Origin of the sequence: Nocardiopsis tropica (genome assembly GCF_042660575.1) — a bacterium.
GTDB classification, from domain to species: domain Bacteria; phylum Actinomycetota; class Actinomycetes; order Streptosporangiales; family Streptosporangiaceae; genus Nocardiopsis; species Nocardiopsis tropica.
This window is the reverse complement of the sequence record NZ_JBHSUF010000007.1, coordinates 114154-171824: the sequence shown is the minus strand read 5'-3', so window position 1 is coordinate 171824 and position 57671 is coordinate 114154. Positions and strand designations below refer to the sequence as shown.

General features: G+C 71.2%; 54 protein-coding genes and 4 tRNA genes (2 of these 58 only partly in view). 45 read left to right on the top strand and 13 right to left on the bottom strand.

Annotated elements, in window-relative coordinates; translation table 11 throughout:
- A protein-coding gene (locus tag ACFQBR_RS13340) for a response regulator (RefSeq protein ID WP_267946748.1) crosses the window boundary here: on the top strand, positions 1-252 show its final stretch. Its footprint begins 435 nt before the window's first position; the window shows 252 of its 687 coding nt (coding positions 436-687); the start codon falls outside the window, past its left edge; its stop codon occupies positions 250-252.
- Here ACFQBR_RS13340 and ACFQBR_RS13335 read toward each other — a convergent pair.
- The 9 genes from ACFQBR_RS13335 to ACFQBR_RS13295 form a co-directional block, all read right to left on the bottom strand.
- Positions 234-854 carry a Uma2 family endonuclease gene (locus ACFQBR_RS13335; protein ID WP_344180413.1) on the bottom strand — a complete coding sequence of 207 codons (621 nt, stop codon included), beginning with the start codon at positions 852-854 and terminating at the stop codon, positions 234-236. The genes ACFQBR_RS13340 and ACFQBR_RS13335 overlap by 19 nt on opposite strands.
- Positions 855-1053: 199 nt before the next feature.
- Positions 1054-2208, bottom strand: a complete 1155-nt coding sequence (locus ACFQBR_RS13330; RefSeq protein WP_344180411.1) for an FAD-dependent oxidoreductase — start codon at positions 2206-2208, stop codon at positions 1054-1056.
- A 4-nt stretch (positions 2209-2212) separates the two neighbouring features.
- The gene (locus ACFQBR_RS13325) at positions 2213-3121 is read right to left on the bottom strand and encodes an RNA polymerase sigma-70 factor (RefSeq protein WP_267946745.1); all 909 of its coding nucleotides are present in this window, start codon (positions 3119-3121) and stop codon (positions 2213-2215) included.
- Positions 3122-3356: 235 nt separating this feature from the next.
- A complete protein-coding gene (locus ACFQBR_RS13320) occupies positions 3357-3569 on the bottom strand; it encodes a hypothetical protein (RefSeq protein WP_267946744.1) in 213 nt (70 codons plus the stop codon).
- Between the two features lie 89 nt (positions 3570-3658).
- A complete protein-coding gene (locus ACFQBR_RS13315) occupies positions 3659-3871 on the bottom strand; it encodes a hypothetical protein (RefSeq protein WP_267946743.1) in 213 nt (70 codons plus the stop codon).
- 329 nt (positions 3872-4200) lie between these two features.
- A complete protein-coding gene (locus tag ACFQBR_RS13310) occupies positions 4201-4725 on the bottom strand; it encodes a hypothetical protein (RefSeq protein WP_344180409.1) in 525 nt (174 codons plus the stop codon).
- 198 nt (positions 4726-4923) lie between these two features.
- Entirely contained in the window at positions 4924-5592 is a 669-nt protein-coding gene (locus tag ACFQBR_RS13305) for an SDR family oxidoreductase (RefSeq protein WP_267946741.1), read from the bottom strand.
- 86 nt (positions 5593-5678) lie between these two features.
- Positions 5679-6665: a 2-oxoacid:ferredoxin oxidoreductase subunit beta gene (locus tag ACFQBR_RS13300; RefSeq protein WP_267950530.1), complete on the bottom strand. Its 987-nt coding sequence runs from the start codon at positions 6663-6665 to the stop codon at positions 5679-5681.
- Between the two features lie 70 nt (positions 6666-6735).
- A complete protein-coding gene (locus tag ACFQBR_RS13295) occupies positions 6736-8586 on the bottom strand; it encodes a 2-oxoacid:acceptor oxidoreductase subunit alpha (protein ID WP_267946740.1) in 1851 nt (616 codons plus the stop codon).
- Between the two features lie 495 nt (positions 8587-9081).
- Between ACFQBR_RS13295 and ACFQBR_RS13290 the strand changes: the two genes are divergently transcribed.
- Positions 9082-9945: a M48 family metalloprotease gene (locus ACFQBR_RS13290; RefSeq protein WP_344180407.1), complete on the top strand. Its 864-nt coding sequence runs from the start codon at positions 9082-9084 to the stop codon at positions 9943-9945.
- Between the two features lie 87 nt (positions 9946-10032).
- Here ACFQBR_RS13290 and ACFQBR_RS13285 read toward each other — a convergent pair whose 3' ends face one another.
- The gene (locus ACFQBR_RS13285; protein WP_267946738.1) at positions 10033-10530 is read right to left on the bottom strand and encodes a YajQ family cyclic di-GMP-binding protein; all 498 of its coding nucleotides are present in this window, start codon (positions 10528-10530) and stop codon (positions 10033-10035) included.
- A 238-nt stretch (positions 10531-10768) separates the two neighbouring features.
- Here ACFQBR_RS13285 and ACFQBR_RS13280 point away from each other — a divergent pair.
- The 17 genes from ACFQBR_RS13280 to ACFQBR_RS13200 all read left to right on the top strand — a co-directional run bounded on the left by ACFQBR_RS13280 (position 10769) and on the right by ACFQBR_RS13200 (position 27271).
- Positions 10769-10850, top strand: a tRNA-Tyr gene (locus ACFQBR_RS13280).
- Positions 10851-11432: 582 nt separating this feature from the next.
- The gene (locus ACFQBR_RS13275) at positions 11433-11678 is read left to right on the top strand and encodes a hypothetical protein (RefSeq protein ID WP_267946717.1); all 246 of its coding nucleotides are present in this window, start codon (positions 11433-11435) and stop codon (positions 11676-11678) included.
- A 56-nt stretch (positions 11679-11734) separates the two neighbouring features.
- A complete protein-coding gene (locus tag ACFQBR_RS13270) occupies positions 11735-11986 on the top strand; it encodes a hypothetical protein (RefSeq protein ID WP_267946716.1) in 252 nt (83 codons plus the stop codon).
- A gap of 15 nt (positions 11987-12001) precedes the next feature.
- Positions 12002-12256: a hypothetical protein gene (locus ACFQBR_RS13265; protein WP_344180404.1), complete on the top strand. Its 255-nt coding sequence runs from the start codon at positions 12002-12004 to the stop codon at positions 12254-12256.
- Between the two features lie 12 nt (positions 12257-12268).
- Positions 12269-12553 carry a hypothetical protein gene (locus ACFQBR_RS13260; RefSeq protein ID WP_344180402.1) on the top strand — a complete coding sequence of 95 codons (285 nt, stop codon included), beginning with the start codon at positions 12269-12271 and terminating at the stop codon, positions 12551-12553.
- A 176-nt stretch (positions 12554-12729) separates the two neighbouring features.
- Entirely contained in the window at positions 12730-13281 is a 552-nt protein-coding gene (locus ACFQBR_RS13255) for a hypothetical protein (protein ID WP_344180400.1), read from the top strand.
- Between the two features lie 179 nt (positions 13282-13460).
- The gene (locus ACFQBR_RS13250; protein ID WP_344180398.1) at positions 13461-14969 is read left to right on the top strand and encodes a DUF2397 family protein; all 1509 of its coding nucleotides are present in this window, start codon (positions 13461-13463) and stop codon (positions 14967-14969) included.
- Positions 14969-16351, top strand: coding sequence for a TIGR02678 family protein (locus ACFQBR_RS13245; protein WP_344180396.1), 1383 nt, complete (start codon positions 14969-14971; stop codon positions 16349-16351). Before ACFQBR_RS13250 ends, ACFQBR_RS13245 begins: the two co-directional genes overlap by 1 nt.
- Complete coding sequence (locus tag ACFQBR_RS13240) at positions 16305-20960, top strand: SbcC/MukB-like Walker B domain-containing protein (protein ID WP_352983832.1); 4656 nt, start codon at positions 16305-16307, stop codon at positions 20958-20960. The genes ACFQBR_RS13245 and ACFQBR_RS13240 overlap by 47 nt, the downstream gene beginning before the upstream one ends.
- Before the next feature lie 292 nt (positions 20961-21252).
- Positions 21253-23355, top strand: a complete 2103-nt coding sequence (locus tag ACFQBR_RS13235) for an AAA family ATPase (protein WP_378553440.1) — start codon at positions 21253-21255, stop codon at positions 23353-23355.
- 228 nt (positions 23356-23583) lie between these two features.
- Positions 23584-23659, top strand: a tRNA-Thr gene (locus ACFQBR_RS13230).
- A gap of 100 nt (positions 23660-23759) precedes the next feature.
- Positions 23760-23835, top strand: a tRNA-Met gene (locus tag ACFQBR_RS13225).
- Positions 23836-23937: 102 nt separating this feature from the next.
- The gene (gene rpmG, locus ACFQBR_RS13220; protein WP_013156089.1) at positions 23938-24102 is read left to right on the top strand and encodes a 50S ribosomal protein L33; all 165 of its coding nucleotides are present in this window, start codon (positions 23938-23940) and stop codon (positions 24100-24102) included.
- Positions 24103-24236: 134 nt separating this feature from the next.
- Complete coding sequence (locus ACFQBR_RS13215; protein WP_267946709.1) at positions 24237-24680, top strand: MaoC family dehydratase N-terminal domain-containing protein; 444 nt, start codon at positions 24237-24239, stop codon at positions 24678-24680.
- A gap of 31 nt (positions 24681-24711) precedes the next feature.
- Entirely contained in the window at positions 24712-25137 is a 426-nt protein-coding gene (locus tag ACFQBR_RS13210; protein WP_267946708.1) for a MaoC family dehydratase, read from the top strand.
- Between the two features lie 27 nt (positions 25138-25164).
- The gene (locus ACFQBR_RS13205) at positions 25165-26274 is read left to right on the top strand and encodes a UDP-N-acetylmuramate dehydrogenase (RefSeq protein ID WP_344180392.1); all 1110 of its coding nucleotides are present in this window, start codon (positions 25165-25167) and stop codon (positions 26272-26274) included.
- Positions 26275-26677: 403 nt separating this feature from the next.
- Positions 26678-27271 carry a TMEM165/GDT1 family protein gene (locus ACFQBR_RS13200; protein WP_267946706.1) on the top strand — a complete coding sequence of 198 codons (594 nt, stop codon included), beginning with the start codon at positions 26678-26680 and terminating at the stop codon, positions 27269-27271.
- Here the strand turns inward: ACFQBR_RS13200 and ACFQBR_RS13195 are convergent.
- Positions 27234-28319, bottom strand: coding sequence for an adenosine deaminase (locus ACFQBR_RS13195; RefSeq protein WP_267946705.1), 1086 nt, complete (start codon positions 28317-28319; stop codon positions 27234-27236). The two genes, ACFQBR_RS13200 and ACFQBR_RS13195, sit on opposite strands and share 38 nt — an antisense overlap.
- A gap of 112 nt (positions 28320-28431) precedes the next feature.
- Entirely contained in the window at positions 28432-29640 is a 1209-nt protein-coding gene (locus ACFQBR_RS13190; protein WP_267946704.1) for a pyridoxal phosphate-dependent aminotransferase, read from the bottom strand.
- 206 nt (positions 29641-29846) lie between these two features.
- Here ACFQBR_RS13190 and ACFQBR_RS13185 point away from each other — a divergent pair.
- The 5 genes from ACFQBR_RS13185 to rplA all read left to right on the top strand — a co-directional run bounded on the left by ACFQBR_RS13185 (position 29847) and on the right by rplA (position 32773).
- A tRNA-Trp gene (locus ACFQBR_RS13185) sits at positions 29847-29919 on the top strand.
- A gap of 100 nt (positions 29920-30019) precedes the next feature.
- Positions 30020-30274, top strand: a complete 255-nt coding sequence (secE, locus tag ACFQBR_RS13180) for a preprotein translocase subunit SecE (RefSeq protein WP_267946703.1) — start codon at positions 30020-30022, stop codon at positions 30272-30274.
- A gap of 170 nt (positions 30275-30444) precedes the next feature.
- Positions 30445-31257, top strand: a complete 813-nt coding sequence (nusG, locus tag ACFQBR_RS13175) for a transcription termination/antitermination protein NusG (RefSeq protein WP_344180389.1) — start codon at positions 30445-30447, stop codon at positions 31255-31257.
- 287 nt (positions 31258-31544) lie between these two features.
- Complete coding sequence (gene rplK, locus ACFQBR_RS13170; protein ID WP_267946701.1) at positions 31545-31973, top strand: 50S ribosomal protein L11; 429 nt, start codon at positions 31545-31547, stop codon at positions 31971-31973.
- 122 nt (positions 31974-32095) lie between these two features.
- The gene (gene rplA / locus ACFQBR_RS13165) at positions 32096-32773 is read left to right on the top strand and encodes a 50S ribosomal protein L1 (RefSeq protein ID WP_267946700.1); all 678 of its coding nucleotides are present in this window, start codon (positions 32096-32098) and stop codon (positions 32771-32773) included.
- Positions 32774-32854: 81 nt separating this feature from the next.
- On the opposite strand, the gene ACFQBR_RS13160 is transcribed toward rplA, so the two are convergent.
- Positions 32855-33697 carry an SCO4651 family lipoprotein gene (locus ACFQBR_RS13160; protein ID WP_344180386.1) on the bottom strand — a complete coding sequence of 281 codons (843 nt, stop codon included), beginning with the start codon at positions 33695-33697 and terminating at the stop codon, positions 32855-32857.
- A 678-nt stretch (positions 33698-34375) separates the two neighbouring features.
- On the opposite strand from ACFQBR_RS13160, the gene rplJ reads away from it, so the two are divergent.
- The 21 genes from rplJ to rplN form a co-directional block, all read left to right on the top strand.
- Positions 34376-34903, top strand: coding sequence for a 50S ribosomal protein L10 (gene rplJ, locus ACFQBR_RS13155; protein ID WP_267946699.1), 528 nt, complete (start codon positions 34376-34378; stop codon positions 34901-34903).
- A gap of 97 nt (positions 34904-35000) precedes the next feature.
- The gene (gene rplL / locus ACFQBR_RS13150; RefSeq protein WP_267946698.1) at positions 35001-35384 is read left to right on the top strand and encodes a 50S ribosomal protein L7/L12; all 384 of its coding nucleotides are present in this window, start codon (positions 35001-35003) and stop codon (positions 35382-35384) included.
- A 960-nt stretch (positions 35385-36344) separates the two neighbouring features.
- Positions 36345-39812: a DNA-directed RNA polymerase subunit beta gene (rpoB, locus tag ACFQBR_RS13145; RefSeq protein ID WP_267946697.1), complete on the top strand. Its 3468-nt coding sequence runs from the start codon at positions 36345-36347 to the stop codon at positions 39810-39812.
- A gap of 34 nt (positions 39813-39846) precedes the next feature.
- The gene (locus ACFQBR_RS13140) at positions 39847-43725 is read left to right on the top strand and encodes a DNA-directed RNA polymerase subunit beta' (protein WP_267946696.1); all 3879 of its coding nucleotides are present in this window, start codon (positions 39847-39849) and stop codon (positions 43723-43725) included.
- 124 nt (positions 43726-43849) lie between these two features.
- On the top strand, positions 43850-46939 hold the full coding sequence (locus ACFQBR_RS13135; protein WP_344185894.1) for a hypothetical protein: 3090 nt from the start codon (positions 43850-43852) through the stop codon (positions 46937-46939).
- Between the two features lie 466 nt (positions 46940-47405).
- Positions 47406-47777: a 30S ribosomal protein S12 gene (gene rpsL, locus ACFQBR_RS13130; RefSeq protein WP_014912437.1), complete on the top strand. Its 372-nt coding sequence runs from the start codon at positions 47406-47408 to the stop codon at positions 47775-47777.
- A 2-nt stretch (positions 47778-47779) separates the two neighbouring features.
- Positions 47780-48250, top strand: coding sequence for a 30S ribosomal protein S7 (rpsG, locus tag ACFQBR_RS13125; protein WP_267946694.1), 471 nt, complete (start codon positions 47780-47782; stop codon positions 48248-48250).
- Positions 48251-48295: 45 nt separating this feature from the next.
- On the top strand, positions 48296-50410 hold the full coding sequence (gene fusA, locus ACFQBR_RS13120; RefSeq protein WP_267946693.1) for an elongation factor G: 2115 nt from the start codon (positions 48296-48298) through the stop codon (positions 50408-50410).
- A gap of 80 nt (positions 50411-50490) precedes the next feature.
- Positions 50491-51684 (top strand): elongation factor Tu, encoded by a 1194-nt coding sequence (tuf, locus tag ACFQBR_RS13115; protein WP_267946692.1) that lies wholly within the window; start codon positions 50491-50493, stop codon positions 51682-51684.
- 253 nt (positions 51685-51937) lie between these two features.
- On the top strand, positions 51938-52246 hold the full coding sequence (rpsJ, locus tag ACFQBR_RS13110; protein WP_013156110.1) for a 30S ribosomal protein S10: 309 nt from the start codon (positions 51938-51940) through the stop codon (positions 52244-52246).
- 12 nt (positions 52247-52258) lie between these two features.
- Complete coding sequence (rplC, locus tag ACFQBR_RS13105; protein WP_267946691.1) at positions 52259-52909, top strand: 50S ribosomal protein L3; 651 nt, start codon at positions 52259-52261, stop codon at positions 52907-52909.
- A gap of 3 nt (positions 52910-52912) precedes the next feature.
- The gene (gene rplD / locus ACFQBR_RS13100; protein ID WP_267946690.1) at positions 52913-53584 is read left to right on the top strand and encodes a 50S ribosomal protein L4; all 672 of its coding nucleotides are present in this window, start codon (positions 52913-52915) and stop codon (positions 53582-53584) included.
- A complete protein-coding gene (gene rplW / locus ACFQBR_RS13095; protein WP_267946689.1) occupies positions 53581-53871 on the top strand; it encodes a 50S ribosomal protein L23 in 291 nt (96 codons plus the stop codon). Before rplD ends, rplW begins: the two co-directional genes overlap by 4 nt.
- A gap of 57 nt (positions 53872-53928) precedes the next feature.
- Complete coding sequence (rplB, locus tag ACFQBR_RS13090) at positions 53929-54768, top strand: 50S ribosomal protein L2 (RefSeq protein WP_267946688.1); 840 nt, start codon at positions 53929-53931, stop codon at positions 54766-54768.
- 12 nt (positions 54769-54780) lie between these two features.
- Entirely contained in the window at positions 54781-55059 is a 279-nt protein-coding gene (gene rpsS, locus ACFQBR_RS13085) for a 30S ribosomal protein S19 (protein WP_053616300.1), read from the top strand.
- A 72-nt stretch (positions 55060-55131) separates the two neighbouring features.
- Positions 55132-55500 (top strand): 50S ribosomal protein L22, encoded by a 369-nt coding sequence (gene rplV / locus ACFQBR_RS13080; protein ID WP_267950527.1) that lies wholly within the window; start codon positions 55132-55134, stop codon positions 55498-55500.
- A complete protein-coding gene (gene rpsC, locus ACFQBR_RS13075; protein ID WP_267946687.1) occupies positions 55500-56306 on the top strand; it encodes a 30S ribosomal protein S3 in 807 nt (268 codons plus the stop codon). Before rplV ends, rpsC begins: the two co-directional genes overlap by 1 nt.
- 3 nt (positions 56307-56309) lie before the next feature.
- Entirely contained in the window at positions 56310-56723 is a 414-nt protein-coding gene (rplP, locus tag ACFQBR_RS13070; RefSeq protein ID WP_267946686.1) for a 50S ribosomal protein L16, read from the top strand.
- The gene (rpmC, locus tag ACFQBR_RS13065) at positions 56723-56977 is read left to right on the top strand and encodes a 50S ribosomal protein L29 (protein ID WP_267946685.1); all 255 of its coding nucleotides are present in this window, start codon (positions 56723-56725) and stop codon (positions 56975-56977) included. The genes rplP and rpmC overlap by 1 nt, the downstream gene beginning before the upstream one ends.
- Positions 56974-57246 (top strand): 30S ribosomal protein S17, encoded by a 273-nt coding sequence (rpsQ, locus tag ACFQBR_RS13060; RefSeq protein ID WP_267946684.1) that lies wholly within the window; start codon positions 56974-56976, stop codon positions 57244-57246. Before rpmC ends, rpsQ begins: the two co-directional genes overlap by 4 nt.
- 107 nt (positions 57247-57353) lie before the next feature.
- Positions 57354-57671: the 5' portion of a 50S ribosomal protein L14 gene (gene rplN, locus ACFQBR_RS13055; protein ID WP_013156121.1), read on the top strand. Its footprint extends 51 nt past the window's final position; only the first 318 of its 369 coding nucleotides appear in the window; its start codon is at positions 57354-57356; the stop codon falls past the right edge of the window.

Sequence of the window (57671 nt, the reverse complement as noted above, 5' to 3'; positions counted from 1 at the left end):
GGGCTGCTGCGGCCCCCGGCGGCCCGGTCGCTGCCCAAGGGGCTGACCTCGGCCACCGTCGACCTGGTCGCGGGGGTCCTCCGCGACGCGCCCGAGGAGGTGTCGGCCTCGGAGGTCGCCGAACGGGCGGGGGTGTCGCGGGTGACCGCGCGCCGCTACCTGGAGCACCTGTGCGCGGACGGCCGCGCCGAGCTGCGCATGCGCTACGGCTCGGCGGGCCGCCCGGAGCACCTCTACCGCTGGGTCGCCTGACCCTCCCCGGGCGCCTCGCCGCCGATGTGCTCCATCCAGGGACCGTTGGCCGTGAGCCAGTGCGGCACGAGCCTGACCGGGAAGGGGAGGTCGGTCTCGAAGACGTCCTCGCCGTGGACCTGGGCGGCCTCCTGGTAGACGCCGTCCTCCAGGCGCAGCTCCACCAGGCCGACCTTGTCCGCGAGCGCGTTGACGATCCAGTAGGACCGGATGCCGAACGCGGCGTACTCGTGCCGTTTGGTGTGGTTGTCGCGGAGCACGCTCTCCGGAGAGACGATCTCCACCGCAAGGAGCGGCGGCACGTTGAAGTACCCCTGTTCCGGAGGTTCATGGTCGAAGACCGCCAGGTCGGGGATGCGGTGGTGCGTTCGCTCGGCGTTGAGGTCGAGGCCGGGGTTCTCACCGATCTCGAACTCGCCGCGGCAGAGATTGTTGAGATGCGTGGACAGGCGGTTCGCTGCCCGGAAGTGCTTGGACATGGGGGCCGGTGACACGTCAAGCCGCCCGTCGACCAGCTCGTACCGGCGCCCGTCGTCCGGTGTGTGCGCCAGGTCGTCCACGGTCAGACCTCGTTCGGGTACGTCCGGATGCCTGGTAGTCATGACAGACATACTGCCTCCTCTTCATCATGACCGCCAGTATCCGGCCCCACGCTCTGTTATCGGCGGGTTTCGCCGAAGAAGTCCGAAGGAGAGCGGAGGTTTCTCACGAAGGAGGGGCTTCCGCACCGGGGAACGCCGACCGCCGGGCCGGGGCGGTCCGTCCCCGCTCCCGGCCCGGCGGTCGCGGGACCGGCCGGGATCAGGGCGTCCCGACCGGCCTCCTGCCCGTCGCCGCCTCGACGGCGGCGACGGCGCTGGTGAACGCCACCTCTCCGAGCAGACCGGGCGCCGCCACCGAGTCACCGGCCAGGTAGACGCCGTTCCCGCGGTCGATCGCGGGGCGGTCGCGCCAGGTGTGCCCCGGCAGGTCCAGCGCACCGGTGCGCCCCCGTGCGACCTGGTCCCTGCGCCACGTCACCCGGTCGCGCCACCGCGGCAGCGCCAGGTCCAGCAGCCGCTCCAGCCGCTCCCCCGTGCGCGCCCTCGACTCGCCGGGACGCACCGGGACCTGGGCCTGCACGAGCTCCTCACCCTCCGGGGCCAGCGTGCGGTCCACCGCCGTGTAGCGCTCCACGAACCCGCACTCGTCGCCGTCGAAGACGATGAACGGGTCCCGGCCCCGGCGCAGCCCCAGGTCCACCATCAGGGTGTGCCCGCTCTCCCATGCCAGGGAGTCGTCCCCGAGCAGGGAGCGGGCCGCGGCCAGCGACGTCGCCACGACGACCGGGCCGTCGGGGAGCGCATCCAGGGAGTCGACCCGGGCGTCCGTCGCGATCCGCACCCCGCGCTCCCGCGCCCGGTCGGCCATCCACCCGACCAGCGACGTCCAGCCGCCCACCATGTAGCGGGCGGCCGGCCACGCGGGCGTGGTCACCCGCAGGAACCTGTCCCAGACGAACTCCGCGGACAGCCGGGACGGGTCCGAGTCGAAGAGCGCCACCCCCATCATGCTCGCGATCGCCCCGGTGGTCTCCGTGCCGAACCGCTCCCGGCCCCACGAACCGAAGTCCCGGTCGTACGGGGCCCGCAGCCCGCGGCGGGCGGCGGCCCGCAGGAGCCCGGCGGGCGGCATGCCGAGCCGCCCCCGGTAGCGGAACCTCACGCCCGGCGCGGCCCGCACGGGAAGGCGCAGGTGCGGCGGGAGCAGGCCGCGCTCGGCCAGCCACCGGTACGGGGCCCCGTCCCCGTAGAGCACGTGGGGTCCCTCGTTGGCCACGTACGGGGGCTCGGTGGCGCGGGCCCGCCCGCCCAGGGTCCGGTGCGCCTCCAGCAGGGTGATGTTCGCGCCCCTCTCGGCGCCGGCGATGGCCGCGGTCAATCCGGCGAGGCCACCGCCCACAACGGTGATATCCATACCCCTACGACGGGCCGGGCGTCCGCAGCCGTGACATCTTGTCGGGGTTGGCCACCAGGTACACGTGCTGGACCCGCCCGTCGGCCACGTCCAGCACGACCAGCGCCACCACCCGGCCCCCGAGCGAGACGACCGCCGCCGGACCGCCGTTGACCTCGGTGACCTCGGTCCGGGCGTCGGCCCAGGCGACCGTCGGGCCGAGACCGAGCGAGGCGAGGAACCTGTCCGCGTTGCCGGGCAGGGCGGCCAGGAAGCGGCCCACCTTGGAGGCGCCCTCCAGGACCCGCAGGGGCGCCTTGGCCTTGCCGCCGCCGTCCCCGACGAGGGTGGCGTCGTCGGCGAGCAGACCGGTCAGGCCGTCCAGGTCCCCCTCCATGCAGGCGCGGAGGAACCGCTCCGTGATCCGTCGCCGCGCGGCGCGGTCGGCCTCGAACCGGGGCCGCCTCTCCTGGACGTGGTCGCGGGCCCGCCTGGCCAGCTGCCGCGTGGCGGCCTCCTCCCGGCCGATGACCTCCCCGATCTCCGCGTAGGGGAACTGGAAGGCCTCGCGCAGCACGAACACGGCCCGTTCCAGGGGCGAGAGGGTCTCCAGGACCACGAGGAGCGCGAACTCCACGGAGTCCGCCAGTTCGGCCTGCTCGGCGCCGTCGGGGATGTCGCTGACGGGTTCGGGGAGCCACTCGCCGACGTAGGACTCGCGGCGGGACCGGGCGCTGCGCAGCCGGTCGATGGACAGGCGGGAGGCGATGGTGACGAGGTAGGCGCGCGGGTCGTCGACCTTCGCCGGATCGACGGCGGACCAGCGCAGCCAGGCCTCCTGGACCACGTCCTCCGCGTCGGAGGCGCTGCCGAGGATCCTGTAGGCGACACCGGTCAGGAGGGCGCGGTGCTCGTGGAAGGCATCGGTCGTCATGTCTGGAAGACGTATCACCCCCGCCCCGGCGTGACACGCCTCCCGTACCGGTTCGCGGCCCCGGGACGCGGTGCGCGGGCGTCCGGGCGGGCCGTCCGGGAGAACAGGACGCGGGGCGCGGCCGGTGCCGTGCCCCGCGTCCATCCCGAGAGTGCCGGGTGTCCTGGGATTTCCGGGTGGCTCCGGGGGACGGAGAGCCCCGGAAGTCCCGTACCCGGCGAGCCGGGAGGGCCGACTAGTCGTCGACGGAGATGCCCTTGGTGGAGGTGCCGGAGGACACGTTGCAGCCGCCCAGGTCGAGGCCGTCGAAGGCGAGGACGTCGGCGCAGATCGGCACGGTCACGTTCTGGATGTTGGCGTTGTTGTCCGCCGCGGCGGTCCCGGTCATGGCGCCCAGGGCGAGGCCGGTGGCGAGGAGGAGGCCGGAGACGGTGGCGATGCGCTTCATGGTGCTGATCCTTTTCGGTTGGCAGTGCGTTGGTTGGTGACGACGGGGCCGCGGGGCCCCGCTGATGCAGGGGTGTGTGCGACGGGGTACTAGTCGTCGACGCTGATGCCCTTGGTGGCGGTCCAGTTGACGACGTTGCACTCGGGGCCGCTGACGCCCGAGGCGGCGAGCACGTCGAGGCAGATCGGGATCGTGATGTTCTGGACGTTGGCGTTGTTGTCCGCGGCGGCGGTGCCGGTGAAGGCACCGAAGGCGAGGCCGGTGGCCAGTACGAAGCCGGAAACCTTGGCGATACGGGTCATGGGTGATGCCTTTCGGAAGTTCATAACGCTCTGGCGGTGGCCGCCGGAATTAACTTAGCGTAGCCAGGCCCGTGCTCGCCGTACTTCGCGGGAAGAATCCAGAGTTTCCTCGGACTTTTCTCGGTTTCGATGTGGACATGCCGGACATGTCGCCAGGCAATGAAGTCATCGTGTTACCCAACCGAAAGCACGGCCGAATCCCTCACCTGACGAATGCATCGGAATCACGCTGTATCCAGACATCGGACATGAAAAAGGGCCCGCACGGTGTCTCCACCGCGCGGGCCCCGAACCTCGTGGGCGCCGCCCCCCGACGTGCGCCGCGAGCGCTACCAGCCCTGCTGCTGCCCGTATCCCGGGTACTGCTGGCCGTAGCCGGGCTGCTGCCCGTACCCCGGCTGCGGCTGACCGTAGCCCGGGTACTGCTGCTGGTCGTACCCCGGGTACTGCTGCTGGCCGTAGCCGGGCTGCTGTCCGTAACCCGCGTACGGGTCCGGCTGCTGGGCGCCCGTGGGCGGGTGCTGGTAGGCCTGCTGCTGGCCGGACGGCTCCTGCTGCTGCTGCTGGGCCTCGGCTCTGGCCGCCTCGTCCTGCTTCTTGCTGTCGGGGTCCGGGCGGAAGATGAACAGGCGCGCGGGCTTGTCGCCCTCGTCGCCCGGGGTGATCAGGTCGAGCCGCCAGCCGGCCTCCTCGATCCCCTCCAGGATGCGGGTCAGCCCGGGACGGAGCTTGCTGGAGGGCTCGTCATAGGCGTTCACCTCCAGCTGGATGATGAACATCCGGCGCTTCTGCTGCGCCGCGACCTTGGCGTGTTCGACGACCGTGCTGTCCCTCACGACCTGCGTGACGCTCATGAATAACCGTACCCATCTGCTCAGCGCGGAGCTTGCCGTACCCGTCGGGGTGCCACCCGGTCGTCCGCGTCCACAGTGGCGGGAATCCGCCGGGTTCCGCTCCCATCATGCCTCCTGCGGGCCTGTCTGGCCACAGAAGGCCCCGAGCGGCCGCCGACCGGGAGGGGTGTCCCGGCCGGAGGCCGCTCGGGGCGGTGCTCAGGAAGCGGCGGCGCGGACGGCCTCGACGACGGGTGTCTCACCGTTCACCAGGTTGAGAACCCTCCCGACGGTCCCCGGTTCGTCCAGAACGGCCACGATCACCGAGGCGACGTCCTCCCTCGTCACCGAGTCCCTCCCGACCTCCGCGCCCAGCGCCACCTTCCCGGTGCCCGGCTCGTCGGTCAGCCCTCCCGGGCGCAGGATCGTCCAGTCCAGCTCCAGCCCGCGCTCCCGCAGGTCGGCGTCGGCGGCGCGCTTGGCCTCCACGTAGGCGGCCCACGAACCGTCGGGGTCGTTCCCGCCGGGCAGCGGGTCGTCCACCCCGATGGCCGAGACCTGGACCAGGCGCCGCACCCCCGCGAGCGAGGCCGCGTCGGCGGTCAGCACCGCCCCCTTGTGGTCCACCGTCTCCTTGCGGGCCGGCCCGCTGCCCGGACCGGCCCCGGCGGCGAACACGACGCCGTCGGCGTTCATGAGCTTCTCCGTCAGCTCGGTGACGGTGGCGGTCTCCAGGTCGACCACGACCGGTTCGGCACCGGCGTCGACGACGTCCTGCGAGTGGTCGGGGTTGCGGATGAGGGCGACGGGCTCGTCCCCGCGGTCGGCCAGTTGCCTGGCCAGCAGCAGTGCGATCTTCCCGTGTCCCCCGGCGATGACGATACGCATGGGGGAAGCGTATGCCCTCCCCGGCCGCCGGACCCCCGGGCCCCGCGCGAGTCCGCGCGGGGCCCGGGAGGGGCGGGCCCGGGCCCCTACTCGACGGTCCAGGTGTCCCCGCTCGCCAGCAGCGCGGCCAGCTCGCCGTCCCCGTGCTCAGCCCGCGCCTCCGCGACCTGCTCGTTCAACAGCTCGTCGTAGGCGGGGCGGCGCACGTCCCGGAACACCCCGATCGGCACGTGCTCGAACGCGGGCCGGTCCAACCGGGACAGGGCGAACGCGTACCCCGGGTCCTCCCGGTGCGCGTCGTGCCGGATCAGCCGGTCCTCTCCCACCGCGTCCACGTCCACGACCTCCAGCCCGCCGAACCCGCCGGCGACCACACCCCGGTCCGGGCCGAGCCGCAGCGGCTCGCCGTGCTCCATGCGCAGCAGGCGCGTGTCCCTCGCGGCAGGGTCCTTCAGCGGCTCGAACGCGTCGTCGTTGAAGATCGGGCAGTTCTGGTAGATCTCCACGAACGACGCCCCCGGGTGTTCGGCCGCCGCCCTCAGCACCGACGTGAGGTGCTTGCGGTCGGAGTCGACCGTCCGGGCCACGAACGAGGCCTCCGCGCCCAGGGCCAGGGACACCGGGTTGAACGGGTGGTCCAGCGAGCCCGACGGCGAGGACTTGGTGATCTTCCCCGGCTCGGAGGTGGGGGAGTACTGCCCCTTGGTCAGCCCGTAGATCCGGTTGTTGAACAGCAGGATGTTGATGTTGACGTTGCGGCGCAGCGCGTGGATCAGGTGGTTGCCGCCGATGGACAGCCCGTCGCCGTCACCGGTCACCACCCACACCGACAGGTCCGGGCGGCTGGAGGCCAGCCCGGTCGCGATCGCCGGCGCGCGCCCGTGGATCGAGTGCACGCCGTAGGTGCTCAGGTAGTAGGGGAAGCGGGAGGAGCAGCCGATCCCCGACACCATGACGATGTTCTCGCGGGGCACCCCCAGCTCGGGGAGGAAGGACTGGAACGCGGCCAGGATCGCGTAGTCGCCGCAGCCCGGGCACCAGCGCACCTCCTGGTCCGACTTGAAGTCCTTCATCTTGTAGGCGGTGTCCGTCCTGGGGACCAGCCTCAGCCCCCCGGAGCCGTCCGTCAGGCCGTTCGCGTTCTCAGTCACGGTCGATGACCTCCCGAAGCACGTCCGCGAGCTCCTCGGCCTTGAAGGGCAGGCCGCGGACCTTGTTGTAGCCGATGACGTCGACCAGGAACCTGCCGCGCAGCAGCAGGGCCAGCTGGCCCAGGTTGATCTCCGGCACCACCACCCGCTCGTAGCGGGCCAGCACCTCGCCGAGGTTGGCCGGGAACGGGTTGAGGTGGCGCAGGTGCGCCTGCGCCACCCGGCCGCCCGCGCGCCGCACCCGGCGCACCGCGGCGGTGATCGACCCGTACGTGCCGCCCCAGCCGAGCACCAGCACCCCGGCGCCGCCGTCGGGATCGTCCACCGCCAGCTCGGGGATGTCCCTGGCGATGGCGTCGATCTTGGCCTGGCGGGTCCGCACCATCAGGTCGTGGTTGGCGGGCGTGTACGAGATGTCACCCGTCTCGGCGTGCTTCTCGATGCCGCCGATGCGGTGCTCCAGGCCAGCCGTGCCCGGCACCGCCCACGGGCGGGCCAGGGTCTCCTCGTCGCGCTTGTACGGCAGGAACGAGCCGTCGGGGCCGTTGGGCCCGGTGGCGAACCCCGGCTCGATCACCGGCAGGTCGCCGACCTCCGGCAGGCGCCACGGCTCCGACCCGTTGGCCAGGTAACCGTCGGACAGCACGACCACCGGGGTGCGGTAGGTGACGGCGAGCCTGGTCGCCTCCACCGCGGCGTCGAAGCAGTCGGCGGGGGAGGACGGCGCCACCACCGGCAGCGGGGACTCGCCGTTGCGCCCGTACAGGGCCATCAGCAGGTCGGTCTGCTCCGTCTTGGTCGGCATGCCCGTGCTGGGCCCGGCCCGCTGCACGTCGATGATCAGCAGCGGCAGCTCGGTCATCACCGCGAGCCCCACCGTCTCCTGCTTGAGCACCATGCCCGGGCCGGAGGTGGTGGTCACCCCCAGCGAGCCGCCGAAGGCGGCGCCCAGGGCGGCCCCCACCCCGGCGATCTCGTCCTCGGCCTGGAACGTGCGCACACCGAACCTCTTGTGCCTGGACAGCTCGTGCAGGATGTCCGACGCGGGGGTGATCGGGTACGAGCCCAGGAACAGCGGAAGGCCCGACCGGGTGGACCCGGCGATCAGCCCGTAGGCCATCGCCAGGTTCCCCGTGATGTTCCGGTACGTGCCCGCGGGGAGCCGGGCCGGCTTGACCTCGTAGGAGACGGCGAAGTCCTCGGTGGTCTCACCGAAATTCCACCCCGCCTGGAACGCCGTCAGGTTCGCCGCGAGGATGTCCGGCTTGGCGGCGAACTTGGACTTGAGGAAGGACGTCGTCCCCTCCGTCGGCCGGTTGTACATCCACGACAGCAGGCCCAGGGCGAACATGTTCTTGGCCCGCTGCGCGTCCTTCTTGGACAGGTCGGCGCCGGCCAGCGCCGCCACCGTCATCGAGGTGAGCGCCACCGCGCTCACCTTGAGTCCGTCCAGGGTGCCGTCGGTGAGGGGGTCCCCGGTGAAACCGACCTTGGCCAGGCTCCGTTTCGTGAACTCGTCGGTGTTGACGATCACGGTCGCGCCCCTGGGCAGGTCGCCGAGGTTCGCCTTGAGGGCGGCGGGGTTCATGGCCACCAGGACGTCGGGCGCGTCGCCCGGGGTCATGATGTCGTGGTCCGCGAAGTGCAGCTGGAAGCTGGACACCCCCGGGAGGGTTCCGGCGGGGGCGCGGATCTCGGCCGGGAAGTTCGGAAGGGTCGACAGGTCGTTGCCGAACGACGCGGTCTCCTGGGTGAAGCGGTCTCCGGTCAGCTGCATGCCGTCGCCGGAGTCGCCGGCGAAGCGGATGATGACGCGGTCGAGCTGTTCGATCTGTTTGGCCACTGAGATCGACGACCTCCTTGGTGAGCCGCCGGTCGTGACGGGCGGCGGCGCTCGGGTGTCATCCCCCGGCCGGGGCACTCCGCCACGGGGCGGGCGCCCGGTTCGGGGGCGTGGGACAGCGTGCGCGGCCCTCGCGCTCGCCGGGTGCGCCAACCCGGTCTCGCACGGCGCGGTCACACCGCGACAGCCGGGTCGTGAAGGGGCCTGCCTTCAACGACACGGCTCCCCGGACACCGGGATCCGGACGGGGCGGCGCCCCGTCGGCCTGGAGTTCGGAGTGATAAGGGCCACGATCGCACTATAGGTCGTCGGGAAAGGCCGGACGTGGGCCGGGTGGCGATTGTCACACCGGAACCCCGTCGGGCGGTGTGAGGTCATCCGCAACCGGGATGTGACCGACAGCCCGTCACATGGGGAACGCAAGACGTCGACCCGCACGTTTGTCACCATGTACGCATTCACGGTCGAGGACCGGCTGAGCGAGGAGGTGGCGGCGTGCACGTCAACGTGGCCCGTGCGGTCGGTCTGTTCGTCGGGGCCGCCGTCCTCGTCGTGGTGGTCGGCTGGCTGTGCGGGGCCGAGAAGGGCGCGCAGTTCTCCGTGGCCCTGGTGGTGGGCGCGGGCGTGCTCGTCTACCTGTTCGGCGAGTCGCTGGCCCTGCGGGCCATGAGGGCCCGGCCGGTCAGCGAGATCGAGCGCCCCGAGCTGTACCGGATCGTCCGGGAGCTGGCCACCGCCGCCCGGCAGCCCATGCCCAGGCTGTACCTGTCGCCGATCCGCTCGCCCAACGCCTTCGCCACCGGCAGCAGCCCGCGCCGCGCCGCGCTCTGCTGCACCACGGGCCTGCTGCGCACCCTCGACGAGCGGGAGCTGCGCGGCGTGATCGCCCACGAGCTGGCGCACATCCGCTCGCACGACACCCTGATCAGCTCGGTGGCGGCGACCCTCACCGCGGTCATCACCGCGATGACGGTGGTCACCTTCCTGCTCCCGCTGGGGGAGTCGGAGGAGACGGACATGCCCGACCTGCTGGGCGGGCTGATGGTGGCGGCGCTGGCGCCGCTCGCCGCCCTGGTCGTCCACTTCGGGGTGGGGCGCGGGCGCGAGTTCCGCGCCGACGAGAAGGCCGCCGAACTCACCGGGGACCCGATCGGGCTGGCCGAGGCGCTGACCAAGCTGGAGGAGGGGGCGCGGCGCTACCCCCTGCCCCGCGACCGCGGCCTGCTGGCGTCGGCGCACGTGATGACCACCAACCCGTTCCCGACCGGGGTGGGGCGGCTGTTCGCCGCCCACCCGCCGACGGGCGAGCGCATCCGCCGCCTGTACGCCCTGCGCCGCCGGTGGGACATGGGGGGGTAGGGACCCCTCCCCGGCACGGCGACGGCCGCTCCTCCCCCTTCGCGAGGGGAGAGCGGCCGTCGCCGTGCCGGTGCCGCGGACCGCCGGCTAGCGGTAGTTCACGAACTGGAGGGCCAGGTCGAAGTCCTTCTCCTTGATCAGGTTCTGGGCAGCCTGGAGGTCGTCCTTCTTCTTCGAGCTGACGCGCAGCTCGTCGCCCTGGATCTGGGCCTTGACCCCCTTGGGGCCCTCGTCCCGGATCAGCTTGGAGATCTTCTTGGCGTCCTCGGAGGTGATGCCCTCCTTGAGGCCGACGGGAAGCCGGTACTCCTTGCCGGAGATCTTGGGCTCCTCGGCCGGGTCGAGGATCTTCAGGGAGAGCTTGCGCTTGACCAGCTTCTCCTTGAACACCTCCAGGGCGGCGTTCGCCCGCTCCTCCGACGTGCTCCTGATCTCGATCCCGTCCTCGCCCTGCCAGGCGATGGTGGTTCCGGTGCCCTTGAAGTCGAACCGCTGGGACAGCTCCTTGCCCGTCTGGTTCAGGGCGTTGTCGACCTCCTGACGGTCGAGTTTGGACACGACGTCGAAACTGGATTCGGCGGCCACGTTCGCTCACATCCCGCTTGGTCTCATGGATCGCGGGCGCCTGTGGGGACGCCCGCGTGGGTACACGTCCGCCCGTGCCGGATCCCCGGCCCGGGCAGGCTTCAGAGCTTAGCCGTGACCTGCTCAGGGTGCCGGAAGCCCCTGCTCGGGACGCGCTCCGGGTATTCGATTACAGGTTCGGGCGGATCATCCGCTATTCTCGTTCATGCGTCGCGACGAACACCGTCGCCGCAGCCCAGGCAGGTTGCCCGAGCGGCCAATGGGAGCGGACTGTAAATCCGTCGGCTTAGCCTTCGAAGGTTCGAATCCTTCACCTGCCACCCTGGGATCGGGGCCCCGGCACCATCAGGTGCCGGGGCCCCGTCGTGTGTCCGGGACCCGTCGGCCCGGCGCCCTCCTCGCCCCGGCCCACCCCGATCCGGTCCGGCTCCCGCCGTCGCGGATCCGCCGCCTCCCGGGATTCGGCTGATCGCGAATGTGTCGCGTTCGGGACACGGCGGAGTAACGGCGAGCCCTGCTTCCGGTCCGACCGGAACCACTCCCCGACCACGCGGCCGACCCCGCCCTGAGCTGCGGTTTCTCCGTCTCCACGGGCGGTTCCGCGCACGGGGCGAAGGTGCTCCTGTGGCGTTAGCGGTGGATGTGCCCGGTTCGCCGGTACGGCCACCCCTCGACCGAGTACCGGGCCTTTGTGCGTGTCGCGCGAAAAGAAGGTCAATCAATCCATTTGCGCATGGCGCAAAAAGAACCCTGACGGCAATATGGACAAAGCGATTCCGGGGTTTCGGCGTTGACAAAAAACGGGGGGCGGATGATGATTGCACCAGTCCACCGCGACACAGGTGCAGCAAGCGCCTGAGTCTTTTTCTGTCAATGCCTCGTAATGATTTCCCGGGGGAAACATGATCAAGAAGATGGCCGTTGCCGGCCTGGTCGCCGGTGCCGCGATGGGCGCTCTCCTCATGGGGGCTCCCGCTCACGCCTCGCACGGCGGCGACCAGCAGTTCAACCAGAACCTCCAGCTGGTCCCGATCCAGTCCTGCAACCTGACCGGCAGCGTCGGTCTGGTCGCCGTGACCGTGCCGATCCTGTCGCCGCAGACCACGGGCGACTGCGTGAACGGCCCCATCGGCACCAACATCAGCTAATTCCGGCAATTCGTTCGACCGTGACGATGTCTCACACTTTCTCGAAGGGCAATTCAATGCTGCGTAAGCTCGGCGTTGCCGGTCTCGTCGCTGGCGCCGCTCTCGGCGTCGTTCTCACCGGGTCCCCGGCCCTCGCCTCCGGCTCCCACGGTGGCGACCAGCAGTACAACCAGAACCTGCAGGCCATTCCGGTCCAGCTCTGCAACACCAGCGCCGCCATCGGCCTGGTCGCCGTGAACATCCCGGTCCTGTCGCCGCAGACCACCGGCGACTGCGTCAACGGCCCGATCAGCACCAACATCGACTAGCAGGGGATTCCAGACATGCTGCGCAAGATCACGACTGCCACCGCCATCGCCGGAATCGCCCTGGGCGCCATGCTCGCGGCCTCCCCGGCCTCCGCCTCCGGCTCGCACGGCGGCGACCAGCAGTACAACCAGAACCTGCAGCTGGTTCCCGTCCAGCTCTGCAACACCGAGCTGGCCGTCGGCCTCCTGGCGGGCGTCAACGTGCCGATCCTGTCGCCGCAGACCACGGGCGACTGCGTCAACGGCCCGATCAGCCACAACATCGACTAGCGGGGGGTCAGCATGCTGCGCAAGTTCGCGGCTGCCACCGCCATCGCCGGTGCAGCGCTGGGAGCGATGCTCCTCGCCTCGCCCGCGTCCGCCTCGCACGGCGGTGACCAGCAGTTCAACCAGAACCTGCAACTGGTCCCCGTTCAGCTCTGCAACATGGAGCTGGCTGTGGGCCTGGCCGGTGTCAACGTGCCGATCCTGTCGCCGCAGACCACGGGCGACTGCGTCAACGGTCCGTCGACCACCAACATCAGCCAGGACCGCGCCGAGCACGACGGCGGTCACGGGTACCACTAGGTCCCGGCGTCACGGGGCTCCGGCCCCACAGTGACGGAACAGAGCAGTAGGTCGAGGCCCCCCGGCAGCCGCCGGGGGGCCTCGACGCAACCCATCGGTTCGGCGGTCCCGGGCGCGTCCCCGCGCGGGCCGGCCGGGGGCCGTCCCGGGCCCCGACGGAGGAGGCGAGAGGCGAGATGAAGCGCATGATCCTGACGGGGGCCGCCCTGCTGCTGGCGGCCACCGCCTGCGGACAGCAGGAGACCACCCCGAGGCTGCCCGAGGGCACCGGCGCCCCGCAGGCCACGGAGAGCCCCGAGGACCGGGCGAGCCCCGACCCCGGGGAGGGCGACGGCTCCGAGGAGGGCGGCGGCTCCGGCCAGGGGGCCCGGGGCGACGGCGCCCACGTCCTGAACATGTACGGCGACGAGAACGGGTTCGACGACCAGCGCCCCGTCGAGTACGTCGCCACCGAGTTCACGTCCTTCTCCGGCCTGGAGTGGCCCGAGTGGACGGACGAGACCGCGTCGGGCACGGGCGACCTGTACGGGACCTGGTGCATGGACCGGGGCTGCCAGGACGAGCCCTACGAGGTCGAGGTCGAACTCGGCGACCCGGTCGACGTGAACGGCACACCGTACTTCTCGACCTACACGATCACCGGGTACGACGAGGACATGACGCCGGAGGTGCGCCAGGCGCTGGAGGACGCGGACGGCGGGCGCCTCTCCGTGCCGACCCCGGAGTGAGGCGGGCGGTCCGGCGCGGCCGGGTGGGCTTCGCCTCTCCCACGGCCCCCAAGAATCGTCCTAAAGTTCCGAAAATGCACAAACCTCCTGGTCAGAGTGGGTGGTAGGGGCAGGTCGGCGGGACCGGACAGTCCGGAACCGGGCGTGGCGCGCCCGGGAGGTCTCTAGTCTGCTGAGTTGTGGCACTCAACGAGCGCGCGGACACCCGCGGGGACGACGTACAGGGCGCCGGCGGACGGCCGGGGCCGCGGCACGGCCGCGCGGCTCTGCTGCGCCTGGCCTCCTGGTTCGAGGAGGCCGGCCCCGACCGGGCCGACGCCCTCGCGACCGCCGCCTACGGCCTGCACCCGGCCCTCCACCTGGAGGGGCAGACGGACGAGGGCGTCGCCGCCACCACCAGCTGGTGGCAGGCGGCCCCCGACCGCAGCACCGTCACCGAGCACCCGGGCTCCCGGCTGCCCGAGCCCGTCCGCGACCACCGCGCGCAGCAGGCCCGCCTGCGCGACGCCGCCGAGTCCTCCGCCCACTGGCGCCGCGCGGGCGCCTCGCAGATCCGCGCCCTGCTCACCGAGCCCACCCCGCTGCGGGCGCGCCTGGACCTGTCCGGAGCCGGGATGGAGGTCCTCATGGAGCTCCTCACCGCCGCCCTCGGCTCCGGGGACGCAAGCCGCCGCCCCACCTCCGCCGGCGACCTGGAGTTCTCCCTGCGCCTGCACGTCGGCGCCGCCCCGGGGGCCGAGGTCACCATCCGGGGCGAGGGCGGGGAACTCACCCTGGAGGGACTCCGCCTGCGCGTCACCTCCTACGACCAGCACACCGTCGAGGACGACGGATTCCCGGGCCTCCTCGCGCCCGCGGGGTGGGCCCCGCCCGCCGCCCGGACCGGCTCCGGTCCCCTTTCCGGGGACCCGGTGACCGCGCCCGCCCTCGATCCGGACCCGCTGGACCCGTCGACCCCGTACACGCCCGTCCCCGAGCCGGACGCCCCGGGTACGGCCGCGTCGGACGACTCCGCCCCGCACCCCCTCGGCCCGGACCCGCTGTACCCGGCGGCCGCGGACGCCCCGGCACAGGACCCTCCGGACCGGGACCCGGCGGACGCCCCGGCACAGGACCCGCACCTCCCGCCACAGGACCCCGCGTCCACGGTTCCGGACCCCACGGAGGCGGACCCCCTGGACCCGTCGACCCCGTACACGCCCGCCCCGTACACCCCGGCCCCGGCGGCCCCTGACGCCCCCCACGCCCTGGGCCCGGACCCCCTGGACCCGCCGTCCCGGTACTCGCCCGCCGCGGACCCCCTGGACCCGTCGACCCCGTACACGCCCGCCCCGGAACCCCCGGGCCGCACGGCCCCCCGGTACGACGCCCCCCCGGTCCGCGGCCTCCTCGCCACCCCGTCCGCGGGGCCCGGGGACGGCGGGACACGGACCGCCCCGGCCGGGCCCGACGGCGGGCGCGGGCCCGCGCAGGAGCCGACCGGACCCGGGACCGACGACGGAGCGCCCCTCCCGGCCGACGCCCCCGTGACGGGGGACCGGCGGCCCGGACCGGGTACCGTCGGGAACCCGTCCGCGCCCTCCGCCGAGGCGCCCGGAACCGCCGGCGGCCTGCCGGGGCCGGACCCGGACGTCGAGACCACGGGGCCGATCGACCTGTCCGCCGACCGGACCCGACCGTGGGGGTGATGGAGACGGACGCCTACAGCGAGGACGCCGCGCTCATCGGCGAACGCCAGTCCGCGGCGCGCGCGCTCCTGGCGCACCCGCTGCTGACCCGGGCCGCCCATCCGGCGGAGCTGTCCCTCGTGCGCTCCCACGCCGAGTGGCTCGTCCAGCGCTTCCAGCGCGTGCTCGGGTACCGGCTCGACGTCGGCGACGACCACGCCCGGCTGGTCAAACGCGGCCTCGTCGACGAGGTCGTCCACCGGCCCACCCGGGCCAACGGGGCCCGCTTCACGCCGCGCACCCACACCTACCTCGCGCTGGCCCTGGCCGTCCTGGTCGAGGAGACCGGGCCCACCACCGTCCGCGCGCTCGCCCTCCGGGTCCGGGCCGCCGCGCACGAGGCCGGGATCGACGCCGATCCCGGCCGCGGGCTCGGCGAGCGCCGCGCCTTCTGCGCCGCCCTGGAACACCTGGTCGCGCTCGGCGCGCTGACCGAGACCTCCGGCCGCGTCGCCGACCACGGGGCCGACGCCGCCGCGGACCCGGCCCTCCGCCCCCGCACACCGGTCGTCCGCGCCGTCGCCGCCCACCTGCCGCAGGCCTCCGACGACCCGGACTCCTTCCTCGCGAGCGCCGTCGACACCGACCCCGACGGCGAACACCAGGGCGAGACCGCCCTGCGCCGCCTCCTGGCCGAGACCGCGGTCGTCTACCGCGAGGATCTCCCCGACCGCCAGAGGGACCGCCTCGCCGCGCACCAGTGGCGGGCCGCCGCCGCGCTCGGCAACCTGCTCGGCTGCGACGCCGAGGTGCGCGCCGAGGGCGTCGCGATGGTGATGCCCGACGAGGCCGGCGCCCGCCCGGCCTTCCCCTCCGACGACCCCGTCGGCCAGGTGGCCCTCGCCCTCGTCCGCCACCTCTCCGGCCGTCTGCACCCCGGCATGCCCGCCACCTCCGTCCCCGTGCCCGACCGCGAACTGCGCACCGCTCTGGACGCCCTGGGCGGCCCCGACGCCCCCGCGCGGACCGAGTGGGCCCGCACCGCCGGCCCCGAGGTGCCCGACCCGGACCGGCTGAGCGCCCGCGTCACGACCCTGCTGACCGACCTCGGACTCCTGCGGGGAGGCCCCGGCGAGTGGCGGCTCACCGCCGCGGCGGCGCGGTACGGGGCCGACGTGGACGAGCGCGTCCCCCCGATCCAGGACAATGGCGAAGACAGCCGGACGCACGCCGCCCCGACGCGCGGGTCCGGCCACGAAGACGGTCCGCCCGACGCTCCCGCCGATCCCCGAGGCGACCTGAGCCGGGTGACGTCCGTGCTGCAAGCGGTGGCGAACGAGAAGGTGAGCGCGACCAGTGGTGACACAGGAGACCAGCGAGGCCCCGGGGGCAGTTCCGGCTGACCCCGCCGACACCCCGCGCTACCGCCTCGAACGCGCGGGCATCCGCAACGTCTGGCAGTACGACGACCACGTCCTCGACTTCGCCGAGGGCCGCCTGCTGCTGCGCGGACGCAACGGCGCGGGCAAGTCCAAGGCGCTGGAGATGCTGCTCCCGTTCCTGCTGGACGGCGACGTGCGCCGCCTGGACACCACCGGCACCAACCGCACCAGCCTGCGCTGGCTCATGGCCGACGACCCCCGGGCCGGACGCCGGCCCGAGCCGGAGGAGACGGGCCCCGACCTGCTCGGCGGCCCCGAGGAGGCCGCCGACGAGGCCGGGCCCGAGCAGGCCGACGGCGACACCGGCCCCGTCACCCGCCTCGGCTACCTGTGGGTCGAGTTCACCACCGACCGCGGCGACCGCGGCCTCGACGCCGCCGCCCGCGCCACCACCGGGCCCAACAGCGCCTCCGCCCTGCTCGCCGCGTCCGGGACGGCCGGCGCGTCCGCGCTCCTCGCCGCCGCGACGCCGGGCCCCGGACCCGCCGCGGAGCAGACCGGACCGGGCGCCCCGGGCGGCCGGCCGAGCCACCTGACCCTCGGCGCCGCCGTCATGGCCGTCGGCGACTCCGACCCGCGCTGCGTGTTCTTCGTCACCGACCGCCGGGTCGGACACGACCTCGAACTCGTCACCGACGGCCGCCCCAAGCCCGTCGACCGGCTCCGCTCGGAGATCGGCGCGGACAACTGCTTCACCAGCGCCGTCCCCTACCGGGCCCGCGTGATGCACGACCTGTTCGGCATCGACGACTCCGTCCGCTACCGCAACCTCATCCACCTCCTCTACCGGCTCCGGCGCCCCACCATCGGCGACCGCCTGGAGGCCGGCGAGCTCGTCGGCGTCCTCTCCGAGGCCCTCCCGCCCATGGACGAGTCGGTCCTGGACGAGGTCGCCCGCAACATCGCCGACCTCGAACAGGCCCGGGCGGAGAAGACCGCCCTCGGCGAGGCGGGGGCCGGGGTCACCGCCTTCCTCGACGACTACCGCGGCTACCTGGTCCACGCCCTCCGGTCGCGCGCCGCCGACGTCCGCGAGCAGATCGACGCCGCCGCGGGCCGGACCGCCGAGACCGAGCGCCTGCGCGCCGAACTCGACCGGCTCATCACCGAGGAGAGCCGGATCTCCGAGGAGCGCGACCAGGCCCGGCGCACCCGCGACACCGCCGAGGCCGACGACGGCACCCTCGCCGCGGCCCGGAACAACGCCGCCACCGCCACGGGGAACGAGCGCCGCGCCTACGACGCCGCCGTCGGCGCCTACATCAGGGCCGCCGAGGCCGCCTGGGTCGCCGCGGAGCACGCCGAGCGGGTCGAACGGCACACCGTCGAACGGCTCGGCGAGGACACCGCCGCCATCGACCGCGCGCTCGACATCCTGCGCCAGACCCACGCCGAGGCCACCCGCGCGGCCACCGCCGCCGGGATCGACCCCGCCCTCCTCGGGGAGGTCCCGGACACGCTCGACACCGTCCACGCCCCGCGCGAGAGCGCCACCCGGGTCGACCTCCAGGGGCTCGAACAGGCCGTCGAGCGCGAGCCCGTCGAAGGCATCGACCTCGACGACCTGCGCGACCGCCTCGGGCGCCTCCACGACCAGCTCTCCCACGCGGCGGAGCGGTCCGCCGAGCGCGCCGACATGGCCGCCCGCCTCACCGGCCTCACCACGGCCGAGGCGGCGGCCGACCGCCGCCTCGTCGCCCTGACCAGCGAGGCCGAGAGCGCGGACGCCGTGCTCGAACACGCCCACGACCGCGAGAGCGCCGCCGTCGCCGCGCTGCGCGAGGAGAGCGCCGCCTACGCCGACGGGGTCCGGGCCTGGGCCGCCCGCCTGCGGGAGTCCAGCCACGCCCACGCGCTAGGCGACGCCGTCCACGAGCTGGAGGGCAGCGTCGAGCTGCCCATCACCGACTCCCTGAGGGTCCTCGACCCCGACGTGCCCTCCACCGTCTCCCGCCTCGCGAACAACGCCGTCGCCCCCCTCCTGGAGGACCTGCGCGCCCGGCGCGACGTCGCCGTCAACGAGGAGGGCCAGCTCTCCGACGAACTGGCCGAGCTCGCCGAGCGCCGCACCGGCAACGCCGAGCACGCCCCGGAGCGCCCGCCGTGGGCCACCTACCCGCGCCCCCGGGGCGAGGGCGCCCCCCTCTACCTGGCCGTCGACTTCGCCGACGGGCTCAGCACCCGCGAACAGGCCGGGCTGGAGGCCGCCCTGGAGGCCAGCGGACTGCTCGCCGGGTGGATCCGCGCGGACGGCTCCCTCCACGACCCGGGCACCCGCGACATCCTGGTCACGCCCGCCCGGCAGGCCAAGGGCAGGACCCTCCTCGACGTGCTCGTCCCGGTCGCCGCCCCCGACCGCGGCGTCAACCACGACAGCCTCCGCACCCTGCTCTCCTCCATCGCCCTGCACTCCGAGGACGAACCCGTGCCGGGCACGGCCGAGGACACCGAGGCCAAGCACCGACGCGACAGCTCCGTCGCCACCGTCAGCTCCATGTCGCTCACCGGCGGCTGGCGCCTCGGCGTGGCCTCCGGCTCCCACGACAAGAGCGAGCCCGAGTACATCGGCGAGGCCGCCCGCAAACGGGCCCGCGACCGCCAGTCGGCCAACACCGACCGGCGCATGGCCATCGCCGAGGCCCTCCTCGCCGAGGCGGGGGAGCGCCGCTGGGCCGTCGAGCAGTCCTACGCCGAACTCCTGGAGGTGTCCCGGAGCCTGCCGGACCCCTCCCAGCTCATCCGCGCCCGGGCGGTCCTGGACGTCGCCCGCGAGGACGTCGCCGCCGCCCGCCGCGCCCACGCGACCGCGGGCCGCGCCGCCGAGGAGTGCCGCGCCGAACTCCTCGACATCCGCTCCCGCCTGCGGACCTCGGCCGACGTCAACGCCCTGCCGAGCGTCCGCGCCGAGCTGGACAGCGCCCTGCGCGCCCTCGACCACCTGCGCGTCCTCGTCGGCTCCGGGCTCAAGGACCTCGACGTCCTCGCCTGGGAGCTGGCCGACCACGAGCACCACGTCGCCGGGTGGAGGGCGGCCCGCGCCGAACGGGTCCTGGCCGAGGACGCCAGGGCCGCCGCCATCGACGACATGATCACCGTCCGCCGCCAGTTCGAGCTCGGCGACCGCGCCCGCGGCGTGCCCGGCGAGCAGATCGACGCGGCCCGGGACCAGGTCAGGGCCAGGGCCGACGAGGCGGCCCGGCGGCTGCCCGAACTCGAGCGCGGGGCCCAGCGCGCCCGCGACGAGCGGGTCGGCGCCGAGGCGCGGCTCGTCGCCGCCACCCAGGAGCGCGCCGAGCAGGTGCGCCGCGCCCTCACGGCGGGGGAGCGGCTCGTCCGCGCGGTCTCCCTCCCCGGCGGCACGGGGATCGACGACACCGACGTGCCGGACGCCGTCCTGCTGGGCGCCGCGGGCCTGGACGCCTGCGCCGCGGACGACGGCCCCCTCACCGCCTACCTCGCCCACTCCGCACTCCACGGCGGGGAGCCGGACGCGGACCCCGCCGCCGGGCCGCCCGTGCCCGGCCCGGACGCCCGGCTCGCCCTGCTGGAGGCGTTCGTCGGACAGCTGGAGGAGGGACTCGCCGCCCAGGTGGAGGCCGGGGCGCCCGAGGTGGACGACAGCGCCATCCTGAGCAGCCGCGAGGACCTGCACCGCCTGCTCACCTCCGCCGGGTGGGCGCAGACCCGCACCGAGCTCAGCGAGCCGCGCGGCCTCAAGCGCCTCACGGTCCACGACGAGGACGGCGCCCACGACGTCACCGCCTACGCCGAGCGGATCACCGCCTCCGCCGCCCGCGCCGACGAGGCCGTTGCGGTGGCCGAGGAGGAGGCCTTCGAGCGCCACCTGCTCGGAGAGCTGGCCGGCCACCTCGCCCGCCAGATCGACGAGGCCCGCGCCCTCATCACCACCATGAACGACGTCCTCAAGGACGTCACCACCTCCGCCGGCCTCGGCGTGCGCCTGGACTGGAGGCTGGCCCCCGACGCGGGCGCCGACGTCGAGGCGGTCGTCCCGCTCCTGGCGACCCCCGCCGAGGAGCGCACCCGCGTGCAGACCACCCGCCTGCGCGACGCCCTGCGCCGCTGCATCGAGGCGATCCGCCGCCTGGACCCCACGGCCACCGGCGGGGCCCAGCTGCGGGCCGCCCTCGACTACAGGTCCTGGTTCACGTTCACCGTCTACGTGACCGACGGCGCGGGCGACGAGCGCCGCCTGGGCCACCGCACCGCCCTCAGCCAGGGCGAGCAGCGCGTGGTCGCCTACCTGGTGCTGTTCGCCGCGGCGGCGGCGCACTTCGACGCGCTCGCCGCGCGCGCCTCGTGGGCGCCCAGGCTCATCCTGCTGGACGACGCGTTCGCGAAGGTCGACGAGCCCACCCACGGGCGCCTCCTCGGCCTCCTGGTCGAACTGGACCTGGACTTCGTGCTGACCTCCGAACGCGTGTGGGGCTGCTTCGCCAGCGTGCCGAGCCTCAACATCTACGAGTGCCTGCGCGACCCCAACGTCCCCGGCATCGCGACACTGCACTTCACGTGGGACGGCAGCAGGAGGCGCCTGGTCGGCGTGTGAGCGCGGCGGCCCGTCCCGGGGCCCTCCGGCCCCGGCGCGCGGCCCCTTCCGGGCACGCCGCCCGCAGGCCCGTCCCCGGCCGGGGACGGGGAGCGCACATTGCCCGCGCGGGGACGGCGCGGGGCGGCCGGACGCCGCGCGGAGAGCCCTCCGGGGAGCGCCGCCCGGCCCCCGCGGGAGGGCGGGGCAGGGAGCGGATCCGCGCGCCCGGGAAGGGGGGAACCACGAATGCTTCCTCCCCACCTGTCCTAGTCTGCTTGTGCGGCAACGACAACAGAGCGGGGTGACGAAGGTGACTCGGGTACCCGAGACGTTCGACGGTGGCGGTGCGGACGCGCAGAGCGCCCCGCCGGCCGGGGACGACCCCACCACGACCTCGCTCCTGGACGCCCTGGCGGCCTCCGGGCTGCCACGGGAGGTCCGGTCATGGGTCACCGCCGCACTGTGGGGCGAGGACGCCCTCGCCGCGCTGCTCGAGGGCGAGCACATCCCCGACCCGGCCGCCGGCGGGCCGTCGGCGGCGCCGGCGCCGCCGGGCCGGGTCCGCCGCTCCTACCTCACCGGGATCCGTGTCCAGGGCTTCCGCGGGATCGGACGCCCCTCCGAGCTGACCTTCCCGCCCGGCCCGGGGCTCACCGTCATCGTCGGCCGCAACGGCTCCGGCAAGTCCAGCTTCGCGGAGGCGGCCGAGGCCGCCCTCACCGGGCGCAACCCCCGCTGGGACGCGATGCCGACCGGGTGGCGGGACGGCTGGCGCAACCTGCACTACGACGAACGCACCGAGGCGACCGTCGACATCCATGTCGCCGGGGACGAGGGCCCCACCCGGATCACCCGCCGCTGGACCGGCGAGAGCGTGCGCTCCGCGCGCGGCGAGGTGGTCCGACCCAACGGCGAGGTGGCCCCGCTCCGCACCCTCGACTGGGGCGAGAGCCTCGTCCGCTACCGCCCCTTCCTCTCCTACGACGAGCTCGGGCGCACCGTCACCGGGCGCTCGGCCGAGCTCTACGACACGCTCACCGCGCTCCTGGGCCTCACCGGCCTGGCCGAGGCCGAGCGCAGGCTCGCCAAGGTCTGCGACTCCCTGGCCAAGCGGCGCGACCGGCCCTCGCGGGAGCTCGGCCGCCTGGTCGACGCGCTCCGGGGCTCCGGCGACCCCCGGGCCGCCCAGGCCGTCCACCTCCTCGGCGCGCAGCACCTCGACATCGAGGCGCTCCGCCGGATCGCCGAGGACGACGGGCCCAGCGACCCCGCCCTGCACGTCGTCCTGCGGCGCCTGCGGCGGCTCTCGGTCCCCGAGCGGACCGTCATCGCCGACGTCGTCAACGAGCTGCGCGGGGCGTCCATGGAGCTCGCCATGGCCGCTGGGAGCAAGGGCGACCACGCCCACGGCGTCGTCCAGCTCCTCGAACAGGCGCTGGAGCACCACAAGCGGCACCCCTCCGACACCACCTGCCCCACCTGCTCCGCGCCGGGGGCCCTCGGCGCCGACTGGGCCCGCAGGGCCAACGCCCAGCTGAGGACCCTGCGCACCCAGGCCGCCCCGGCCTCGGCCGCCTACGAGCGCGCCGCGGCCGCCCGGGACCAGGCCCGCTTCCTGCTCTCCCCCGTCCCCGGGTGGCTGCCGCCGGAGAGCGAGCTGGGCCAGGTGTGGGCGCTGTGGGAGTCCGGCTCCGACATCACCGACCTCGCCGAGCTGGCCGAGCACATCGAGGCGGTCGGCCGCCGGCTCCGCTCCGCCGCCATCAGCGCGCGCCGGGACGCGACCGAGCGGCTGGAGGACCCCAGCGGAGGCTGGGGCGACCTCGCCGAGCGTCTCGCCGCCTGGCTGGACGAAGCGCAGGACGCCCTCCGTGCCAGGGACGTCCTGTACAGCGCCGAGGCGGCCCTCAACTGGCTGGCGGACCAGGCCCGGGGACTGCGGGCGGAACGGCTCGGCCCGGTCGCCTCACAGGCCGAGCAGGTGTGGTTCCGGCTGCGCCAGGAACGCCACATCGACCTCCAGGGCATGCGCCTGATCGGGCGCGGCGCCCGGAGGCGGGTCGAGGTGGACGTGACCGTGGACGGGGTCGACGACCAGACCAGCGCGCCCGGCCTGCTCAGCCAGGGGGAGTTCCAGGCCCTGGCGCTGTCCATCTGCCTGCCCCGCACCCTGGTGGAGGGCAACCCGTTCGGCTTCCTGCTGCTCGACGACCCCGTCCAGGCGATGGACACCGAGACCGTCGAGGGGCTGTCCTCGGTCCTGGCGGAGGTGGGCCGCCACCGGCAGCTGATCGTGTTCACGCACGACACCCGGCTCTCCGACGCGCTGCGCCGCCTCGGGCTGCCCGCGACCATCCGCACCCTCAACAGGGACGCCATGTCCAACGTGTGGGTGTCCGACGGGGCGCTCTGACGCCCGGCCCCGGCGTCCCGGCCCAGGGACGCCGGGAGCGGCCCGGATCACATGCGGACTCGCGGAAGGGCCGGAAACCGGCTCCGAACAGGGGTTTCGCTCCGCCGGTCCGGGAGGCCGGGGCCGCCGGCGCCTTTGATTTGGCAGACCACCCCCGAATCCCTGTATAGTCATGACCAGCGCAAGGGGGCAACACCCCCGGGGCGGTCGACACAAGCCCCACAGCGCGCCCCTTTAGCTCAGTCGGCAGAGCGTCTCCATGGTAAGGAGAAGGTCTACGGTTCGATTCCGTAAAGGGGCTCCACCACTTGACGAGGTCCGGTCCACTCAGGTGGGTGGCCGGTGGAGCATCTACCGGCCTGAACCGGGACCGGTCCCCACGGGGGCCGGGTTCCGTTGATCGGGGCGGGGTAGCTCAGTCGGTAGAGCAAGCGGCTCATAATCGCTGTGTCGTCGGTTCAAGTCCGGCCCCCGCTACCAACCCGTTGACCCCTGGGACACTGTTCTCAGGGGTCGTCGCGGGCGCTTTGCAGTGTTCTACTGCGCACTAGGTACTGTTTCCAGCGAGAAAGGCACTCCGAAGTGGCTGCCACAGACGTGAGGCCGAAGATCACCCTGGCCTGCCAGGAGTGCAATCACCGTAACTACATCACGCGCAAGAACCGTCGGAACACCCCCGACCGGCTCGCGATCAAGAAGTTCTGCCCGAACTGCCGCAAGCACAACGAGCACCGCGAGACCCGCTAGGTCCTCGCGAGCGGCGCGGCTGAGGCCGACGTGAGCTTCTCATAGACTTCCAGCCCGGTGAGCGATCCGCTCACCGGGCTGTTCGCGTATCCGGGCCCCTCCGGCCCGCGTTGCAGAACCAGGAGAGGGAGAGCGTGGCGATCAACCCTGACTACCTCGGCCGGGAGTACCCCGCGCCGGAGTCCTACGAGGTGACCCGGGGCAAGATCCGGGAGTTCGCCGAGGCGGTCAACGACCCCAACCCGGTGTACACCGACACGGCCTCCGCCAAGGCCGCCGGGTACCCCGACGTGATCGCGCCGCCCACCTTCCCCGTGATCCTGGGCATGGCCGGGTCCGCGCAGGCCATCGCCGACCCGGAGCTGGGGGTCGACTTCTCCCGTGTCGTGCACGGCGACCAGAGCTTCCACTACAGCCGGCCCCTGCACGCCGGAGACGTCCTCAGCAGCGTCACCCGCATCACGGGCATCAAGTCCCTCGGCGGCAACGAACTGCTCACCCTGGAGACCGTGGCCGACAACGCCGACGGCGAACACGTGGTCACCACCACGATGATGCTCGTCGTGCGCGGCGAGTGACCCCATCCACAGGAACGTGAGGAACGCGATCGTGAGCAGGCTGAGCCACGCCGACGTCGAGGTCGGCACCGAGCTGCCCGAGCGGACCTTCCCGGTCCGCCGCCTGGACCTCGTCCGCTACGCGGGCGCCTCCGGCGACTTCAACCCCATCCACTGGAACGAGCGCTTCGCCAAGTCCGTCGGGCTCCCCGACGTCATCGCCCACGGCATGTTCACGATGGCCGAGGCCGCGCGGGTGCTCACCGACTGGACCGGGGACCCCGGCTGCGTCGTCGACTACTCGGTGCGCTTCTCCGCGCCCGTGGTCGTCCCGGACGACGACGAGGGAGCCGAGATCACCGTCGGCGGCAAGGTCAAGTCCAAGAACGACGACGGCACCGTCACGGTCCTGCTGACCGCCCGCTCCGGCGGCGCGAAGGTCCTGGTGCAGTCCAAAGCCGTCGTCCGCCTGGCCTGACGGCAGTAGCGAAGCAGTGAGGTGACCGTGTCCACAGTCCACGAGAACGAGGCCCCCCAGAACCAGGTCCTCTGGCTCTGCGACCACACCACGCTCGGCCTCGGCGGCCCGGCGACGACCTCCCGGACGGCCCGTACGACCGACGAGCTGGTCGCGGCGGTCGCCGCGGCCGACGCCGCGGGGGAGCCCGTCCTCGTCCTGGGGGGCGGGAGCAACCTGGTCGTCTCCGACGACGGGTTCCCGGGCACCGTGGTCCTCGTGGACACGCCCGGGGCCTCCTTCGAGGAGACCGGCGACACCGACCCCGGGACGGGGGAGCCCGTCGTGCTGCTGCGCGCCGAGGCGGGCGTCGAGTGGGACCCGCTCGTGGAGCGCACCGTCGCCGAGGGGCTCAACGGCCTGGAGTTCCTCTCCGGCATCCCCGGCCGGGTCGGCTCCACCCCCATCCAGAACGTCGGCGCCTACGGCCAGGACGTCAGCCAGACCATCCGCGAGGTGCTGGTCTACGACCGGCGGACCGGCGAGCGGCGCGTCCTGGGCAACGCCGAGTGCGGGTTCACCTACCGCGACAGCGCCTTCAAGGGCGACGACCGGTACGTGGTGTGCGAGGTCGTGTTCGCCCTCCGCCGGGCCAAGCTCAGCCGCCCGATCGCCTACGCGGAGGTCGCCCGCACCCTGGGTGCCGAAGCGGGGGACAGGGTGCCGCTGGAGCGCGCCAGGGAGACCGTCCTGGGCCTGCGCAGGGGCAAGGGCATGGTCCTGGACCCCGACGACCCCGACACCCGCAGCGCCGGCTCCTTCTTCACCAACCCGGTGGTCACGGCCGAGGAGTTCGCCGAGGTGCGCGCACGGGCGGACCGGCGGCTCGGCGCGGACGCCGGGATGCCCGGCCACCCCGACGGGAACGGCAACGTCAAGCTGTCCGCGGCCTGGCTCATCGACCGGGCGGGGTTCCGCGGCCACGCCAGGGGGACCGCCCGCGTCTCCTCCAAGCACGTGCTCGCCCTCACCACCGTCCCGGGGGCGCCCACCACCGAGGACCTCCTGGCCCTGGCCCGGGACGTCCGCGACGGCGTCGAGGAGGCCTTCGGGGTCCGCCTGGTCAACGAGCCCGTGATGGTCGGCGTCTCCCTCTGACGCCTCGCGCCCCCGACCGCCGCACCGGCCCGCGGGCGGCCGGGGGCCGCCGTGCCGCACAACGGAGTGGCCTTTCCCCAAGAAAGAAGTTCGGTGAACCGAACTCGTTTATGAGCCGCTCCGAATAAAGAAATGCGAAGAGGCAATGAATTGCCATTCGCCGTTCTTTCGGCATAAAGTACGGGTGTCGAAGGGGAGTAGTCCCCAATGCGTGCGATCGACACACTGGCCGCCCCACGGCCCGGTCGTACGAGCCCGAACCGACGAGGAGGCCCCCGGTGGAACGGGAGCCGCATTCCGGCGCGGCGGGCGGACGAGACCTTTGACCCGGTTCAGGACGACCGGGTTGAAGGGGCGCTCTCCGCCTCCTTCCGCCCTGCACACCTCGTACGGAGGCAGACGCATGACCGCTTTTCTCGCGGGCCTCGGATTCAGCGCCGTCGCCATCTTCATCGCCGAAATGGGCGACAAGACCCAACTCGTCGCGATGTCGCTGGCCACCCGCTACCGGGCCCTGACGGTCCTCCTGGGCATCACCGCGGCCACCCTCGTCGTGCACGCCGGAAGCGTGCTCCTCGCCGAGGTCCTGGGCGCCGCCATCCCCACCGACTGGCTCACCCTCGTCGCCGGCGCGGCCTTCCTCTTCTTCGGGCTGTGGACCCTGCGCGGCGACGAGATGACCGAGAACGACGAGAGGCGCGCCGCCTCCAGGCGCATCCGCTCCGCGTTCATGACCGTCTTCGTGGTCTTCCTCGTCGCCGAGCTCGGCGACAAGACCATGCTCGCCACCATCACGGTCGGCACCCAGCACCACTGGCTCCCCGTCTGGATCGGCTCGACCCTCGGCATGGTCGCCGCCGACGCCATCGCCATCGCCCTCGGCGCGGCCCTCGGCAAGAAGCTCCCCGAGCGCGCCATCCGGATCGGCGCCGCCGTCCTGTTCTTCGGGGCGGGAGCGGTCATGCTCGGCCAGGGGGCCTGGATGCTCCTGGCGTAGCGTCCGGCACGGGCTCGGGCTCCGAGGCCAGCCAGGCCTCCACCCCGCCCAGCAGCTCCTTCTTCAGCGCGTCCGGCGCGCCCGACCCGCGGATCGACATCCCCGCCAGCGCCGCCAGCTCGGCGTCCGAGAAGCCGAACACCTCGCGCGCGATCCGGTACTGCTCCACCAGGCGGGGGCCGAACAGCAGCGGGTCGTCGGTCCCCAGGGCGATCGGGACCCCCGCCTCGAAGAGTCTGCGCAGGGGCAGGTGCTCCAGGTCCTCGTACACGCCCAGGCCCACGTTGGAGGTCGGGCAGATCTCCAGGGTGACCTCCTGGGTGGCGATCCGCTCGACCAGGTACGGGTCCTCCACGGCGCGGACGCCGTGTCCGATCCGGTCGGCGCTCAACTCGTCCAGGCACTCGCGCACGCTGCGCGGCCCCTGGAGCTCGCCCCCGTGCGGGGCGGACAGCAGGCCGGCCCGGCGGGCGATCCTGAAGGCGCCCTCGAACTCGCGTGCGCGCCCGCGCCTCTCGTCGTTGTTCAACCCGAACGAGACGACCCCCTTGCCCGCGTACTGCCGGGCCAGCCGCGCCAGGGCCTTGGCGTCGAGGGGGTGCCTGGTCCGGTTGGCGGCCACCATCAGGCCGACGGCCACGCCGGTGTCGCGCTCGGCGGCGCGGGCCGCGTCCAGGATCAGCTCCAGGGTGGCGGTGAGGCCGTCGAAGAGGGACGCGTACCCGCTCGGGTCGACCTGGATCTCCAGCCAGGCGGACCCGGCCTCGCGCTCGTCCTCGGCGGCCTCGCGCAGCAGCCGGTACATGTCCTCCGGCCTGCGCAGCACCGAGCGGGCGATGTCGTACAGGCGCTGGAAGCGGAACCAGCCGCGTTCGTCCGTGGCCCGGAGCCGGGGAGGCCACTCCTCGACCAGGGCCTGGGGAAGGTGCACTCCTCGCTCCCCGGCGAGCTCGACCAGGGTCGAGTGCCGCATCGAGCCGGTGAAGTGCAGGTGCAGGTGGGCCTTGGGCAGCCGGTCCAATCGGCGAGCGGTGGTCGGTGTCTCCATGAACCAAGCCTGCCGTATCACGGGCGCCCCCGGTGCCAGGACGCCGTACTTGCCGCGCCGGGGCGGCGGACGGGCGCCCCGGGCCGCGCTCCGCGCGGGCGGGGGCCGTCCGCTACCGCGCCTCGCCCAGCAGCCTCTGGAGCCGCCCCACGCCCTCCGCCAGGTCCTCGTCGCCGAGCGCGTAGGACAGGCGCAGGTAGCCGGGGGTGCCGAAGGCCTCGCCGGGCACCACGGCGACCTCGGCCTCCTCCAGGACGAGCTCGGCCAGCTCCGCGGAGGTCCGGGGCGTCCTGCCGCGCACCTCCCTGCCGAGCACGCCCTTCACGGACGGGTACGCGTAGAACGCGCCCCGCGGCTCCGGGCAGACCACGCCGTCGATCCCGCCGAGCATCCGGACCATCGTCCTGCGGCGGCGGTCGAAGGCCTCCCGCATCTCCTCCACGGCGGCCAGGCCGCCGGAGACGGCGGCCAGGGCGGCCGCCTGCGAGACGTTGGCGACGTTCGAGGTGGCGTGCGACTGGAGGTTGGAGGCGGCCCTGACCAGGTCCTTCGGGCCGATGATCCACCCCACGCGCCAACCCGTCATCGCGTAGGTCTTCGCGACGCCGTTCACGACGACGGTGCGGTCGGCGATCTCCGGAACCTCCACGGGCAGGGAGGAGAACTCGGCGCCGCCGTACACCAGGTGCTCGTAGATCTCGTCGGTGAGGACCCACAGGCCGTGCTCGTCCGCCCAGCGGCCGATCGCCCGGACCTGCTCGCGCGGGTAGACGGCGCCCGTCGGGTTGGACGGGGACACGAACACCAGGACCTTGGTGCGCTCGGTGCGCGCGGCCTCCAACTGCTCCACGCCCGCCATGTACCCGGTGCTCTCGTCGGTGACGACGAAGACCGGCACGCCGCCCGCGAGCTTGACCGACTCGGGGTAGGTGGTCCAGTACGGGGCGACCAGGAGGACCTCGTCGCCCGGGTCCAGCATGGCGGCGAAGGCCTCGTGGACGGCCTGCTTGCCGCCGTTGGTCACCAGCACCTGCGAGGGCTCCACCGCGTAGCCGGAGTCCCGCCGGGTCTTCTCCGCGACGGCCTCGCGCAGCTCGGGGAGGCCGCCCGCCGGCGTGTAGCGGTGGAAGCGCGGGTCGCGCGCCGCCGCGACGGCCGCCTCGACGACGTGGTCGGGCGTCGGGAAGTCGGGCTCTCCCGCGCCGAAGCCGATGACGGGGCGGCCCTCCGCCCTCATGGCCTTGGCCCTGGCGTCCACGGCGAGGGTGGCGGACTCGGAGACGGCGCTGATGCGTGCGGAGACACGGGGTCGGTCGCTCATGGCGCCCATGGTGCCACGCGGGCCCGTCCCGGACCGGGAGCCCGCGAGGCGCCTCCGGAGGGGGCGCCGGTCCTCCGGCGGTTTGGTCAGATCGGGCGAATGGGCATACACTCGGTCGCGCCGAACGGTCGTGGCCCAGGTGTTACCGGGCCATCAGTGTGCGTAGCGCGCGGCGACCGGCTATGGTGGGAGCGCAGTTTCCGTCAAGGGCAGTGGCTCAATTGGTAGAGCACCGGTCTCCAAAACCGGCGGTTGGGGGTTCGAGTCCCTCCTGCCCTGCAAGTCCGCGCGAGCGGAGTGGCGGCCTCCGGGCCGGCACTCCGCACGGGGCATCGGAACTACGGGGATTTCTGGCAGCCCGCGACCCTAAGGACCCCAGGTGACACAGACTGACGCCGACGCGAAGCCCGACAAGGAGCCGAAGCGTCGTACCGGTCCGGTGACGTTCACCAAGCAGGTCGTCGGTGAGCTGCGCAAGGTTCGCTGGCCCACGCGCCGCGAACTGGTGACCTACACCATCGTCGTCCTCGTCTTCGTGGTGGTCGTCCTCGGCTACGTCTCGCTCCTGGACTGGGGCTTCGGCGAGGCCATCACCTGGCTCTACGGCACCTTCGGCCGCCCGGCGGGCGTCTGACCGAGACTTCTGGGCCGCGCCTCCGGACGACCGGGGCGCGGCCCCACTCGTCCGCGCGTCGGTCCCGCGCCGCCCGGACAGACCGTAAGCTGGCATGACTGGGTTCGACGCAGACCGCTGTTCGGCGTGCGTCGCTCCGCAGAGCGCATCCGACGAGAGAAAGAGCAGCCGTGTCCGAGTCCCCACTGACCTCTGACGACTTCCCCGATGAGGAGCCGGATCAGTCGTCTGCGGAAGAGACCGGCCTGGCGGGCGAGCTGTCCGAGGACGCGGCCGACAAGGCCGACGACGACAGCCCTGCTCTGACCGGCGACGCGGACGAGAACGCCGACGACGAGAACGCCGACGACGAGGGCGAGGAGGAGGCCGAGGAGGCCCCGCGCCTCGACCCCGTCGAGGAGTTCAAGAACGAGCTGGTCCTGCTGCCCGGCGACTGGTACGTCGTGCACACCTACGCGGGCTACGAGAAGCGGGTCAAGGCCAACGTCGAGAGCCGTACCCAGTCCCTCAACATGGAGGACTACATCTTCCAGGTCGAGGTGCCCGAGCACGAGGTCACCGAGGTCAAGAGCGGCAAGCGCCAGCAGGTCACCGAGAAGGTCCTGCCCGGCTACGTGCTCGTCCGCATGGACCTGACCGACGAGTCCTGGTCGGCGATCCGCAACACCCCCGGCGTCACCGGCTTCGTGGGCCTGTCCAACAAGCCCGCCCCGCTGAGCCTGACCGAGGTCGCCAAGCTCCTCGCGCCCGAGCCGGAGCAGGAGCCGGAGCAGGCGCAGAAGGCCCGTGCCGGCGGCGAGGTCCGCTCCGACGTGGCCTACGAGATCGGCGAGTCCGTCACGGTCATGGAGGGCCCGTTCGCCACGCTGCCCGCCACGGTCAGCGAGATCAACCCGGACACCCAGAAGCTCAAGGTGCTGGTGTCGATCTTCGGCCGCGAGACGCCGGTCGAGCTGTCCTTCACCCAGGTCGCCAAGATCTGACCCGGGCCGCCGTCCGGCGGGGCGCCGTGCCCGCGGGACGACCGTCAAGGCACTCGTCACGGCGACATAGACTTGGTGGGTCCACCCTCGCGGTGGACCCACTCTCGTGCCCCGCCCAGGCAGGGCACGTCACGGCCCGCCAGGTCCCGGCGGGCCGTCGCCCCCGCGCCCTCCGGCGCGGGGCCGCGCCTCCTTCGGCAGCGGTGCCGCCGCGATCGCCACGACCGCACGGCGCCGCGGGGAGGCCAGGGACCAGCACACAACGCAGATCAGGCAAAGGACCCGATATGCCTCCGAAGAAGAAACTTGCCGCACTCGTCAAGGTGCAGCTCCCCGCCGGTCAGGCGACCCCGGCGCCGCCCGTTGGTACCGCTCTCGGTCCGCACGGCGTCAACATCATGGACTTCTGCAAGCAGTACAACGCTGCCACGGAGTCCCAGCGCGGCAACGTCATCCCCGTAGAGATCTCCATCTACGAGGACCGTTCCTTCACCTTCGTCACCAAGACGCCTCCGGCGCCGAAGCTGATCCTGAAGGCCGCCGGGCTGGACAAGGCCGCCACCGACCCGGGTCGCACCACGGCCGGCTCCATCACCGCCGAGCAGGTCCGCGAGATCGCGCAGACCAAGCTGCCCGACCTCAACACCGACGACATCGAGGCCGCGACCAAGATCGTCGCCGGCACCGCCCGTTCGATGGGCATCGAGGTCAAGTAGCCCCCCGCACGGTGGCGCCGACCCCAGGCGGGGCGGGGCGACCGGGGACGCTCGACGTTCAAGAACCACCGTGGCAGGGCCAGGCGCTGGCCCGACGACCACACGTTCCCTAGGAGAACAGCGTGAAGCGCAGCAAGACCTACCGCAAAGCCAGCGAACTGGTGGACCGCGACAAGCTCCACGGCCCCGCCGAGGCCGTGAAGCTCGCCAAGGAGACCTCCAGCTCCAAGTTCGACTCGACCGTCGAGGTCGCCCTGCGCCTGGGCGTCGACCCGCGCAAGGCCGACCAGATGGTCCGTGGCACCGTGAACCTGCCGCACGGCACCGGCAAGACCGCTCGGGTCCTGGTCTTCGCGACCGGTGAGCGTGCCGAGCAGGCTCTCGCCGCCGGCGCCGACATCATCGGCGACGACGAGATGATCGAGAAGGTCGCCAAGGGCTACACCGACTTCGACGCCGTCGTCGCCACCCCGGACCTCATGGGCAAGGTCGGCCGCCTGGGCCGCGTGCTCGGCCCGCGCGGCCTGATGCCGAACCCGAAGACGGGCACCGTCACCCCGGACGTGGCCAAGGCCGTGACCGACATCAAGGGCGGCAAGATCGAGTTCCGCGTGGACCGCCACGGGAACCTGCACTTCATCATCGGCAAGGCCTCCTTCGGCGAGCAGCAGCTCCTGGAGAACTACCAGGCCGCGATCGACGAGGTGAACCGCCTCAAGCCGTCCGCCGCCAAGGGCCGCTACATCAAGAAGGCCGTGGTCAGCACGACCATGGGCCCGAGCATCCCGCTCGACGCCTGACGTCCTTCCGCGTAGCCGTCCCGCAGACGGCGACGGCCCCCGCGTCCACCGGACGCGGGGGCCGTTCCTCGTACCGGGCCCCTACAGGTCGGTGATCTCGTCCTCGCCGGGGATCTCGAAGGAGGTCTCGCCCAGCTCGGAGAAGACCATGGACACGTCGGCCTCCTCGTCGGAGAAGTCGAGGCGCATCGGGAAGCCGTCCCGGCCGACCCAGATGGACACGTCGACGGAGCCGCTGACGTCACCGATCAGCTCCAGCACGGCGAGCTTCTGCTCGGCGTCCAGGGCGTCGATCTCCTCGGTGGTCATCGTGCCCTCGACGAGGGTGGTCTCGACACCGCCGACCTCCTCGGTGCCGGCCGCCTCGATCTGGTCGATCTCGGCGAAGGCGCCGACCAGGTCGGGCAGCGAGGCGATGTCGAACATCTCCTGCGGGCCCAGCTCCGCGGTGTCCTGGACGCCGCGGGCCCAGGGGGTGTCGACCTCCTGGAGGCCGTTGTGGTTGGACACCAGGGACTCGCCCTCCGCGGGGACGATGAGGACGGTCGTGCCGAGCTCCTCGGCCGTCAGGCCGGGGTCCTCCCCGCCCAGGGCGGCGAGCTCCAGCAGCATCTCGCCGACGAAGGGCATCACCATGGTGACCTGCGCGGCCTCGGGGTCGTCCATGACCTCGTAGGTCATCGTCATGTCCACGGTGCCGAGCTCGGGGTCGGGCATGGACAGGTCGAGGTCCAGCGTGTAGTTGGTGACCTCCTGCGTGCTCGAGGCGAGCTCGGCGAGCATGTCCAGGACACCGCCGCCCTCTCCGGGCTCCTCGGCCGCCTCGACCTCGACCGCCTCCTCCTCCGGGGCGCCGCCGCCGCAGGCGGTGAGGGCGAGGGCGAGGGTTCCCGCCGTGAGCAGGGAGGGCATACGCGTCTTCACGAAGGTGTTCCGCTTTCTTCGGGTGGGGGACGGGCGCGTCCGGGAGCGGGGGCGCCCGGGAGACATCTTCCCGCACACAACCGACATATCGGTCGATTATTCGCGAGTGCCCCTTCGACGGCCGGTCTCCCCGTACGGTTCCCGCGCGTGCGCGGGGCGCGCGGACGGCCTGGAGCCGGTCCGGCACATGTACCGACGGTCCCCGCGCGTGCGCGGGGTGCGCGCGATCACACCGGCGGTTCCGCCGGAGGGGACGAGCACCCCCGGGCGTCGGTTACGATGGAGGCTGCCGAAGACCGCTGGTCGCCACCCGCAGGGGTGGCCCTAAGGACCCATCCGCGATGGGCGCCCGCGCAGGTGTCACTAGAGCTTTCCCGTTCCGGGCGCGCACTCCGCGCCGAGAGAACGCGGTCGTGCCCCGTGCGCCTGGCGCTCGGGGCTTTTTCTCGTGCTGACGCCGATCGCGCGAGTCCTTGGGAACCGACCGGCGCTCGTACCCGCACCGGCCGGTACCGGTGGTCCACCGGGCCCCGGCCGGAAGGCAGGCGGAGCCGGAGCGGGTCCGTTCCGAGTCCGCCCGGGGCGGTTTCCGGCGCACGAGTCAGGAACTCCGCCCCGCGAGGTGCGGGACACCCCGCCGTCAGGCGCGGGATCGAAGTCAATGTTGGAAGGAGTCCCATGGCGAGGCCGGACAAGGCAGCCGCGGTCGCCGAACTCACGGAGGAATTCCGTGAGTCGAGCGGCGCCGTGCTGACCGAATACCGGGGGCTCACTGTCGCGCAGATCACCGACCTGCGCAACAGCCTCGGCCAGAACGCGCGTTTTCGCATCGTCAAGAACACGCTGACCAAGATCGCGGTCAAGGAGGCCGGCGTCGACCAGGAGATCCAGGATCTTCTGGTGGGCCCGTCCGCCATCGCCTTCGTCCACGGTGACGTGGTCGAGGCCGCCAAGGGTCTGCGCGACTTCTCGAAGGCGAACTCGCCCCTGGTGATCAAGGGCGGCATCATCGACGGCAAGTCGATGAGCGCCGAGGACATCACCAAGCTGGCCGACCTGGAGTCCCGCGAGGTTCTCCTCGCGAAGCTTGCCGGCGCGCTCAAGGCCAAGCAGGGCCAGGCCGCCGCCGTCTTCCAGGCGCTTCCCTCCAAGGCCGTGCGCCTCGCGCAGGCCCTGGCGGACAAGCGTTCCCAGGAAGCTGCCTGAACCTTTTGAACCGCGGCGGGCGCCGAGGGCGCCCCGCCGAAGGCTCGCACGTGATGCCGACAGGCGCGCGTGTCTGTAGAGAAAGAGAAACCGCATCATGGCGAAGCTCAGCAACGACGACCTGCTTGCCGCTTTCGAGGAGATGACCCTTCTCGAGCTGGCCGACTTCGTGAAGCTCTTCGAGGAGAAGTTCGACGTCACCGCTGCCGCCCCGGCCGCCGTCGCCGTCGCCGGCCCCGCGGGTGCCGCTCCGGCCGAGGTCGAGGAGAAGGACGAGTTCGACGTCGTCCTCGAGTCCGCCGGCGACAAGAAGATCCAGGTCATCAAGGAGGTCCGCAGCCTCACGAGCCTGGGTCTCAAGGAGGCCAAGGACCTGGTCGACAACGCTCCGAAGCCGCTGCTCGAGGGCGTCAACAAGGAGGCCGCTGAGAAGGCCAAGGCCGCTCTCGAGGGCGCCGGCGCCACCGTCACCCTCAAGTAGTCCTCCGCGGGCCGCACAGGCCCGCTGGTCTGCTCCACGCGGCCGTCCCTCCTCCGGGAGGGGCGGCCGCGTTCGCGTTCCCGGGCCCGGCCGTGGGGCGCGGGGCCCGGCCCCCTCGGCCCGGGTGCCGCGCCCCGCGCCCCGCAGGTGCCCGCGCTCCCCGGCGGCGCCCCGCCCCTCCCAGTCCCCCCCCGCGCCCGCCGCGACAGGGCCCCTGGTCCCGGACCCGTGCGACGAAGGTCCCCTCTCCCCGGGTGCGCCGTGTTCCGACGCCGTTCGCTCCGCCGGGTGTGCGAAGCTGGGGCGGTTCGGGAGCACCAGGTCAGGGGCCGCGTGTGCGAACTGTCCCCCGGACGCGGTAATCTCCCGTCCCGGGAATCCCGACGAGGCCCCGGGAGAGGGTTTACCCGCCCCCCGCGGGGGAACCTTTTCGGGTGTCCGACGGGCTCACAACCCCCTGGGGCCAGGGCAGGCGCGCCAGCTCCACCGATCCCGGTCGAGGGCGATCCCGAGGGTTGTGAGGGACGGCGGACCGGAGCCGGTCCGTCGGCGGACGGCTCCCCCTCGGGGGAGCGGACGGGCAGACGGCCCGAGGCCGGACACCCCTGTGCCGGAGACGGCGGAGGGGCTGGTCCACGGTCGGAGGTTCTCCGTCGCGGGCCGCGCGGGACGACGGCCGGGCTTGACGGATCGCCCTTCACGGGTGATCCTGCCGGTGTCGTGAGTTGCGCTGTGGACCGTGAGTGGACAGCGGTGTGGTGTTCGGCTACACTGCTCTTTTGCGCTGCCCTTTGGTGATCCCTGTGCCGGTGCACGGCTGCCACCCATCCCATTTCTGGACATACGGTGGCCCGTCACCCGCTCGATGTGACCGTCTCAACCGCGTTGCGGCGGTCCCTCTCGTGACGGATCGTCTGGCGTGCGCGCTTCAACCGCCACAAGCCTTCGGAAGGACCCCTGTTGGCAGCCTCGCGCAACGCCTCCGCTAACGCCCTTGGTCCGCACCGCGTTTCTTTCGCCCGTATCCAGGAACCCCTCGAGGTTCCGAACCTTCTGGCCCTGCAGACCGAGTCGTTCGACTGGCTGCTGGGCAACGACAAGTGGAAGACCCGGGTCGAGACGGCCCGAAACGCCGGCCGCAAGGACGTTCCGGAGCAGTCCGGTCTCGAAGAGATCTTCGAGGAGATCAGCCCGATCGAGGACTTCTCGGGCACCATGTCCCTCTCGTTCCGCGACCACCGGTTCGAGCCGCCCAAGTACTCCGAGGAGGAGTGCAAGGACAAGGACATGACCTACTCCGCCCCGATGTTCGTCACGGCGGAGTTCATCAACAACGACACCGGTGAGATCAAGAGCCAGACGGTGTTCATGGGCGACTTCCCGCTCATGACCGTCAAGGGCACCTTCATCATCAACGGCACCGAGCGCGTCGTCGTGTCCCAGCTGGTCCGCTCCCCGGGCGTCTACTTCGACCGGTCCGTCGACAAGACCACCGACAAGGACCTCTTCGGCTGCAAGGTCATCCCGTCCCGCGGCGCCTGGCTGGAGTTCGAGGTCGACAAGCGCGACTTCGTCGGCGTCCGCATCGACCGCAAGCGCAAGCAGGGCGTCACCGTCCTGCTCAAGGCGCTGGGCTGGACCACCGACCAGATCCTGGAGCGGTTCGGCCAGTACGAGTCCATCCGCAACACGCTGGAGAAGGACCCCACGGCGGGCACCGACGACGCGCTGCTGGACATCTACCGCAAGCTGCGCCCCGGAGAGCCGCCCACGAAGGAGTCGGCCCAGGCGCTGTTGGAGAACCTCTACTTCAACCCCAAGCGCTACGACCTCGCCAAGGTCGGCCGCTACAAGATCAACAAGAAGCTCGGCCTCGACGCCGACTACACGCAGGGCACGCTGACCGAGGACGACATCGTCGCCACGATCGACTACATGGTCCGCCTGCACGCGGGCGAGGTGGAGAAGGAGACCGTCAACGGCCTCCGCCCGATCGAGACCGACGACATCGACCACTTCGGCAACCGCCGCCTGCGCACCGTCGGCGAGCTCATCCAGAACCAGGTCCGCCTGGGCCTGGCCCGCATGGAGCGCGTCGTCCGCGAGCGGATGACCACCCAGGACGTCGAGGCGATCACGCCGCAGACCCTGATCAACATCCGCCCCGTCGTCGCCTCCATCAAGGAGTTCTTCGGCACCTCGCAGCTGTCCCAGTTCATGGACCAGACCAACCCGCTCGCGGGCCTGACCCACAAGCGCCGCCTCTCGGCGCTGGGTCCGGGCGGTCTGTCCCGTGAGCGCGCGGGCTTCGAGGTGCGCGACGTGCACCCCTCCCACTACGGCCGCATGTGCCCGATCGAGACCCCCGAGGGTCCCAACATCGGTCTGATCGGCTCCCTGGCGGGCTACGGGCGGGTCAACTCCTTCGGCTTCGTGGAGACCCCGTACCGCAAGGTCATCGACGGGCGCATCTCCGACCAGGTCGACTACCTGACCGCGGACGAGGAGGACCTGTACGTCATCGCGCAGGCCAACACGCCGCTGAACGCCGACGGCACCTTCGCCGAGGCCGGCGTGCTCGTGCGCCGCAAGGGCGGGGAGTTCGAGCAGGTCAGCACCGACGAGGTCGACTACATGGACGTGTCGCCGCGCCAGATGGTGTCGGTCGCCACCGCCATGATCCCGTTCCTGGAGCACGACGACGCCAACCGCGCGCTCATGGGCTCCAACATGCAGCGCCAGGCCGTGCCGCTGCTGCGCGCCGAGTCGCCGTTCGTCGGCACCGGCATGGAGTACCGCGCCGCGACCGACGCCGGTGAGGTCATCCTCAACGAGAAGGCCGGCGTCGTCGAGGACGTCACCGCCGACTACGCCACGATCATGGCGGACGACGGCACGCGCAAGACGTACCGCATGGGCAAGTTCCAGCGCTCCAACCAGGGCACCTGCTTCAACCAGCGGCCGATCGTCAGCGAGGGCCAGCGGGTCGAGGCCAACCAGGTCCTCGCCGACGGGCCCTCCACCGACCAGGGTGAGATGTCGCTCGGCAAGAACCTGCTCGTGGCCTACATGTCCTGGGAGGGCCACAACTACGAGGACGCGATCATCCTCTCCCAGCGCCTGGTGCAGGACGACGTCCTCTCCTCGATCCACATCGAGGAGCACGAGGTCGACGCCCGCGACACCAAGCTGGGCCCGGAGGAGATCACCCGCGAGATCCCCAACGTCAGCGAGGAGGTCCTGGCCGACCTCGACGACCGGGGCATCATCCGGATCGGCGCCGAGGTCGTGGACGGCGACATCCTCGTCGGCAAGGTCACGCCCAAGGGCGAGACCGAGCTGACCCCGGAGGAGCGCCTGCTGCGCGCCATCTTCGGCGAGAAGGCCCGCGAGGTCCGCGACACCTCCCTGAAGGTGCCGCACGGCGAGACCGGCAAGGTCATCGGCGTGCGCGTGTTCAGCCGCGAGGAGGGCGACGAGCTCGCCCCCGGCGTCAACGAGATGGTCCGCGTCTACGTGGCCCAGAAGCGCAAGATCACCGACGGTGACAAGCTCGCCGGCCGCCACGGCAACAAGGGCGTCATCTCCAAGATCCTGCCGCAGGAGGACATGCCCTTCCTGGAGGACGGCACCCCGGTCGACATCATCCTCAACCCGCTGGGCGTGCCCGGCCGGATGAACGTCGGCCAGGTCCTGGAGGTCCACCTCGGGTGGCTGGCCAAGAACGGCTGGCTGGTCGAGGGGGTGGAGGAGGAGTGGCAGAAGTCGCTCCACGCGATCGGCGCGGCCGAGGTCCCGCCGAACTCGCGCGTGGCCACCCCGGTCTTCGACGGCCTGCACGGTGACGAGCTCAGCGGCCTGATCCAGTCGGTGCGCCCGAACAAGGACGGCAACCGCCTCATCAACAAGGACGGCAAGGCGCGCCTGTTCGACGGCCGCACCGGCGAGCCGTTCGCCGAGCCGATCTCGGTCGGCTACAAGTACATCCTCAAGCTCCACCACCTCGTGGACGACAAGATCCACGCGCGCTCCACCGGCCCGTACTCCATGATCACCCAGCAGCCGCTGGGCGGTAAGGCGCAGTTCGGCGGTCAGCGCTTCGGTGAGATGGAGGTCTGGGCGCTGGAGGCCTACGGCGCCGCCTACGCGCTCCAGGAGCTGCTCACCATCAAGTCCGACGACGTGGTGGGCCGGGTCAAGGTCTACGAGGCCATCGTCAAGGGCGAGAACATCCCCGAGCCGGGTATCCCTGAGTCCTTCAAGGTGCTCATCAAGGAGATGCAGTCGCTCTGTCTGAACGTGGAGGTGCTGTCCAGTGACGGTATGTCCATCGAGATGCGGGACAGTGACGAGGACGTCTTCCGCGCGGCGGAAGAACTGGGAATCGACCTGGGGCGGCGAGAGCCCAGCAGTGTCGAAGAGGTCTAACTTCCGCGGATTTCGAGAGCAGGGGACGAATTAAGTGCTCGACGTCAACTTCTTCGACGAGCTGCGGATTGGCCTCGCCACCGCCGACGACATTCGCCAGTGGTCGCACGGCGAGGTCAAGAAGCCCGAAACCATCAACTACCGGACCCTCAAGCCCGAGAAGGACGGACTCTTCTGCGAGAAGATCTTCGGTCCGACCCGGGACTGGGAGTGCTACTGCGGCAAGTACAAGCGCGTCCGCTTCAAGGGCATCATCTGTGAGCGCTGCGGCGTCGAGGTGACCCGTGCCAAGGTGCGCCGCGAGCGGATGGGCCACATCGAGCTGGCCGCTCCCGTCACGCACATCTGGTACTTCAAGGGCGTGCCCTCCCGCCTGGGCTACCTGCTGGACCTGGCTCCGAAGGATCTCGAGAAGATCATCTACTTCGCCGCCTACATGGTCACGTGGGTGGACACCGAGGCCCGTGAGCGCGACCTCCAGTCCCTGGAGGCGCGGATCTCGGTCGAGAAGCAGCACCTCGAGCAGCGCCGCGACTCCACCATCGAGGAGCGGCACCGCAAGCTCGAGGCCGACCTGGCCGAGCTCGAGGAGCAGGGCGCCAAGGGCGACGCGCGCCGCAAGGTCCGCGAGGGCGCCGAGCGCGAGATGCGCCAGCTCCGCGACCGTGCCCAGCGCGAGATCGACCGCCTCGACGAGGTCTGGAACCGCTTCAAGAACCTCAAGGTCCAGGACCTCGAGGGCGACGAGATGCTCTACCGCGAGATGCGGGACCGCTTCGGGAAGTACTTCCGCGGCGGCATGGGCGCCCAGGCCATCCAGGACCGGCTCGCCAACTTCGAGCTGGACGTGGAGGCCGAGAAGCTCCGCGAGACCATCCGCACCGGCAAGGGCCAGAAGAAGGCCCGCGCCCTGAAGCGGCTCAAGGTCGTCTCGGCGTTCCTCAACACCACCAACAGCCCCATGGGCATGGTGCTCGACTGCATCCCGGTCATCCCGCCGGACCTGCGTCCGATGGTGCAGCTGGACGGCGGCCGCTTCGCGACCTCCGACCTCAACGACCTGTACCGCCGCGTGATCAACCGGAACAACCGCCTCAAGCGGCTGCTCGACCTCGGCGCGCCCGAGATCATCGTCAACAACGAGAAGCGGATGCTCCAGGAGGCCGTCGACGCGCTGTTCGACAACGGCCGCCGCGGACGCCCGGTCACCGGTCCCGGCAACCGGCCGCTCAAGTCGCTGTCCGACATGCTCAAGGGCAAGCAGGGCCGCTTCCGCCAGAACCTGCTCGGCAAGCGCGTCGACTACTCCGGCCGTTCGGTCATCGTCGTCGGCCCGCAGCTGAAGCTGCACCAGTGCGGTCTGCCCAAGCAGATGGCCCTGGAGCTCTTCAAGCCGTTCGTGATGAAGCGCCTGGTCGACCTGAACCACGCGCAGAACATCAAGAGCGCCAAGCGCATGGTGGAGCGGTCCCGCCCGGTCGTGTGGGACGTCCTCGAAGAGGTCATCACCGAGCACCCGGTGCTGCTCAACCGCGCCCCGACGCTGCACCGCCTGGGCATCCAGGCCTTCGAGCCGCAGCTGGTCGAGGGCAAGGCCATCCAGATCCACCCGCTCGTCTGCACGGCGTTCAACGCCGACTTCGACGGCGACCAGATGGCCGTGCACCTGCCGCTGTCCGCCGAGGCCCAGGCCGAGGCGCGGCTGCTGATGCTGGCGACCAACAACATCCTCAAGCCGTCCGACGGCAAGCCCGTGACCATGCCCACCCAGGACATGATCATCGGCCTGTACTACCTGACGACGGAGAAGGCCGACGCCAAGGGCGAGGGCCGCGCGTTCCGCTCCCCGGCCGAGGCGATCATGGCCTACGACCTGGGCGACCTGGACCTGCAGGCGAAGATCCGCCTGCGGATCGCCGACGGCGCCCCGGCCCCGAAGGACTGGACGCCGCCGGAGGGCTGGCAGCAGGGCGACGTGTACGTCCTGGAGACGACCCTGGGCCGGTACCTCTTCAACGAGACCACCCCGGTCGACTACCCGTACGTCAACTTCCAGGTGGGCAAGAAGCAGGTCTCGGTCCTGGTCAACGACCTCGCCGAGAACTACCCCAAGGTCCAGGTCGCCACGACCCTGGACGCCCTGAAGGACGCGGGCTACCACTGGGCCACCCGGTCCGGCCTGACCATCGGCATCGAGGACGTCGTCGCGCCTCCGCGCAAGACGGAGATCCTCGAGGGGTACGAGCGCAAGGCAGACAAGATCCAGCGCGAGTACGACCGCGGTCTCATCACCGACGACGAGCGCCGCCAGGAGCTCACCGAGGTGTGGACCCAGGCCACCGCCGAGGTCGCGCAGAACATGGAGGACAACTTCCCCGCCGACAACCCGGTGTGGATGATGGTCCAGTCCGGCGCCCGAGGCAACCCGATGCAGGTGCGCCAGATCGCGGGTATCCGCGGCCTGGTCTCCAACACCAAGGGTGAGACGATCCCGCGTCCGATCAAGTCCTCCTACCGCGAGGGCCTGTCGGTGCTGGAGTACTTCATCTCCACGCACGGCCAGCGCAAGGGCCTGGCGGACACCGCCCTGCGCACCGCCGACTCGGGTTACCTGACCCGTCGTCTGGTGGACGTCGCGCAGGACGTCATCGTCCGCGAGATCGACTGCGGCACGGACCGTTCGATCTGGCACGAGATCGGTGAGAAGAACGCCGCCGGCGCCGTCGTGCGCAAGCACAACGTCGAGAACACCGGTTTCGGCCGCACCCTCTCCGAGGACGTGACGGGGCCGGACGGCAAGCTCGTCCTGCCCGCGCTCAGCGACACCTCCGAGCAGAACATCGACAAGCTGATCGCGGCCGGGTTCACCCGCGTGCGCATCCGCTCGTCGCTGACCTGCGAGGCCAAGATCGGCGTCTGCACCACCTGCTACGGCCGCTCCATGGCGACCGGCAAGCCGGTGGACGTCGGCGAGGCGATCGGCATCATCGCGGCACAGTCCATCGGTGAGCCCGGCACCCAGCTGACCATGCGTACCTTCCACATGGGCGGTTCCGCGGGTCAGGACATCACGCACGGTCTGCCCCGTGTCCAGGAGCTCTTCGAGGCCCGCATCCCCAAGGGTGTGGCCCCGATCTCCGAGATGGAGGGCCGGATCCGGATCGACGACACCGAGAAGAGCCGCAAGATCGTCGTCATCCCCGACGACGGCACGGACGAGATCGCCTACCCGGTCCCGATGCGTGCGCAGCTCCTCGTCAGCGACGGCGACCACGTCACGGTCGGCCAGCAGCTGATCCAGGGTGCGATCAACCCGCACGAGGTTCTTCGCATCCAGGGCCCGCGCGCGGTGCAGCAGCACCTCGTGTCGGAGGTCCAGGAGGTGTACAAGTCGCAGGGTGTGTCCATCCACGACAAGCACATCGAGATCATCGTCCGCCAGATGCTCAAGCGGGTGAACATCCTGGAGTCGGGCGACACCGAGCTCCTGCCCGGCGAGATGGTCGAGCGTCCGAAGTTCGAGCGGATCAACCGCCGCGTCGTCTCCGAGGGCGGACAGCCCGCGGCCGGACGCCCGGTGCTGCTCGGGATCACCAAGGCCTCGCTGGCCACGGAGTCCTGGCTGTCGGCGGCCTCCTTCCAGGAGACCACCCGGGTGCTCACCGAGAACGCCATCCACGGCAAGAGCGACCCGCTGCTCGGCCTCAAGGAGAACGTCATCATCGGTAAGCTCATCCCGGCCGGTACCGGTATTCCGCAGTACCGCAACATCCGGGTGGAGCCCACCGAGGAGGCGAAGGCCTCGATGTACTCGGTCTCCGGGTACGAGGAGCCGAGCGAGTACACCTTCGGTCAGGGGTCCGGCGAGGCCGTCCCGCTGGAGGAGTACGACTTCGGGCCGTACAACCGGTAAGAGCGGTTTGAACTGACGGCGGCGGCCAGCCACTCCCGACCGGGAGTGGTGCCGCCGCCGTTCGGCGTAGAGGGTCCGCGCACGGCGGACGGGGAGACGGCGCTACTGCGCTGGCGGGAGAGGCATGACTGAACACGGGGGCGGACGGGACTCCGGTGCGGGGGACTGGTTCAAGCCGAGCGAGAACCGCTACCGCACGCAGTCGGAGTACCAGGACCCGCTCGAGGGTGAGGAAGCCGACGAGGGCGCCGAGACGGTGTTCCCCGACAGCGGCGGCTACACGGGGCTGAGCGCGTCGCGCCCGGCCCTGGTCGAGCCGTACCCGGAGGCGCTCGGCGGTCCGCCGTCCGGCGCCTCGCACCCGATCTCCTACCCGGGGGCGGGGCAGTCGGCGTACCAGCCGCTGACCCGGGTGCCGGGGGAACCGGAGGAACCGAGCCTGCCCAGCGTCGCGGCCAGCGCCGAGGTCCCCCTGCCCTCCGAGGACCCGGGCGAGGAACCGGCCGGCCGCATGGACTCCTGGGCCGCGCCCCGGACCGACCCGGCGGCGGGCGGCGCCGAGGCGCCGGCCGGTCCCGGTGACGCCTGGACCGCGGGCCGGGACGAGCCGGAGGCGCCCGCACCGGGCCCACGGGGAGGGGAGGGCTTCCCGGACACCGGGTACGCGTCGCCCGACCGCGCCTCCGACGCCTGGAGGAGCGAGGCGCCCCTCGACGGGTCGCGCGACCCGTCCGCCTGGGACGCCCCCGCGGCCCGGCCCGAGGGTTCCACGGCGTGGGACCCCGAGGGCGCGCGCGGTCCCGCCGCGTGGGACGCCGGCGCCCCGGCGGGCGGATCCGACGTGTACGCGCGGGACGCCTGGAGCGATGCACCGGCAGACCGCTCCGACACCCGCGGGCAGGACGCGTGGCGTACCGACGTCCCCGGGGACGGTCTCGGCGACGGCGGTCCCGAGGCGTGGGCCCCGGCCCGCGACGCCGACGCACGGACCCCGGAGCCGTCGGACGACGCGCGCCCGTGGGACGAAGCACCCGCGGGCGGGCACGGCCGCGAGGCCCCGGGGAACCGTACGGAGGGTTCCACGGCGTGGGACCCCGAGGGCGCGCGCGGTCCCGCCGCGTGGGACGCCGGCGCCCCGGCGGGCGGATCCGACGTGTACGCGCGGGACGCGTGGACCCCGGACGCCCCCGCGGCCCCCGCAGGGGACCCGTGGGGCGCGGACGGCCCGGTGGGCCGCTCGGAGGACCGGGAGCAGGGCCGCTGGTCCCCGGACGTCCCGGTGGGCGGTTCCGGCCCCTCCGGTGCCGACGCGCCCGTGACCGGCCCCGCGGCGACCGACGCGCGCCCGTGGGACGAGGCCCCCGAGGTGGAGGACGGCCGCGAGGCGTGGTCCCCCTCCCGGGGAGCCGACGCCTGGACCCCGCAGCCCCCGGCCGACACGCGGTCGTGGGAGCCGGACCCCGCCCTCGGCGGGATCGGTGAGCCCCTCCGGGACCCGTGGGGCGCGGACGGCCCGGTGGGCCGCTCGGAGGACCGGGAGCAGGACCGCTGGTCCCCGGACGTCCCGGTGGGCGGTTCCGCCCCCTCCGGTGCCGACGCGCCCGTGACCGGCCCCGCGGCGACCGACGCGCGCCCGTGGGACGACGGGCCGTTCGGCGGCGCGGACGCCCCCTGGACGCCCCCGGCCGACGCCGGGGACCGCCTCTGGGACACCGGAGCCCCCGAGAACGGGGACCGCCCCTGGGACGACGCGCCCTCCGGGTACGGCCCCGTCGGCGGCGCGGACCGCGCCTGGGACGAGGACCGGGGCGCCACCGCCTGGGGCGCAGGCCCCGAGGACCGGCAGGGCCCCGAGGGACCGGGCGGCCGGTCCCCCGTCGGCGACACGGCCCCCGCGGCCCCGCTCTGGGACGACGAGCTGTCCGACGACCGCCGACCGTCCGCGTGGGGCGCCGACGCCCCCTCGGACGGCACGGCGGGACCGGAGCACGACTCCTGGGACGCGGCTCCCCGCCACGAGGCCCACGGGGCGCCCTCCGGCGGCCGTGCCGCCGACGGCCGCTCGTGGGACGACGACGAACTCGGCTCGGACTCCTGGGGGCCGGCCGCCGACCGCGGCGCCGCCGCAGGAGAGGACCGTGACGCCGCCGCAGGGCCGCGGAACGGCGGTCGCGGGTCCGCGGCCGACACCGGCGGCCTGGACTCCTGGGCGCCCGCCAGGGAGACCGCCGACGCGTGGTCCGGCGCGGGGACCGACGAGTCGTGGACCGACGGCTACGACGACGAATTGTCACCGCCCGCCCCCGCTCCCGCCCCGGCCCCCGAGCCGGGCGAGTTCGGGTCGGGGAGCGGCAACACCTGGGCGTTCGACCGCAACGACCCCCGCCTCCCCGACATCGTCCGGGAGGCGGAGGAGCGCCGGCGCGAGTCCGCCAGGTCCTCCGACACCGGGACCTGGGGAGACGACGGCACGGACGGGGACGCCCCCTCGGCCTGGGCGGACGACGACCGGCTGCGCGACGGGGCTCCGGACGGGGAACGGACCGGCGGCGCGCCGTCCGCGGACGACCCCCTGGCGGCCATCGCGGACATGCAGTCGCGCGCCCGCTCCCGGGAGGCCGAGGGATACGCGGACGAGGCGTTCGCGGACGAGGGGTACGACGACGAGGGGTACGACGACGGCCCGGTGCGCCGGGGCGGTCCCGGGGAGGACGGCGTCCCCGACGGTGCCACCCAGGTCTTCGAGGCGCCGAGCATCCCCGAGGACACCTGGGACCACGACGAGCCGGAGCCGGCGGGGGAGAGCGAGTACGACGACGGCTTCACCCCGGCGGACTACGGCATGCCGGAGGCCCCGGCCTCCCGGAGGCGCCGCAAGGACCCCATCGCCGAGGAGTTCCCCGGCTTCGTGGACCGTCCCCTGGGCGGGGAGCCCGGCGACCCGTACCCCGGCTACGACAGCATCGACTTCCTGCCGGACACGGAGAAGGGGGCGACCGTCACCCTGTGGCTGGGCATCGCCTCGCTGCTCCCCGGCATCGGTCTGGTCACAGCTCTGCTGGCGCTCCTGATCACGGGGCCCAAGGCCAAGAAGGCGATCCGCGCCTCGCGCGGGGAGCTCGACGGCCTCGGACTGATCACCGTCGGCACGGTGTTCGCGGTGGTCGGCATCCTGGTGACGGTGATCTCCGTCGCCATCTGGCTGGTCCTGTAGCGCCGCGGCCGCTCCTCCAGGACAATGTTCCGGGGGAGCGGCCGCATGCCCGGGCCGCCCGCCGACGGTCTCCGGGGGAACCCGGGGCGAAACGACTCCGGGAGCGCGTAGACTGGCGGTGACCCACGGCTACGCGAGAACCGGTTCCATGATTCTCGCCATGTCGCACACCGTTTTGACCGCCCAGACGGTAAACGGTAGCCTGTGTGATTGTGCCCGTGAGTCGACGGGTCACACGTGCGTGTGCGGCGCCTCGGTCCCACCAGTTGAGGACGTAAGGCGCGCCGCGCAGGTGAACCCCCTCCCATGATCGGCCTCCGGCCGGGTGTGATCGGTTTTTTGCCGTGCGCGACAACCAGCGCGACACGCCCGACCACGGGGGTCGGGGAGGTTCGGGAAATTCAGCAGGTCAATAGCGATATCGGCTACGAGAACCGGCGTAGGTCACGAGGAAGACGGAGACGCGGTGCCCACCATCCAGCAGCTGGTCCGCAAGGGCCGACAGGACAAGGTCGCAAAGAACAAGACCCCGGCGCTGAAGGGGAGTCCGCAGCGTCGTGGTGTGTGCACGCGTGTCTACACCACTACGCCGAAGAAGCCGAACTCCGCTCTGCGTAAGGTCGCTCGCGTCAAGCTGAGCAGCGGCATCGAGGTCACGGCCTACATCCCCGGCATTGGTCACAACCTCCAGGAGCACAGCATCGTGCTCGTTCGCGGTGGTCGTGTGAAGGACCTGCCGGGCGTCCGCTACCGAATTGTCCGCGGCTCGCTCGACACCCAGGGTGTCCGGGGCCGCAAGCAGGCGCGTAGCCACTACGGCGCCAAGAAGGAGAAGTAAAGATGCCGCGCAAGGGCCCGGCGCCGAAGCGCCAGCTCATCACCGACCCGGTCTACGGCTCGCCGCTCGTCACCGCACTGATCAACAAGGTGCTGCTCGACGGCAAGCGCTCCATCGCCCAGAGCGTCGTCTACGACGCCCTCGAAGGCGCTCGCGAGAAGACCAGCCAGGACCCGCTCGTCGTTCTGAAGCGCGCCCTGGACAACGTCAAGCCCGCGCTCGAGGTCCGCAGCCGCCGTGTCGGTGGCGCGACCTACCAGGTGCCGGTCGAGGTTCGCGCCTCCCGGTCCACCACGCTGGCCCTGCGCTGGCTGGTCTCCTACGCGCGTCAGCGTCGTGAGAAGACCATGACCGAGCGTCTGATGAACGAGCTGGTCGACGCCAGCAACGGTCTCGGCGCGGCCGTCAAGAAGCGTGAGGACACGCACAAGATGGCCGAGTCGAACAAGGCCTTCGCCCACTACCGCTGGTAACCCCGCGGCGATTCGATTCCTTGAGACCGAGGGAAGACGAGCCTCATGGCTGCTAAGACTGCGCTTGACCTGGCCAAGGTCCGCAACATCGGGATTATGGCCCACATCGACGCGGGCAAGACCACCACGACTGAGCGGATCCTCTACTACACCGGTGTGACCCACAAGGTGGGTGAGGTCCACGATGGCGCCGCCACGATGGACTGGATGAAGGAGGAGCAGGAGCGGGGTATCACCATTACCTCGGCTGCTACCACCACCCACTGGGACGACCACACCATCAACATCATCGACACGCCCGGCCACGTCGACTTCACGGTCGAGGTCGAGCGGTCGCTGCGTGTCCTCGACGGTGCCGTCGCGGTGTTCGACGCCAAGGAAGGCGTCGAGCCCCAGTCCGAGCAGGTCTGGCGTCAGGCTGACCGCTATGGCGTTCCGCGTATCTGCTTCGTCAACAAGATGGACAAGATCGGCGCCGAGTTCCAGCGCTGCGTCGACATGTTCCGTGAGCGCCTCGGCGCGAACGCCATGCCGATCCAGCTGCCCATCGGCGCCGAGAGCGACTTCAAGGGCGTCGTCGACCTGGTCCGCATGAAGGCCTACGTCTGGAACGACGAGGCCGCGCTCGGCGAGATGTACGACACGATCGACATCCCCGAGACCCACGCCGACGCCGCCCGCGAGGCCCGCGAGAAGTTCATCGAGGTGCTCGCCGAGGCCGACGACGAGATCATGGAGCTGTACCTGGAGGGGCAGGAGCCCACCCTGGAGCAGGTGGTTCCGGCGATCCGCCGCGCGACCATCGCCGGTACCGCGATCCCGATCGTGTGCGGCACCGCGTTCAAGAACAAGGGCGTCCAGCCCCTGCTCGACGCGGTCACCGCTTACCTCCCCTCGCCCCTGGACGTGGACGCCATCGAGGGCCACGACCCCAAGGACGAGACCGAGGAGACCAAGCTCGCCCGCAAGCCGAGCGTCGACGAGCCGATGTCCGCCCTGGTCTTCAAGATCATGAGCGACCCGCACCTGGGCAAGCTGACCTACGTGCGCATCTACTCCGGCGTCCTCGAGACCGGCACCCAGGTGCTGAACAGTCTCAAGGGCCGCAAGGAGCGGATCGGCAAGATCTACCGCATGCACTCCAACAAGCGTGAGGAGATCGGCGAGGCCGGCGCGGGCGACATCGTCGCGGTCATGGGTCTGAAGGACACCACGACCGGCGAGACGCTGTGCGACCAGTCGGCTCCGATCGTCCTGGAGTCCATGACGTTCCCGGCTCCGGTCATCGAGGTGGCCATCGAGCCCAAGACCAAGAGCGACCAGGAGAAGCTGGGCATCGCGATCCAGCGCCTCGCGGACGAGGACCCCTCGTTCCAGGTCGCCACGGACGACCAGACCGGCCAGACCATCATCTCCGGTATGGGCGAGCTGCACCTCGAGGTCCTCGTCAACCGCATGCGCGACGAGTTCAAGGTCGACGCGAACATCGGCAAGCCCCAGGTGGCCTACCGAGAGACCATTCGCAAGAAGGTCGAAGGCCACGTCTACACCCACAAGAAGCAGACCGGTGGGTCGGGCCAGTTCGCCAAGGTCAAGATCGACGTCGAGCCCCTCGTCGTCGAGAGCGGCGACGCCTCCGGCTACGAGTTCGTCAACGCGGTCACCGGTGGCCGTATCCCGCGGGAGTACATCCCGTCGGTCGACGCCGGTGCCCAGGAGGCCGCCGAACTGGGTGTGCTCGCGCACTACCCGCTCGTCGGCGTCAAGGTGACGCTCCAGGACGGTCAGTACCACGAGGTCGACTCCTCGGAGATGGCCTTCAAGACCGCGGGTTCGATGGCCTTCAAGGAGGCCGTCAAGCTCGCCAAGCCGACTCTTCTCGAGCCGGTCATGGCAGTGGAGGTCACCACCCCTGAGGAGTACATGGGTGACGTGATCGGCGACCTGAACTCCCGTCGTGGACAGATCCAGTCCATGGACGAGCGTTCCGGCGTCCGGATCGTCAAGGCCCAGGTGCCCCTCTCCGAAATGTTCGGCTACGTGGGTGACCTGCGCAGCCGTACCCAGGGTCGCGCCAACTACTCGATGGTGTTCGACTCCTACGCGGAGGTTCCGTCCGCTGTCGCCCAAGAAATTGTGGCGAAGGTTCGCGGCGAGTAGCCGCGAACACGTAACCAGCCCGCTCCCCGTCCACGCGGGGGGCGAGCACCAGATAGCTCTGTACGTCTAGGAGACATCCAGTGGCGAAAGCAAAGTTCGAGCGGACTAAGCCGCACGTCAACATCGGCACCATCGGTCACATCGACCACGGCAAGACCACGCTGACCGCGGCCATCACCAAGGTGCTGCACGACGCGTACCCGGACCTGAACCCGTTCACGCCGTTCGAGGACATCGACAACGCTCCCGAGGAGCGCGAGCGCGGTATCACGATCTCCGTCGCCCACGTCGAGTACCAGACCGAGGCGCGTCACTACGCCCACGTCGACTGCCCCGGCCACGCCGACTACGTGAAGAACATGATCACGGGTGCGGCGCAGATGGACGGCGCGATCCTGGTCGTGGCCGCCACCGACGGTCCGATGCCGCAGACCAAGGAGCACGTGCTCCTGGCCCGCCAGGTCGGCGTGCCCTACATCGTCGTGGCCCTGAACAAGTCCGACATGGTGGACGACGAGGAGATCTTCGAGCTCGTCGAGCTCGAGGTCCGTGAGCTCCTCAGCGAGTACGAGTTCCCCGGCGACGACGTCCCCGTCACCAAGGTCTCCGCGCTCAAGGCGCTGGAGGGCGACGAGGAGTGGGGCAAGACCGTCCTGGAGCTCATGGGCACCGTGGACACCTACATCCCCGAGCCCGAGCGTGACACCGACAAGCCGTTCCTCATGCCCATCGAGGACGTCTTCTCGATCACCGGTCGCGGCACCGTCGTCACCGGTCGTATCGAGCGCGGCATCGTCAACGTCAACGAGACCGTCGACATCGTCGGTATCAAGGACGAGAAGCAGACGACCACCGTCACCGGTGTCGAGATGTTCCGCAAGCTGCTCGACCAGGGCCAGGCCGGCGACAACGTCGGGCTGCTCCTGCGCGGCATCAAGCGCGAGGACGTCGAGCGCGGCCAGGTCGTGATCAAGCCGGGCACGACCACCCCGCACACGGAGTTCGAGGCCAACGTCGTCATCCTGTCCAAGGACGAGGGCGGGCGCCACACGCCGTTCTTCAACAACTACCGTCCGCAGTTCTACTTCCGCACCACGGACGTCACGGGCGTCGTGACGCTGCCGGAGGGCACGGAGATGGTCATGCCCGGTGACAACACCGAGATGACCGTCAACCTGATCCAGCCGGTCGCCATGGAAGACGGTCTGCGGTTCGCCATCCGCGAGGGTGGCCGTACCGTGGGCGCCGGTCGCGTCACGAAGATCCTCAAGTAGTACGCATGCCGGGGGCGGCCCCCTGAGGAGCCGCCCCCGGCGTGGTGGGCGGGCCGTGTCCGCACGGCCCACCCACCCACACACAAGACGTCATCGGGCACTGTGACGGTGACGCACCGCAGGGGCAAGCCCTGTTGCGGTTTCTCAAGGGAATAGGGGCTCACGGCCACACGGCGGATTCCGTCAGGCCTGGGCTTCTGTGACCGGGACAGCTCACCGTTACGGACACTGAAGCGAAGGACGAACAGGCCACATGGCGGGACAGAAGATCCGCATTCGGCTAAAGGCCTATGACCACGAGGTCATCGACAGCTCGGCGCGCAAGATCGTCGAGACTGTGACGCGAACTGGCGCACAGGTCGCGGGCCCGGTGCCGCTGCCGACGGAAAAGAACGTTTACTGCGTTATCCGATCGCCGCACAAGTACAAGGACTCGCGCGAGCACTTCGAGATGCGCACCCACAAGCGGCTGATCGACATCATCGACCCCACGCCGAAGACGGTCGACTCGCTCATGCGACTCGACCTGCCGGCTGGTGTTGACATCGAGATCAAGCTTTAAGGACGCACAGACATGGCCACCAAGCAGATCAAGGGAGTTCTGGGCGAAAAGCTCGGCATGACCCAGGTCTTCGACGACACGGGCAAAATGGTGCCCGTGACGGTTCTGAAGGCCGGTCCGTGCGTCGTGAGCCGCATCCGGACTCCGGACACCGACGGCTACTCGGCCGTCCAGCTGGGCTACGGGCAGATCAACCCGCGCAAGGTGAACAAGCCTCTCGGCGACTACCTGCGCAAGAACGACCTGACCCCGCGCCGGCACTACGTCGAGGTCCGCACCACCGACGCCTCCGAGTACACGCTCGGCCAGGAGGTCGCCGCGGACAGCTTCGAGAGCGGCCAGACGGTCGACGTCACGGGCAAGAGCAAGGGCAAGGGCTTCGCGGGTGTGATGAAGCGTCACGGCTTCCGTGGCCTCTCCGCCTCGCACGGTACCCAGCGCAAGCACCGCTCGCCCGGTTCCATCGGCGGCTGCGCCACGCCCGGCCGCGTTTTCAAGGGCATGCGGATGGCAGGGCGCATGGGCAACGTGCGCAAGACCGTCCAGAACCTGACCGTTCACTCCGTGGACGCGGAGAAGGGCCTCATCCTGGTCAAGGGTGCCGTGCCCGGTCCCAACGGCGGTCTGGTGCTCGTCCGCACCGCTGTGAAGGGGGACAAGTAAGCCATGGCCCAGATCGAGGTCAAGAACCCCGAGGGCGCCGCTCAGGGCAGTGTCGAGCTGCCGGAGAGCGTCTTCGCCCAGCAGGTCAGCATTCCGCTCCTGCACCAGGTCGTGAACGCCCAGCTGGCCGCGGGCCGCCAGGGCACGCACTCCACCAAGACCCGCGGCGAGGTTCGCGGCGGTGGCAAGAAGCCGTACCGCCAGAAGGGCACCGGCCGGGCCCGCCAGGGCTCCATCCGCGCCCCGCAGTACACCGGCGGTGGCACGGTCCACGGACCGCAGCCGCGCGACTACAGCCAGCGGACCCCGAAGAAGATGAAGGCCGCCGCCCTGCGCGCCGCCCTCTCCGACCGGGCCACGCACGGCCGTATCCACGTCATCAGCCACTTCGTGGCCGAGGACGCGGACAGCAAGCTCACGCAGAACGCTCTGAAGGCGCTCCGCCAGGTCACCGGGTCCGACAAGGTCCTGGTCGTCCTGGCCCGCGACGACGAGCACAACCGGCGCGCCCTGCGCAACCTCGAAGAGGTGCACATCCTCGACGCGGACCAGGTGAACACCTACGACGTCCTCTACTCGGACGACGTGGTCTTCACCGAGGCGGGCTACGCCGAGTTCCTGGCCCACGCGGCCGGCGCCTCCAAGGCCGCTCAGTCCGAGGAGGACGACCAGTGAGGATCGCCGACCACCGGGACATCATCATCGAGCCGGTGATCTCCGAGAAGAGCTACGGGCTCATGGACGAGAACAAGTACACGTTCATCGTCAAGCCCGACGCCAACAAGACCCAGATCAAGATCGCGATCGAGAAGATCTTCGAGGTGAAGGTCACGAGCGTGAACACGATCAACCGGAAGGGCAAGCGCAAGCGGACCCGTTTCGGTTTCGGGAAGCGTCCTGACACGAAGCGCGCGATCGTCGGCCTCGCCGAGGGCGACCGGATCGACATCTTCGGTCGGTGACCTTTCCGGGTCTGACCGCTACACACCAAGCAACACGTAAAGGAATGCGCGAAGAAGATGGGCATTCGTAAGTACAAGCCGACGACACCGGGTCGTCGCGGTTCCAGCGTGAGCGACTTCGTCGAGATCACGCGCTCGGAGCCGGAGAAGTCCCTGGTGCGTCCTCTGCACTCCAAGGGCGGGCGCAACGGCCACGGCCGGATCACGACCCGCCACCAGGGCGGCGGCCACAAGCGCGCCTACCGCGTGATCGACTTCCGTCGTCACGACAAGGACGGCGTGCCGGCCAAGGTCGCTCACATCGAGTACGACCCGAACCGCACCGCTCGCATCGCACTGCTCCACTACGTGGACGGTGAGAAGCGCTACATCCTGGCACCCGCCGGTCTCAAGCAGGGCGACAGGGTCGAGAACGGCCCCCAGTCCGACATCAAGCCCGGCAACTGCCTCCCGCTGCGCAACATCCCCACGGGTACGTTCGTGCACGCGGTCGAGCTGAAGCCGGGTGGTGGCGCCAAGCTGGGCCGCTCCGCCGGTTCCCAGATCCAGCTCCTCGCCAAGGAGGGCCGTTACGCCACGCTGCGTATGCCCTCCGGTGAGATGCGCATGGTGGAGGTCACCTGCCGTGCCACCGTTGGTCAGGTCGGCAACGCCGAGCAGTCCAACATCAACTGGGGCAAGGCCGGTCGTAACCGCTGGAAGGGCAAGCGCCCGACCGTCCGCGGTGTCGTGATGAACCCGGTCGACCACCCGCACGGTGGTGGTGAGGGCAAGACCTCCGGTGGACGACACCCGGTCAGCCCCTGGGGCAAGAAGGAAGGCCGGACCCGGGCCAAGAACAAGGCCAGCGACAAGCTGATCGTGCGGCGTCGGCGTAGCGGTAAGAAGAAGCGGTAAGGAGCACGTCTGATGCCACGTAGCCTTAAGAAGGGTCCCTTCGTCGACGACCACCTCATCAAGAAGGTGGAAGTTCAGAACGAGAAGGGGACCAAGAACGTCATCAAGACGTGGTCCCGGCGGTCCATGATCGTCCCGGAGATGATCGGTCACACGATCGCCGTCCACGATGGCCGCAAGCACGTCCCCGTGTTCGTGTCCGAGTCGATGGTCGGCCACAAGCTCGGTGAGTTCGCTCCCACGCGTACTTTCCGTAGCCACGTCAAGGAAGACCGCCGTAGCCGCCGTTAGCGGTTGCAGCAGGAGAAAGAACCATTTCTCCACGGTGAGTGGAGATGAATTTCCGTGAGCGAGGGAAAAGCGATGGGAACGAGGGCACAGGCACGGTTCGTCCGTGTTACGCCCCGGAAGGCCCGCCGGGTGGTGGACCTTATTCGCGGGTTGCCCGCTGACGAGGCACAGGCGGTGCTCCGGTTCGCGCCCCAGTCGGCGAGCGAGCCTGTTGGCAAGGTGCTGGCTAGTGCCATCGCCAACGCTGAGCACAACGACAAGCTGGACCGCGAGACGCTGGTGGTCGAGGGCGCATGGGTGGACGAGGGTCCGACCCTGAAGCGCATTCGACCGCGAGGCTTCGGCCGCGCCTTCCGGGTGACCAAGCGTACGAGCCACATCACCGTGGTCGTCGCTGAGCGCTCGGGCGCCTCGTCCAAGACGAAGGAAAGGACCCGATAGTGGGGCAGAAGGTAAACCCGCACGGGTTCCGCCTCGGCATCACCACCGACTTCAAGAGCCGCTGGTACGCCGACAAGTCCTACAAGGACTACGTCAAGGAAGACGTTGCGATCCGTCGGATGCTGACCCGCGGCATGGAGCGCGCGGGCATCTCCAAGGTCGAGATCGAGCGCACCCGTGACCGTGTCCGCGTGGACGTCTACACCGCCCGGCCGGGCATCGTCATCGGCCGCCGCGGCGTCGAGGCCGATCGAATCCGGACCGACCTGGAGAAGCTGACCGCCAAGCAGGTTCAGCTCAACGTCTTCGAGGTCAAGAACCCCGAGGTCGACGCGCAGCTCGTCGCCCAGGGCGTCGCCGAGCAGCTGAGCAGCCGTGTGGCCTTCCGCCGCGCGATGCGCAAGGCGATGCAGAGCGCGATGAAGAGCGGTGCCAAGGGCATCCGTATCCAGTGCGGCGGACGCCTGGGCGGGGCTGAGATGTCCCGCTCGGAGTTCTACCGCGAGGGCCGGGTCCCGCTGCACACGCTCCGCGCCGACATCGACTACGGCTTCTTCGAGGCCCGTACGACGTTCGGCCGCATCGGCGTCAAGGTGTGGATCTACAAGGGTGACGCACCCGCGACCCGCGCCGAGCGCGAGGCGGCCCAGGCCGCCCAGCGTTCCGCCGGTGGCGGTGGCGGCGGTGGCGGCGGTCAGCGCCGCGAGCGCCCGCAGCGTCGTCGTCGTGGCGGTGCCGGCGGCGGTCAGCCGCAGAACACCGAGGCCAAGGCTCCGGCCGAGTCCGCGAAGCCCGAGGGGAGCTGACCAGTGCTTATTCCTCGTAAGGTCAAGTACCGCAAGCAGCACCACCCGGATCTGCGCGGTAAGGCCAAGGGTGGAACGACGGTCACTTTCGGCGAGTACGGCATCCAGGCTCTGGAGTCGGCCTACGTCACCAACCGTCAGATCGAGTCCGCTCGTATCGCTATGACGCGTCACATCAAGCGTGGCGGCAAGGTGTGGATCAACATCTTCCCGGACCGTCCGCTGACGAAGAAGCCCGCCGAGGTCCGCATGGGCTCCGGTAAGGGTTCACCCGAGTGGTGGGTCGCGCCGGTCAAGCCCGGTCGCGTGATGTTCGAGCTGTCGGGCGTGCCCGAGGACATCGCCAAGGAGGCGATGCGCCGTGCCATGCACAAGCTCCCGATGAAGTGCAAGTTTGTTAAGCGGGAGGGGGAGTGATGGCGAAGTCCGTGACTGCCCATGAGCTCCGGGACCAGTCCGTCGAGGACCTGGTCGCCAAGCTCAAGGAAGCCAAGGAAGAGCTCTTCAACCTCCGCTTCCAGGCCGCCACCGGCCAGCTCGACAACCACAGCCGGCTGCGTACCGTCAAGCGCGAGATCGCGCGGATCTACACGGTCATGCGTGAGCACGAGCTGGGCATCGCCCCGCTGTCTGGTGAGTCGGCTGAGGAGACGAAGGAAGCAGCCGAATGAGTGAGAACCAGACCGCGACCCGCAACTACCGCAAGGTGCGCGAGGGCTACGTCGTCAGCGACAAGATGGACAAGACCGTCGTTGTCGAGGTCGAGGACCGCATCAAGCACGCCATGTACGGCAAGGTCATCCGTAGGACGACCAAGTACAAGGCGCACGACGAGGCGAACTCCTGTGGCGTCGGCGACCGGGTCCGAGTGATGGAGACCCGGCCGCTCTCCGCGACGAAGCGTTGGCGCGTCGTGGAGATCCTGGAGAAGGCTAAGTAACCCCAGCCTGCGTTTGGCGGCCGACACGCGTTGTCGGCCGCCAGCGCGAGGGGTGAGACCACCTAGCCGTGCGGCAGTGGACCGCACGCATCACATCAGGAGCAGACGTGATTCAGCAGGAGTCGCGACTCAAGGTCGCCGACAACACGGGTGCCAAGGAGATCCTCACCATCCGTGTTCTCGGTGGCTCGGGTCGGCGCTACGCCGGGATCGGCGACACGATCGTCGCCACGGTGAAGGACGCCCTGCCTGGCGCTGGAGTCAAGAAGGGCGACGTCGTCAAGGCCGTTGTCGTGCGCACCGTCAAGGAGCGCCGCCGGCCCGACGGCTCCTACATCCGCTTCGATGAGAACGCTGCCGTGCTCATCAAGGACGGTGGGGACCCGCGAGGCACCCGCATCTTCGGCCCGGTGGGCCGCGAGCTG

Bases quoted from the DNA above. Each gene is read 5' to 3' on its own strand.
- ACFQBR_RS13335 (WP_344180413.1), bottom strand. From the start codon at position 854: ATGACTACCAGGCATCCGGACGTACCCGAACGAGGTCTGACCGTGGAC.
- ACFQBR_RS13330 (WP_344180411.1), bottom strand. From the start codon at position 2,208: ATGGATATCACCGTTGTGGGCGGTGGCCTCGCCGGATTGACCGCGGCC.
- ACFQBR_RS13325 (WP_267946745.1), bottom strand. From the start codon at position 3,121: ATGACGACCGATGCCTTCCACGAGCACCGCGCCCTCCTGACCGGTGTC.
- ACFQBR_RS13320 (WP_267946744.1), bottom strand. From the start codon at position 3,569: ATGAAGCGCATCGCCACCGTCTCCGGCCTCCTCCTCGCCACCGGCCTC.
- ACFQBR_RS13315 (WP_267946743.1), bottom strand. From the start codon at position 3,871: ATGACCCGTATCGCCAAGGTTTCCGGCTTCGTACTGGCCACCGGCCTC.
- ACFQBR_RS13310 (WP_344180409.1), bottom strand. From the start codon at position 4,725: ATGAGCGTCACGCAGGTCGTGAGGGACAGCACGGTCGTCGAACACGCC.
- ACFQBR_RS13305 (WP_267946741.1), bottom strand. From the start codon at position 5,592: ATGCGTATCGTCATCGCCGGGGGACACGGGAAGATCGCACTGCTGCTG.
- ACFQBR_RS13300 (WP_267950530.1), bottom strand. From the start codon at position 6,665: ATGAAGGACTTCAAGTCGGACCAGGAGGTGCGCTGGTGCCCGGGCTGC.
- ACFQBR_RS13275 (WP_267946717.1), top strand. From the start codon at position 11,433: ATGATCAAGAAGATGGCCGTTGCCGGCCTGGTCGCCGGTGCCGCGATG.
- ACFQBR_RS13270 (WP_267946716.1), top strand. From the start codon at position 11,735: ATGCTGCGTAAGCTCGGCGTTGCCGGTCTCGTCGCTGGCGCCGCTCTC.
- ACFQBR_RS13265 (WP_344180404.1), top strand. From the start codon at position 12,002: ATGCTGCGCAAGATCACGACTGCCACCGCCATCGCCGGAATCGCCCTG.
- ACFQBR_RS13260 (WP_344180402.1), top strand. From the start codon at position 12,269: ATGCTGCGCAAGTTCGCGGCTGCCACCGCCATCGCCGGTGCAGCGCTG.
- ACFQBR_RS13255 (WP_344180400.1), top strand. From the start codon at position 12,730: ATGAAGCGCATGATCCTGACGGGGGCCGCCCTGCTGCTGGCGGCCACC.
- ACFQBR_RS13245 (WP_344180396.1), top strand. From the start codon at position 14,969: ATGGAGACGGACGCCTACAGCGAGGACGCCGCGCTCATCGGCGAACGC.
- ACFQBR_RS13200 (WP_267946706.1), top strand. From the start codon at position 26,678: ATGACCGCTTTTCTCGCGGGCCTCGGATTCAGCGCCGTCGCCATCTTC.
- ACFQBR_RS13195 (WP_267946705.1), bottom strand. From the start codon at position 28,319: ATGGAGACACCGACCACCGCTCGCCGATTGGACCGGCTGCCCAAGGCC.
- ACFQBR_RS13190 (WP_267946704.1), bottom strand. From the start codon at position 29,640: ATGAGCGACCGACCCCGTGTCTCCGCACGCATCAGCGCCGTCTCCGAG.
- rplK (WP_267946701.1), top strand. From the start codon at position 31,545: ATGCCTCCGAAGAAGAAACTTGCCGCACTCGTCAAGGTGCAGCTCCCC.
- rplJ (WP_267946699.1), top strand. From the start codon at position 34,376: ATGGCGAGGCCGGACAAGGCAGCCGCGGTCGCCGAACTCACGGAGGAA.
- rplL (WP_267946698.1), top strand. From the start codon at position 35,001: ATGGCGAAGCTCAGCAACGACGACCTGCTTGCCGCTTTCGAGGAGATG.
- ACFQBR_RS13135 (WP_344185894.1), top strand. From the start codon at position 43,850: ATGACTGAACACGGGGGCGGACGGGACTCCGGTGCGGGGGACTGGTTC.
- rpsG (WP_267946694.1), top strand. From the start codon at position 47,780: ATGCCGCGCAAGGGCCCGGCGCCGAAGCGCCAGCTCATCACCGACCCG.
- fusA (WP_267946693.1), top strand. From the start codon at position 48,296: ATGGCTGCTAAGACTGCGCTTGACCTGGCCAAGGTCCGCAACATCGGG.
- rpsJ (WP_013156110.1), top strand. From the start codon at position 51,938: ATGGCGGGACAGAAGATCCGCATTCGGCTAAAGGCCTATGACCACGAG.
- rplC (WP_267946691.1), top strand. From the start codon at position 52,259: ATGGCCACCAAGCAGATCAAGGGAGTTCTGGGCGAAAAGCTCGGCATG.
- rplD (WP_267946690.1), top strand. From the start codon at position 52,913: ATGGCCCAGATCGAGGTCAAGAACCCCGAGGGCGCCGCTCAGGGCAGT.
- rplB (WP_267946688.1), top strand. From the start codon at position 53,929: ATGGGCATTCGTAAGTACAAGCCGACGACACCGGGTCGTCGCGGTTCC.
- rpsS (WP_053616300.1), top strand. From the start codon at position 54,781: ATGCCACGTAGCCTTAAGAAGGGTCCCTTCGTCGACGACCACCTCATC.
- rplV (WP_267950527.1), top strand. From the start codon at position 55,132: ATGGGAACGAGGGCACAGGCACGGTTCGTCCGTGTTACGCCCCGGAAG.
- rpmC (WP_267946685.1), top strand. From the start codon at position 56,723: ATGGCGAAGTCCGTGACTGCCCATGAGCTCCGGGACCAGTCCGTCGAG.
- rpsQ (WP_267946684.1), top strand. From the start codon at position 56,974: ATGAGTGAGAACCAGACCGCGACCCGCAACTACCGCAAGGTGCGCGAG.